We start from the raw sequence: 44,596 nt of genomic DNA on the forward strand, positions 1-44,596 counted from the left end.
TGCGGCGCCGACGGCCCCGGCGCGCCATGGCGACGCCCGCCCTCCGGCGCCCCCGGTACCGAATGCCGGCCACGGGGCGTCTCGGGGCCTGCCGCTTCTGCCCCTCCCGAGTGCCGCCCGCGCCGTTCGGGTTCCGGGGCAGCCGGTGGCGGCGGGACCGGAGCGGCCGGGCCTGACGGTTTCGGCGGCGGTGCGGTTTGAGCCGCGGGACGTTCCCGTACAGGCGGTGGCGGAGGCGGCCCCTGCACGGGTGGTTGCGGCTGTGGTTGTGCTTGCGGTTGGGAGGCCGGCGTGGCTGCCTGCTTCGGCGGTGCGCTCGGCGGCGGCGTGGGCTGCGGCGTTGGGGCGGGTTGAGGCGCAGGGGTGGGCGCGGGCTGAGGCGCAGGTGTGGGCACGGCCGGCGGCGGAGGCGGCCCGGGACGCACCAGCGGCATCACCGTGGTCTCTTCGCTGGGCCTGCGGTGGGATCCGCGGTAGATGTCCTCGGGCCGGCGCGGTTGCTGGGCCAGCGGTTCTTCGGGCACGTCGATGATCGGGTTGTCGGGCGGCTCGGGGAAGCTGCGGTCCTGCGGCTCGTCGCGAACCGACGTGATGCGGCTGCTGGCCACTCGGTCCGGCTTGGCCTGATAGGACCGGTCCGTCTCGATAGCGGGACGGTGCGCCAGGTCGGTGTCGAAGAGGATCTCGAGATTGGTGCGCAGCGCGGCCAATTCGGCGCGCAGGGCGGCCACCTCGTCGGCGGCCTGCGCCCGTAGTTCAGAGGACAGTTCGCGCCGCAGATGGGTCTCGACGGACAGTTCGTATTCACGACGCGCGGAGATCTCGCGGTCCAGCTGTAGGTCGTAGACGAGTTTGAGGTCGCGCACCTTGGCCTGGTCGGCATCGCTTTGTCTGCGGTAGATCACCGAGACGAAGGCGGCGACCACCGCGGCCCACAGTGCGAGGATGACCGCGAGCTTCAGCAGCTCGACACGGTTGGTGAACACGAGCGCTGAACTGGCCCCGATCGCCAGGACCAGTAACACCGTCAGCAGTACCCACCCCGGCCTGCGGCCGCCGCGCCGGGCACGGGCGCCGCGGGACAGAACGGTCATGGGGCGACTGTACCCGGGCGAGGTCTCCACGCGAATTGTCGCGCACGGCGATTCGGCGTCTGTTCTGGCCCGATCACACCGACGGTCTAGTCCGTGGCACCTTCGGGGCCCTCGGAAAGGTCTTGCGGCGACTTGCAGCAGTGCTGCAACCACAGCGCGGCGACGATCAACACGACTGCGCAGATCGCCGCCACCACGGCACCCGCGGTGTCCTCACCGGCGACCCGCATGGTGGAGCGGCGGGGAATGAGATATGCCAATACCGCGATCCACCAGCCGAGGACCACGGCGCCCATCCACGCGGAGGCTTTGGCGATCACCACACTGCGGGCCACCGCCAGCGGATGCAGCCGGCCGCCGCCGACTCCGATCTCACCGTCGCTGATTTTGCCCCTGATGTGCCAACCCCACACGGCCTCGGCAACACCCACCGCCGCCAGCGAGAGGCCGGTCCAGATCGTCAGCGGCGGAAAGTACCGGTAGGACATGAGCACCAGGAGATAACCGAGGATCGTCGCACCCACCACACCGGCGGCGAGGTCACGCTTGCGTGTCGGGCCCATCAGTCGGCGACACCGAGCACCAGTGGAGTCAGCCGCACGCCGTCGCGGTCCGCGGCGCTCAGATCTGCCAGCAGGCGCGAAACCGGCTGGACACTGCCGTTGACGGTCAGTGTCGCGTCCGGGTCCACCGCCAGCCACGGGATCAGAACGAAGGCACGCAGGTGCGCCAGCGGATGGGGCAGCGTCAGTCCCTCGTCACGGGAAATCTGTTCGGTCTCCCCGTCATGGCAGGTGACGAGGTCGACGTCGAGGGTGCGCGGCCCCCACTTCTGCCCGCGCATCCGCTCGGCGGCCTCCTCCAGTCCCTGCGCGAAGGCGAGCCAGCCGTGGCCGTCCAGCCCCGGGTCCTGGGCGATGACGACCGCGTTCAGGAAGGCCCCCTGGTCCACCCCACCCCACGGATCGGTCTCGTACACCGGGGAAACGGACCGCAGCCGGTTGCCGAGCGCGTCGACGACGGTCTGCAGCCGCGCCAGGCGGTCCCCCAGGTTCGAGCCGATGGACAACACGACCGTGCTCATGAGCCACCCCGGGTGCCCCGCCGCGACCTGCGCGCGACCACTGCGACATCGGCGAACTGGAGCGGGATCGGGGCGCTGGGTTTGTGCACGACGACCTCGACCGCGTGCACCCGTTCGTCGGTCATCACGTCCTCGGCTATCTCGGCGGACACCGTCTCGATGAGGTTCCTCGGGGTGCCGCCGACGATATCGGCGGCGCGCGCCGCGAGCACACCGTAGTCGTAGGTGTCCGTCAATTGATCCGAGGCCGCGGCCGCGGCGAGGTCGATCCACAGCGTGATGTCGATGACGAAGTCCTGGCCGTCGCGGCGCTCGTGGTCGAACACCCCGTGGTTGCCACGAACGGTCAAGCCGCGCAATTCGATTCGGTCAGCCACGATCCTCCCCTCCGGCGTTCCACGCCTCGACGACCTTCAGGGCGTCCGCGGACGCTCGCACGTCGTGGACCCGCACCCCCCACGCTCCATGGGTGGCAGCCAGGGCCGAGATGACCGCGGTGGCCGTCTCGCGTCCGTCGGGCGGGCGTACCTCGTCGCCGTCGGCGAGCAGTGTGCCGAGGAACCGTTTGCGCGAGGCGCCGATCAACACGGGGATCCCCGTGCTGACGAAGTCGGGCAACGCCCGCAGCAGCTGCCAGTTGTGCCGGCCGGTCTTGGCGAAGCCCAGACCGGGATCGATCACCAGGTTGGCCGGGTCCACCCCGGCGCCGACCGCATGATCGACCGCGCGGAGCAGCTCGTCGCGCACCTCGGCCACGACATCGCCGTACGGCGGCACGGTGTGCGGCTGCTCGGCTGCCACCGAGCGCCAGTGCATCAGGATCCACGGCACCCCGGCCGACGACACCACCGCGGCCATGCCCGGGTCGGCGCGACCGCCGGACACATCGTTGACGATGCCGGCCCCGCTCTCCAGCGCGGCCGCAGCGACATCGGCGTGCATGGTGTCGATGCTGACGGTGACTCCTTGCGCGGCAAGCTCTTTGACGACGGGCAGCACCCGGGACATCTCGACCTCGGCATCGATCCGGACCGCACCCGGCCGGGTGGACTCACCGCCGACATCGACTATCGCCGCTCCGTCGGCAACCAGACGCAAACCGTGCTCGATCGCGGTGCGCGGCGCCAGATACCGGCCGCCGTCGGAGAACGAGTCGTCTGTGACGTTCACGATCCCCATGACCCGCACGCGTGGACGACTCACTTTCGCAGGATGAGTTCCAGCGCCTCGGCCCGAGATGCATTGTCGGTCTTGAACTGTCCGCGCACGGCCGAAGTGGTGGTGACGGCGCCCGGCTTGCGGATTCCCCGCATCGCCATACAGAGGTGCTCGGCCTCCATCACCACGATGACGCCGCGGGGATCGAGTTTGCGCATCAATGCGTCGGCCACCTGACCGGTCAGCCGTTCCTGTACCTGCGGCCGCTTGGCGTAGAGGTCTACGACGCGGGCGAGCTTGGACAACCCCGTGACCCGCCCGTCCACCCCGGGGATGTACCCGACATGGGCCACGCCGTGGAACGCCACCAGGTGGTGTTCGCACGTCGAGTACATCGGAATGTCCTTGACCAGCACCAATTCGTCGTGCTGCTCGTCGAACGTGGTGTTGAGAACGTCGTCGGGGTTCGTGTAGAGCCCGGCGAACATCTCCTGGTAGGCCCGCGCCACGCGGCCCGGCGTGTCCGCCAGACCGTGGCGGTCCGGGTCCTCGCCAATTGCATACAGCAGCTCACGAACCGCCGCCTCCGCGCGCGCGTGATCGAACGCGGGACGATTCACCGTCGCCGCGTGGGAGTTGGGCTGCGGCGTCGATGCCGCTGAAGCCCCAGTAGCCACGTGAGTCTCCGCTCGTAAGGGTCAGCCGTGTCCGGGCGGGTTGTGGTGCCGGCCCGTGTCTCCACCGCGGTTGTCCGGCCCGTCACCGCCCTCGGGTGCCGGCGGCTGGCCGTACTGCGGTGGGTACGGCTGGTACGGGTAGGGCTGCTGGTGGCTACCGGACTGCTGGCCACCCGGGTAGCCCTGCGGCGCCCAACCTCCGGACGGCGGTGGAGGAGGCGGCGGGTACCACGGTCCCTGCGGCTGAGGTTGCTGCTGGCCCGGGTTCTGGGGCGGCCAACCCGGTGCGTGCCAACCGGCCGGGGCACCGTAATCGGGCTGTTTCGGCCCGGGGGCGGCATGCGCGCCGTTCGAACCGTTGGGCCCGCCCCCGTTCTGGCGCTCGGCCTCGCGGATGGCTTGCTTGAACGCGGGCTCGGGCAGCGGCTTCGGCCACTCCTCACCACGTTCGATGGCGAGCTCGCCGGGCGTCTTGATGGGCGGTTTGTCCGACGGGACGCGACCACCGAAATCGTCGAACGCGGTGATCCGCGGACGCTTCTTGACCTGGCCGAGGATCACCTCGAGCTCGGCGCGGTGCAGCGTCTCCTTCTCCAGCAGCTCACCGGCCAGCACGTCGAGGACGTCACGGTTCTCGCTGAGAACCTCCCACGCCTCGGTGTGCGCGGCCTCGATCAGCTTGCGCACCTCTTCGTCGATCTCGCGCGCGACCTCGTGGCTGTAGTCGGCCTGGGTGCCCATCGAGCGCCCGAGGAACGGGTCACCGTGCTCGGTGCCGTACTTCACCGCACCCAGCTTGGCGCTCATGCCGTACTCGGTGACCATGGCGCGGGCGATCTTGGTGGCCTGGTCGATATCGGAGGACGCCCCGGTGGTGGGCTCGCGGAAGATCAGCTCCTCGGCGGCGCGTCCGCCCATGGCGAACACCAGCCGGGAGATCATCTCCGAGCGGGTCATCAGACCCTTGTCGTCCTCGGGCACGGCGACGGCGTGGCCGCCGGTACGACCGCGGGCCAGGATGGTGACCTTGTAGATGGGCTCGATGTCAGGCATCGCCCAGGCCGCCAGGGTGTGGCCACCTTCGTGGTAGGCCGTGATCTTCTTTTCGCCCTCGCTGATGATCCGGCTCTTGCGGCGGGGGCCGCCGATCACCCGGTCGACGGCTTCCTCCATGGCGGCACCGGTGATGATGGTGCCGTTCTCGCGGGCGGTCAGCAGCGCCGCTTCGTTGATCACGTTGGCCAGGTCGGCGCCGGACATGCCAACGGTGCGCTTGGCCAGTCCGTCGATGTCGGCGTCGGGGCCGATGGGCTTGCCCTCGGAATGCACCCGCAGCACCGCGCGGCGGCCGGCCAGGTCGGGGTTGGTCACCGGGATCTGCCGGTCGAAACGACCCGGGCGCAGCAGCGCGGGGTCGAGGATGTCGGGGCGGTTGGTGGCGGCGATCAGGATGACGCCCTGGCGTTCGCCGAAGCCGTCCATCTCGACGAGCAGCTGGTTGAGTGTCTGCTCGCGTTCGTCGTGGCCGCCGCCCAGGCCGGCGCCACGCTGGCGTCCCACGGCGTCGATCTCGTCGACGAAGATGATGCAGGGGTTGTTCTGCTTGGCCTGCTCGAACAGGTCACGCACGCGGGAGGCGCCGACGCCGACGAACATCTCGACGAAGTCCGAACCGGAGATGGTGAAGAACGGCACGCCGGCCTCGCCGGCGACGGCGCGGGCCAGCAGCGTCTTACCGGTGCCGGGCGGGCCGTAGAGCAGCACGCCGCGCGGGATCTTGGCGCCCAGCGCCTGGTACCGCGACGGATTCTGCAGGAAGTCCTTGATCTCGTAGAGCTCCTCGACCGCCTCATCGGCGCCCGCGACGTCGGCGAAGGTGGTCTTGGGCATGTCCTTGGTGAGCTGCTTGGCCTTGGACTTACCGAAGCCGAAGCCCATCCGGCCACCGGACTGCATGCGGGAGAACATCACGAACAGGCCGACGAGCAGCAGCAGCGGCAGCATGTAGATCAACAGCGATCCCAGGACACTGCCCTGGTTCACCACCGTGTTGATCTTGACGTTCTTCTCGCTCAGATCGTTGAACAAGGTGACGCCGTACCCGGTGGGGTACTTCGAGATGATCTTGTCGGAGTTCTCGGTGTCGCCGTTGCCGTTCTTGAGCTCGAGTCGTACCTGTTGTTCGCGGTCGTCGATCTGTGCACTGTTGACGTTGTCGTCGGAGATCTGCGCGATCGCCACCGAGGTGTCCACGGGCTTGTACCCGCGGGTGTCATCAGAGAAGTAGAAAAAGGACCAGCCGAGCAGCAGGACTACGGCGATCACCGTGAGCGTGCGGATCAGGGTTTTACGGTTCATCAATATCGTCGGCCGGCATGCACTGTGTGCCGGTCAGGTCCTTCCAATGCGCGCGGGGAGAGCTTCCAGGTTACCGCTAGCCCAACGATCGGCAGTTCCCGCGGCCGCAAAACCCGACATTCCGCCGGGCTTCAAGGGGTTCTGAAAGCACCCAACGTGTGATTTGGTGGGACCGTGCGCACCTCAACCGAACGGTTAGTTGATACCAACGGGGTACGACTTTCGCTGGTCGAGGCCGGTGAGCCGGGTGCACCGGTGGTGGTGCTGGCCCATGGTTTCCCGGATCTGGCGTACACGTGGCGCCATCAGGTCGCCGCGCTGGCGGCGGCCGGATTCCACGTCCTGGCCCCGGATCAACGGGGCTACGGAGGCTCCAGTCGCCCGCCTGACGTCGAGGCCTACGACATCCACGCGCTCACCGGCGACCTGACCGGACTGCTGGACTGGGCAGGCGTCGAGCAGGCCACGATCATCGGCCACGACTGGGGTGCCATGGTGGCCTGGCACACCGCTCTGCTGCACCCGGACCGGGTGGCGGCCGTGGCCGGATTGAGCGTTCCGCCGGTGCCCCGGCCCCGCAGCCGCCCCACCGAGAAGTGGCGGGAGAAGTTCGGTGACGACTTCTACATGCTGCGGTTCCAGGAGCAGGGCCCGGCCGATGCCATGCTCGCCGCCGATGTGACCGCGACCATGCGCGGGCTGCTGGCCGGTGATCCGGCGGCTGCACTGCCCGGGTGGCTGAGCGTCGCGGACCTCGATGTCTATGTGCGCGAGTTCAGCCGCACCGGATTCACCGGCGGGCTGAACTGGTACCGCAACTACGACCGCAACTGGGAGACCACGCGGGAGCTCGAGACGGCCCGCATCACGGTGCCCGCCCTGTTCGTCGGCGGCAGCGCCGACCCGGTGCTGGGTTTCATGCGACCCGACCGCGCCACCGAGGTGGCGACGGGCCCGTACCGGGAGGTCATGCTCGACGGCGCCGGCCACTGGCTGCACCAGGAGCGCGCTGCCGAGGTGAACCGCATCCTGCTGGACTTCCTGAAAGGTGCGTCATGAGCCGGCCACTGAATTTCGGAGTGTTCATCACCCCGTTCCACCCGGTGGGGCAATCGCCGACGGTGGCGCTGGAGTACGACCTGGAGCGGGTGGTCGCCCTGGACCGCCTCGGTTTCGACGAGGCGTGGTTCGGTGAGCACCATTCCGGGGGCTACGAACTGATCGCCTGCCCCGAGGTGTTCATCGCCACCGCCGCCGAGCGCACCAAGCACATCCGGCTCGGCACCGGTGTGGTGTCGCTGCCCTACCACCACCCACTGATGGTCGCCGACCGGTGGGTGCTGCTCGATCACCTGACCCGCGGCCGGGTGATGTTCGGAACCGGGCCCGGAGCGCTGCCGTCGGATGCCTACATGATGGGCATCGACCCGGTGGAGCAGCGGCGGATGATGCAGGAGTCGCTGGAGGCCATCCTGGCGCTGTTCCGCGCGGCCCCCGACGAACGGGTCGACCGGCACACGGACTGGTTCACCCTGCGCGACGCCGCCCTGCACATCCGGCCCTATACGTTCCCGTACCCGGAGATCTCGACCGCCGCGATGGTGTCACCGTCGGGTCCACGCCTGGCGGGTGCGCTCGGAACGTCACTGCTGTCGTTGTCGATGTCGGTGCCCGGTGGTTTCGCCGCACTGGAGAACGCCTGGCAGATCGTCACCGAGCAGGCCCGAGCGGCCGGTCGGGCCGAGCCCGACCGGGCCAACTGGCGGGTGCTGGGCATCGTGCACCTGGCCGACACCCGAGAGCAGGCGATCGACGACTGCACCTACGGCTTGCAGGACTTCGCGAACTACTTCGGCGCGGCCGGCTTCGTTCCGCTGTCCAATACCGTTGACGGGTCCCCTCAGACCGCGCGCGAGTTCGTGGCCGACTACGCCGCCAAGGGCAACTGCTGTATCGGCACCACCGACGACGCGATCTCCTACATCACCGGCCTGCTGGAGCAGTCCGGCGGCTTCGGCACGCTTCTGCTGCTCGGACACGACTGGGCCGACCCCGAGGCCACCTACCACTCCTACGATCTGTTCGCGCGCAAGGTGATACCACATTTCAAGGGTCAGCTCACCGCACCGCGCGCCTCACACGAATGGGCCAAGGGGAAGCGGGACCAGCTGTTGGGCCGCGCCGGCGAAGCGGTGGTGAACGCCATCAAAGAACATGCGCAGGGAGTTGAGAAATAGTGCGCGCCAGCGTATTACGCGATGGCCACATGGTTCTGCGCGACGACGTGCCCGAACCGGTGCCCGGGCCCGGCCAGGTGCTGGTGACAGTCCGGGCGTGCGGTATCTGCGGTTCCGATCTCCACTTCGCCGAACACGGGCACGAGATGCTCGAACTGGCCGAGCAGGTACGCGACGTGCCCATGCCCCGCGATATCGACCTCGCCGCCGATGTGTTCCTGGGACACGAGTTCAGCGCCGAGATCCTGGAGGCGGGACCGGACACCGCGGCGCCGCCACCGGGGACCCTGGTCACTTCACAGCCGATTCTGTTGACGGGCAACAAGATCGACGGGATCGTCTTCAGCAATTCCGTGGTGGGCGGTTACGCCGAACGGATGCTGCTGTCGGCGCCGCTGCTGCTCACCGTGCCGAACGGCCTGGATGCGCAGCGAGCTGCGCTCACCGAACCGCTGGCCGTCGGCGTGCACGCGGTGAACAAGTCCCGGGTGCGGCTCGGCGAGACGGCCTTGGTGATCGGTGCGGGCCCGGTGGGGATCTCGATCATCGCCGCGCTGCGGATGACCGGTGTCGAGCACATCGTGGCCGCCGACTTCTCTCCGACGCGCCGCGCACTCGCCGAGACCATGGGAGCGCACCAGACCGTGGACCCCGCGCAGGGATCACCTTTTGATGTGGTGCGCCCCGCCGTCGTCTTCGAGGCGGTCGGCGTACCCGGCATCATCGATGAAGCGTTGCGGATGGCTCCGGTGAGCAGCCGGTTGATCTCGGTGGGGATGTCGATGCAGCCGGATACCGTGCGACCGGCGTTCGCCGCGATGAAGAACATCAGCGTGCAGTTCGTCTTCGGCCACACCCCACAGGAATTCGCGCACGCACTGACAGCGATAGCGGACGGCGTGGTCGATGTGGCGCCGATGATCACCGGCACCGTGGGGCTCGACGAAGTGGGTGCGGCATTCGAGGGCCTGGCCGACCCCGAACGGCATTGCAAGATCCTGGTGACGCCCTAAATCTGTGAGCCGCGCCATTGTCGCAGGTCACGTGATGAGAATAACGCCTTGTCGAGGAAGCACTCGCGCTCTTCGCCCCGTTGAATGGGAGACAACGACTACACGAGATTCGAAGAAGGCAAGCGTGACTTTCACCCAGCGACTGCAAAAGATCCGTACCGACATTTCCGAGATCGTGGAGGTGACCCGGATCGGGTTGGCGTTGCAGAACCGTGAGATCACCGCCGAGCAGGCCTCCGAGGCCATCTCGCGTGTCGGCATCCGTCGCGACGATCTCGAACTCGCCTCCGACTGAGCCTCACCACCCCAGCACAACTGTTCCGAGAAGCCCCGGTTCACGAATTGCGTTGGAAGGCCATGACGCCCGGCCCACGCACCTGAACACACCCGTCACTAGGGTGCAGTGCATGGCCATCCGCCCCGCCGCGCTCGCCGATGTCGCCGGCATCGAGCAGCTGGTGCACGCCGCGTACGCCCCGTATGTCGAGCGCATCGGCCGGCCGCCGGCCCCGATGACCGCCGACTATCACGCGGCGGTCACCGGCACCGACCAGGTGGACGTCCTCGTCGACGACGGGGCGGTGGCGGGAGTGCTCGTCACCGTAACCGAACCCGACCACCTGCTCATCGAGAACGTGGCCGTGGCTCCCTGGGCGCAGGGCCGCGGGCACGGCCGCGCGCTGCTGGCCCACGCCGAGGCGCAGGCACGCCAACGGGAGCTCCCCCAGCTACGGCTGTACACCAATGCGTTGATGACCGAGAACCTGGTGCTCTACCCGCGACTTGGGTACGTCGAAGTGGATCGGCGCACCGAGAACGGATTCGACCGGGTGTACTTCGTCAAGACCGTGCGTTCTTGAGCGCCCACTCCAGCGCGTAATCGGCGACTTCCTCCCACCCGGGCGCGGCGCAGGTCCAGTGGTCGCGGTCGGGGAACTCATGGAAATCCGTGATGGCCTTGGACTTGTGGTAGTGCTTGGCGTTGGACCGGTTGACCGAGGCCGGCATGATGTGGTCCTTACCGCCGGCGATGAACAGCAGCGGCGCCCGCTCGTCACGGCTGTAATCCACCCACGTCTCCTGGTGTCCCGGCTTGAAATTGGCGATCAGGCCGTAGGCCCACACCCAGTTGCCCGGTGCCGCGATGGCATACCGTTCCCACACCTTCTTCGACTCCTCGGCCGACAGGGTGTTGGTGAACGCGTAGTGGAACTCCTCGGGTGTGAACCCGACCGCCCGGTGGTAGTTCGCCGGGTTCTTCAACGCCGGGAACAACGACTTCACCTGTGACAGCGGGTTGACCCGAACCCCCTCGGTGGGAGCCGAATCCACCACCACGGCGGCCGCACCGAGGTTGCGGTCCACCAGCAACTGGGTGAGCGTCCCGCCGAAGGAGTGACCCATGATGATCGGCGGCGTGTCCAGGGCGGTGATCACCGAGGCGAGATGGTCGACGGTCTCCGGCACGGTGAGATCGGCGATGATGTCCGGATTCTCCCGCAGCGCTTCGACTTCGATCTCGAAGCCCGGGTACGCCGGCGTGAGCACCTTGAAGCCCTTGGCCTCGAAATGCGCCACCCAGCCTTCCCACGACCGGGGCGTCATCCACAGTCCGTGTACCAGTACGACGGTGTCGGGTGTTGTCATGATCGGTCTCCTGTCAGCATGGTGGAACCGTAGGAATCCTCGGGCCCGGCTGGTCGACTGTGCGTGCACGCTTCTGTTCTGTCCGCGACAATCACCGTTGTGGCCACGATCCTGGACCTCAATGCGCTACCGCCGCATGAGCGCGTGGACGCCTTCGCCGCCACCGTCGTCGACCGCACCGTGCCCAGCCGGTTCGATGTGACACCCCTCGGGACGGTCGAAGGCTCCATCGAGTGGACCGCGCTGGGCCCGGTGAGCCTGCTGCGGACCGAAGTCACGGCGGCCCAGACGATGACGCGGCTGGCCGGCCATGTCCGCCGCGGCGCCCCCGAGACCCTCTCGATCGCCCTGCGCCGTCACGGTACTGCATTCCAGGACCAATTCGGCGTATCCAGGACACTGCATCCCGGCGATCTGTACTGCACCGACCTGAGCGCACCGTTTCACTACGCCAACACCGACGGTGGTACCGGTATCGGGCTGCAGATACCGTTCGACCGCATCGGCCTGCCCGTTGACACCATCCGCCGCGGCGCACCCCGGCTGCCCACCAGCCCGGTGTATCCCGTCATACGCGATCAGTTGGTCGAATTGACGCATATCGCAACTACTTTGGGTGATCCGGTGTCGGCCGACGCGGCCGGCGCAGTGGTGCTCGAATTGACCAGGGCCGTACTGGCCAGCGCGTCCGGCGACGAGCGCTACGGCGCCGGCGCGCTGGCGGAGACGGCTTTTGCCAGGGTGCGCCACCACGTGCGGGCGCACCTGAGCGATGCCGCGCTCGATGCGGCGTCGGCCGCTGCTGCCGTTGGCATCTCGCCGCGCCGCTTGTACCGCCTCTGCCAGGACAACGGGGTGCGTTTCGAGCAGTGGATCATCACCGCCCGGTTGGACCGCGCCAAGGTGCTACTGCGGTCACCCGGTGCGGCCACGCGCAGTATCTCGTCGATCGCGGCGGCGTGCGGTTTCACCGATCCGTCGTATTTCGCCAGGAGGTTTCGCGCCGCCACCGGCGTCACCCCGCGGGACTGGCGCGCCGGCGCATCCGGTACTCCCGCGGCGTCACCCCGTACCGAGCACGGAAGCGACGGCCGAAGTGGGTCGGATCGCTGAAGCCGGAGCGGCGGGCGATGTTCGCCACCGTCACATGATCAGAGCCGGGGTCGCTCAGCTGGTCGCGTGCCGACTCCAACCGTTTCACCAGGATCCAGTCGGCCAGGCTCATCGCTTCCGTACGGTGGCGTGCCCAGACGTTGTAGAGCTGCCGGACCGAGATGTGGTGAGCCGCGGCGATCATCTCGGGCCCCAGCGCAGGGTCTGTCAAACGCGACTGCACGAACAACCTGATCCTGTCGAACAAACTGTCCTGCATCGCTTGTCGCTGCCGGGCGTCGCCGCCGGCTGCGCAGATGACCGCCCGCACCAGGGTGACGGTGGTGGCGGCAAGCCCGGGAAGGGCCTCCGGCGCCTCCCGCGCCGTGCGCGCCAGACTGGTCAGGTACGCACACGCCAAGGCGTGCAGCGGCGCGTCCGGGGACAGGTTCCGGCTCGCCCCGATCACCGTGTCGACGGGGACGTCGAGCACCGCCCGGTCCATGTTGATCGCGATCGTGGTGCCGGAATCCCAGCGCCGATGATCGTAGGCAGACCCCTGGTGCACCAGGACCAGCGACGGCGTGGCCGGTTCTGCGTGGTCGGACCGGAACTGATGGAACGTCCACCGTCCCGCCGGCAACAACGTCAGCCCCACCCGGTCCGGATCGGCCACGCGCACGTGACGGGCGGTGCGCTCCAGCCAGATTCCGGTGCCGTCCCGTTGCATCAGTGTCGACCCGGCGTCATCGAGCTCCCACAGCTGCAGGCGGGCCGAGACGTCGTGGGCGGGTAACGGTGTCACGTTGGCGGGCACCCCCGCGACACGCATACCTTCGCGCAAGGCTTCGGCGCGGTCGGCCGCGGGCAACTCCGCGGTGTCCAGAACCAGCGCCACGGCACAGATTCTGGTGGACGCAGCACCAAACCGCTAGATCGCGGCGACGCAACTTCTCCTCACGGACTCGTTGCACCCCCGCAAGCGGGTGTGCTCCCGGCCCGCGCATCCTCGTCGCGCTAGGGTTCTCAGTCATGCGCCCCGCCGCGAACTCGCGCTTCTCTCTCGTCATGCTCGCCGGTTTGTCGGCCGCCGCGCTCACCGCGTGCGACGCCGCCCCACCTGCCCCGCCACTGCCCGGTGATGCGCCCCGCCAGGTGACGGTGGTCGGCGAGGGCGAAGTACAGGGCACCCCGGACACACTCACCGCCAGCGCGGCGATCAGCTTCCTGGCCCAGGACGTCACCACCGCGATGAATCAGACCAACGAGCGGCAGCGGGCGGTGTTCGACGGGCTGGTCGAAGCCGGCATCGACCCAGAGGACATCGCCACCACCAACGTCAGCGTCCAGCCGCAATACGGACCGGACGGAGTGTCGTCCCCCGTCGGCTACGAGGCCAGCAATTCGATGGACGTCACCATCCGCGATGTCAGCGTCGCCTCGCGGGTCCTGGCGCTGATCGTCTCCAACGGCGGCGACGCCACCCGGATCAACTCGGTGAACTTCTCCATCGACGACGACTCGCAGTTGGTGAAGGACGCCCGCACCCGCGCCTTCGAAGATGCCCAGGCGCGCGCCCAGCAGTACGCCGATCTGTCCGGTCTGGAACTGGGCAAGATCATCTCGATCTCCGAAACCGGCGGTGGTACACCACCTCCGACGCCGATGCCGATGGAGCGGGCGATGGCCAGCCCGGTTCCGCTGTCCCCCGGTCAGCAGACGGTGTCGTTCTCCGTCACAGCGATCTGGGAGCTGGGTTAGTTGCGCTAGCTTCCGACGGCGGAGATCTCCACGGGCAATCCGTTGAGCACCGCGGTACCCGACAGCGGGTCCAGATACGTTCCGTCGTTGAGTTGGTTGACGTTCACCCCGGGCTGAGTAGCCGCGACCTCCAGCCGCGTCCCGTCCTGACCGTGGCCCCACCCGTGCGGGATGGACACCACGCCGGGCCGGATCGTGTCGGTGACCTCCACCGGAACGGTCAGCTCGCCGCCGGGGCCCTTCACCACGGCCACCTCACCGAGTCCGAGCCGGTGCGCGTCATCCGGATGGATCTGCAATGTGCACCGGTTGGTTCCGCCGGCCAAGGCAGGCAGGTTGTGCATCCAGCTGTTGTTCGAGCGCAGATGACGGCGCCCGATCAGCACGAACCCGTGCGGACTGTGGTGCAGCACGCCGGCCAACCGCGCGGCGTCGGCCACCAATACTTCGGGAGCGAGTTCCACTGTGCCGGAGGCGGTTCGGAGCACCTCAGGGATCCGCGGCTGCAGCGGTCCGAGGTCGATGCCGTGCGGGGCAGCCTTCAGCTTCGCCAAGTTCAGACCGTCCGGATCGGCCCCGAAGCCGTCACCGTAAGCGCCCAGCCGCAACATCATGTCCAGCCGGCGCTCGTACCCCGGCCCGTCGGGCAGCAGCGCGGTCAGCTCGTCGACCTCACGGCCGGCAACCGGTGACTGCGGGTCGGCGACCGCCTTGCCCAGTGTCATCGCGATGACCTGCTGGTCGGCCAGATCCGGGTCGGCGTCCAACCCGGCGCCCATGACGAGTAGCGCCACGCGCGAAAGGATTTCGGGCTCGCTGGGCCGGTCCTGCAGCGGCAGCACCGGCGGCGAGTACCGGGCGTTGTTGCGGACGGCGACGTTGTTGAGTGCGAAGTCGAAGTGTGCGGCCTGCGACGGCGGTGGCGGTGGCAGGATGACGTCGGCGTGCCGGGTGGTCTCGTTGAGGTACGGGTCGATGCTCAGCATGAACCCGATTCCCTTCAGCGCCGCGGCCAACCGCTGCCCGTCGGGTGCCGACAGCACCGGATTGCCCGCCACCGTGATCAACGCCTGGACCTGACCTTCACCCGGGGTGTCGATCTCCTCGGCCAGCGCGGTGGCCGGGAACTCCGAGGCGACTTCCGGAAAACCGGAGACCCGGCTGTGCCAGCGCCCGGTGGAGAAACCGCGTCCCGGCTTCGGCGCCCGCGGAGCGTGTGCGGTGGGCCCGAGCGGGAACATCGCGCCGCCGGCGCGGTCGAGGTTTCCGGTCAGGACGTTGATGACATCGATCAGCCAACTGCCCAGGGTGCCGAACTCGACGGTCGACGTACCGATTCGGCCGTAGACCGCACATCTGGGCGCAGCGGCGATGGAGCGTGCCAGGTCGCGGATGTCGTCGACCGTCACGCCGCAGTACGGCGCCACGGCAGGCGGCGGGAAATCGGCGGCCAACGCGCGAACCTGCTCGATGCCGCTGACGTGGTCGGCGATCCCACCCAGGTCCGGGGACACCAGGCCCTCGGCGAACAGCACGTTGACCACCGCGAACAACAAGGCGGCATCGGTACCGGGCCGGGGCGCCAGGTGGCAGTCGGCGAGTTCTGCGGTGCGGGTGCGGCTGGGATCGATGACGGTGAGCCGGCCGCCGCGTCGGCGTAACGCCTTGAGCTTGCCGCCGAAATCGGCGGCGGTGGCCACGCTGCCGTTGGACACCAACGGGTTGGCACCGATGATCACCAGGTGGTCGGTGCGGTCGATATCAGGAACCGTGAAGGCAAACGCGTTGCCGTACAAGTAGCCCTGCGCCACCTGTTTGGGCATCTGATCCAACGTGCTGGCGCTGAACACGTAGCGGGTGCCCAACGCCTTGATCACCAACGGTGCATACAGCGCGCCTGCGATGGTGTGGGCGTTCGGGTTCCCGAGGTAGACGGCGACCTGCCGGCCGGGCACCGCGCCGAGACCGTCGGCCACCGCGCGGAACGCCTCCTCCCACGTGGCCTCCACCAATTCGCCGTCGCGGCGCACCAACGGGCCGGTGAGTCGGTCCGGATCGCCGTCGAGTTCGGCGAAACTCGCGCCCTTGGGGCAGATGAAACCCGCACTGAACACGTCGTCGCGATCACCGCGCGCACCGGTGATCGTCTGACCATCGACAGTGAGGACCAGGCCGCAGGTGGCCTCACACAGTGGACAGATACGCAGAGCTGTGCGAGACATCGGTGCCCCCGGGCTGTTAGTGGGTGTAGACCTTCGGCTCCAGTGTCCCGATGTAGGGAAGATCCCGATAGCGTTCCGCGTAATCGAGGCCGTACCCGACGACGAACTCGTTGGGGATGTCGAAACCGATGTAGGTGATGTCGACGTCCGCCCGCACCGCTTCGGGTTTGCGCAGCAAGGTGCACACCCGCAGCGACCGGGGACGCCGGGTGGCCAGGTTGCGCAGCAACCAGGACAACGTGAGACCGGAGTCGACGATGTCCTCGACGATCAGCACGTCGCGGTCGTTGATGTCGCGGTCGAGGTCCTTGAGGATGCGGACCACGCCCGACGACGAGGTGGACGATCCGTAGGAGCTGACGGCCATGAACTCCAGCTGCGTCGGCAGCGGGATGGCGCGGGCCAGGTCCGTGACGAACATGACCGCACCCTTGAGCACGGTGATCAGCAGCAGATCCTGGTCAGCGGAGGCGTCGCGATAGTCGGCGCCGATCTGCGCGGCCAGTTCGGCAGTCTTGCTTTGTATGTCTTCTTCGGAGAGCAACACCGATTTGATGTCCCCGGGATACAACTCGGCAGTATGCGCAGGCACGCCCACAGCCTAGCGCTGCCGTCCGACTGGTTCTGCGTAGAGCACCAACAGTTCGTTTCGGCGCCCCGCGAACAGGCGCCGCTGTCGCTGCGGACTGGGCACCGCCACTCCACCCTGCCCGCGCCATGCGGTGAGCAGCGCGTCGACGGCCAGCAGTTGCTTGGCGGTCAGCCCGACCGCTCCCCCGGCCAACAACCAGAGCCGCAGCACCCGCCGGCGCAGCGCGGCGGGCAGGTCGACCAGGGCGGCCACGGCCAGTCCGTCCCCGTCGCGGGCTCGTTGCCAGGCGTCGTGGGCCAGGGCATCGAGAACTTCGCCGTCCTCCTGCAGCGCGGTGGCGGTACGTGCCAGCGCCGCGGCCACGCCACCGCCGAGGACCTCCTCCAGCAGCGGCAGCACCTCGTGGCGCAGCCGGGCGCGGGTGAATCGGCCATCGGTGTTGTGGGGGTCGTGCCACGGTGTCAGTTCCAGCGCAGCACACGCCGCTTCGGTGGTATGGCGTCTCAGCTGCAACAGCGGGCGACACCACGGCGGGTCATAGGGCCTTATGCCGGCGATGGAGCGTGGGCCCGAGCCGCGGCCCAGCCCCAGGAGCACCGTCTCGGCCTGGTCGTCGAGGGTGTGCCCGATCAGCACGGGCGCGCCTGCGCGGGCCTGTTCCAGTGCGGCATAACGCGCGGTGCGCGCCGCCGCCTCGAGTCCGCCCTCGGTGCCGACGGTCACCGAAATGACTTGCGCATCAATACATCCCAATGAAATCGCCTGTGCTCGGGCCTTTTCGGCGACGGCGCCGGAGCCGGCCTGCAGACCGTGATCGACGATGAGCGCGGTGGTGGGCCGCACCCGGGCCGCCGCCGCCGTGAGCGCCAGGGAGTCCGCTCCCCCGGACAGTGCCACGCACCACCGATCAGCTCCGGTGAGGTACCGCTGCGCGAAATCGGCGACCGCGAAGGCGATCTCACCTACAGGACTCTGTCGATCCATTTCTCGGGGTGATCGATCTCGTCGGGCAGCGGCAACGTCTCACTGCTGGTCCACACCGCGTTGAAGCGGTCCATGCCCACGCGACCCACCACGTCGTCGACGAACGCCTTACCCCTGGTGTACTGGGCGAGCTTGGCATCTACTCCCAGCAGGGCGCGCAGAATCCGTTGCAGCGGCGGCTGTTTGCGCTTCCTGCGCTCCTCGAAGCGGTGCCGGATGGAGGCCACCGACGGCACCACCGCCGGACCCACCGCATCCATCACATGGTCGGCATGGCCCTCCAGCAGTGTACCGAGCACCAGCAACCGGTCGAGCGCCTGGCGTTGCGGCTCGGACTGCACCGCCCGCATGAAGCCCAGAACGCCCGCCGAATCGGGATTTTCGACACCTTCGCGGCGTTGTTTGATGAAGTCGGCGAGCCGGCCCACCACGGCCGTCACGTCGTCGCCACCATCGGCGGTCAGCACTTCCAGCGTGGACGACATGTAGCCGGCCAGCCAGGGGTTGGCGGTGAACTGGACCCGGTGCGTCACCTCATGCAGGCAGACCCACAGTCGAAAGTCCTTGGGCGACACGCGGAGTTGACGTTCCACGGCGATGATGTTGGGGTACACCAGCAGTAGGCGACCTCCGCCGCCGTCCGTCGATGACACGAACGGGTCGTACTGGCCGAGGATGCCCGAGGACACGAACGCCAGCACCGCTCCGGTCTGCGCGCCGGTGACGCGGCCGGTCAGAAAACCCTTCGGGCTGGCCGCACCGCCCGTCATCACGCGCATCGACTCCGTTGCCGCCTTGATCCACTCCGGACGGTCGACGATGAGCGCGTCGGGAACGGGTCCCGGTGTGGCGAGCCGGGTGACGTCGCGCACCGGCGGTTCAGCCGCCTGCGAAGACTCCGCGAGCTGAGAGATCGCTTGCCTGCGTGTGTATTCGGTGACAGGTGGCGCAGACCGCGCGAGTTTCGCCCCGACCGTGGCGGCGAATCCCCAGTCGACGGCCTGCCCGATGGCGGCGGCTCCGGACGTTCCGCTCATTTGTCGCACCCACACGACCGTAGCGTGGCCGCCAGGGTGTCGAGGGCCACGCGCCCCGTAGGGCCGGCGTCGTTGGAGACGAACGCGAAGGTGAGCACACGGCCGCTGGCGTCGGTGATCACACCTGCCAGCGTATTCGTGCCCGTCAAGGAGCCGGTCTTGGCCCGCAGCCAACCGGCCGCCGTGCGGGTGGTGTTGTCGAGGTAGCGGTTCGACAGAGTCCCGCTGCCTCCCGCGATGGGCAGAACGTCGAGCAGCGGGCGCAACCGGGGATGATCGGGTCCGGCCGCCGCCCCGATCACCTCGTCGAGCGTGCGGGCCGTCAGCCGGTCATCGATGGACAGACCGCTGGAATCCATCAGCCGCGCGCCGGTGAGGTCGATGTCCACCCCGCGTAACTGTTCGAGCACCGCGTCCACCGCTCCGGCGAAGCTGAGCGGATGACCGGTGGCCGCGGCCACCTCCCGCCCGATGGTCTCGGCCATCACGTTGTCCGAGGCGTTCATCATCTGGCGCAGCCGTTCGATCAGCGGGGCGGACTGCACCGAGGCAAGTTCTCTGCCGTTCTGCGGACCGTTGACGAGTGTGACCTGCCCCGGGTCGATGCGCAGCGCCGTCGCCAGCGCCCGGCCGGCGTCCAGCGCGGGGGTGCGGGATCGCCGGGAGTCGAAGCTGGTGGGCTGGGTGCGGCCGGCGTCGAGCATCACCGACTGGATGGGGGCGATGTCCCCGCCGTCGATATCCGCCGGGTCCCAGCCCGGAGCCATGTCGGGGCCGCGGAACAGGGAGGTGTCGACCTGCACCGAGGTGGCCCTGACCCCGCTCTTGCGCACCTGGGCCACCAGGTCGCTGATCCGGGCGGCGTCGCGGTACCAGGTGTCCTCGTCGGCCGGCGCCGCCGACAGCACCGGATCGCCGCCGCCCACCAGCACGATCACGCCGGGCCGGGGTCCGGCGACGACCTTGGTGGTCAGCCGCGCGTCGCGGTCCAGCGCCAGCAGCGCGGCGGCCGCGGTCAGTGACTTGTTGGTCGACGCTGGTTGCATCGGGATGTTGTCCCGCTGCTGCCACAGCTCCTCGCCGGTCTCGGCGTCGGTGATCCGCCCGGTGAGGTTGCCCAGGTTCGGATCGGCCAGCGCCGCGGTGAGGGCGCGGGCCAGCCCTGTCTGGGTGGGCGTCGGGGCGCCGTCGGCGACGGGGATGACGGCAGGATCCGCCGTCACGGGCGCGGGCTCCGCGGTGATCCGCGGGTCGGGCTGCTTGCTGCCCCCGGTGACCAGTGCGGCCACCGCGACGATGATGGCGACGATCACCAGCACGCCGGCACCGACCGCCACGTGTGTGGACCGCCGCCACCGACCAGGACGCATGCACTGCAGAGTATCCCTCCGATAAGGTCTGTCCGGACGACCACAGACCCGAAGGAGCCGTGCGGCGTGGAATTCGACGTGACCATCGAGATCCCGAAAGGGCAGCGCAACAAGTACGAGGTGGACCACGAGACCGGACGGGTCAAGCTGGACCGCTACCTCTACACGCCGATGGCCTACCCGACCGACTACGGCTTCATCGAAGACACCCTCGGCGAAGACGGCGACCCGCTGGACGCGCTGGTGCTGCTCCCGGAGTCGGTGTTCCCCGGTGTGCTGGTGGAGGCCCGACCGGTCGGCATGTTCAAGATGGTCGACGAGGCCGGCGGCGACGACAAGGTGCTGTGCGTTCCGGCCGGCGACCAGCGCTGGGACCACATCCAGGACATCGGTGATGTGTCCAGCTTCGAGCTCGACGCCATCAAGCACTTCTTCGTGCACTACAAGGACCTCGAGCCCGGCAAGTACGTCAAGGCCGCCGACTGGGTGGGCCGGGAAGAGGCCGAAGCCGAAGTGCAGCGCTCGGTCGAGCGCTTCAAGAACTCCGGTCACTGAGTTTGCACGGTCTTAACATGCCGTAACTCGGGTGTGTCCTCGGGCTCCGATCATGGGCTGGTGCTGATGCATCAAGGAATCGGCCTCGCGACGTTCAACGCGATGCCCGAGCGGCGCGCCATGCACGCCCTGTTTGAGTGCTGCAACGATGTGGCACTGGCCCGCGAGCTCGCCCGCGGACGCGCGTACGACTGCCACGACGCCTTGTTCCGGCGCGCTGACGCCCTGCTGTTCTCGCTGCCGGACACCGCGATCGACAGCATCCTCGAGGCGTATCCGCAGATGGGTGCCCGCCCCCGCAGTACCAAGTCCGCGGCTGAGCAGTGCGCGGTGTGGAACGACGACGACGCGGTGATGGCCGAGCTGCGGGCCGGCGCCGCGCGGTACCGCCAGCAGTTCGGATTCGAGTTCGTCATGTATGTGGGCGGTATGGGCTGCGACGCGGTGTCGGTCGCGCTGGCCGACCGGTTGCACAACGATCTGGAGACCGAGCGCAAAGTGGTGCGCAACGAGTTGGCCAAGATCAACCGGACCCGGCTCGAGCGCATGCTCGGTCCCGAGGGCGGTTATCAGAACTGGTAGCCAGACCCTCGCCGAGGGTTCCGGCGCCACGGTGACACCCGAAACCCGTTCGGGGCCATGCCATCTCGTCGCTGTACACACGTGCGCCCGTCCATCGGACGGCGCCGTGGCCCGCCTGCGATTGTTCGGCGCACTCACGTGCAGCGGCCTGCGGACGCTACAGGATCGGTGACAAGCAGCGCCTAGTCTGGGCTGGGTGGAACCTCTGCTTCATTTCGCGGAGAACTTCTGGTGGCTGGTGTTCCCGCTCAGCGGCGTCCTCGGTGGTGCGTGGAAGGCGGTGTCCGCCGCCAATGAACGCCGCGCCGAGCGCCGGCTCGAGCGTTACCGCATCAAACAGCAGACCAAGGTCGCGATGGCCGAGGCCGCAGGCCGCAGCCGCGAAACCGATGCCCTGCACCGGCGAGAAGTCCAGAAGCTGCTCGCGCAGCACGACGAAACGGACAACCGCTGGCTGTCCTACGAGATGGATGTGGCCAAGCTGCTGGACTTTCCGTTGATGACCGACATGCGCGACCCGCTGACCGCGCACTTCCATCGAGCCAAGCGACGGGCGGATCTGCTGCGCCCGGACAGCGTTGACGACCTGATGGGTGACCGCGCGGCCCAGCTCGAGTACCGCGACGCGGTGCACGAATACGTGGGTGCCTTCGACGTCGCGGAGACCGAGGCGATTCGGCGCAGGCGCAGCGATTTCTCCTCCACCGACCAGGACCGGCTGGCCCGGGCGCAGAACCTGCTGCGGCTGGCCACCGATGGTGGTGCGACGTTCGCCGAACGCCAGAACGCCTACGCGCGGGCGCGCACCGAGCTCACAGGGCTGATCGCGTTACCTGCCGCGACGGTGGCCGGCATCGAACGGCGGGTGATCGGCGAGCTCGAGGCGTGAGCAGGCCGCCGTCTGTTCAGGCAGCGGTCTGCAGGCGCGCGGCCACTCGTTGGAGAGCCGCCTCACCAAGAGAGCGCGCGTCCTGCTGCGGTACAGCCGAGATGAGCGTGACGCCGTCGGCCACACCGGCGAGATAGATGTCGGCGATCAGACCGGCCAGACCATCGAGGGTGCCGGCGTAGGCCAACGTGTCGGCAGCATCGTCCTCGAGGTCGGCCAGTCGACGCTGCGCCGAGCGGAAGTCGTCGTCCACCACCACGGTCAGATCAACCACCGCCGCCCCCGCCAACCGACGGCGGGCACGCTGCGCCTGTTGCAGATCCGCCGCGCTGAACCTGACGGCGGGCTGCCCGCCCGCCGTCAGTTCGGTCCAGTCCGCATCGGCAACAAACACTCGCAACGCACGTTGATGGCCCACGCCACCGACGCTAAACGACCGTCGGCACCCTGTCAGTGGTTGGGATCAGCGGGAGGCGAAGTCTCGGGCGCGCCCTTCTTGGCATCGGTGCGGGTCTTGTACAGGCTCGCGACCGTGGTGATGAGCAGCGTCACGATGATCACGCCCAGGCTGAGCAGGGTCGGGATCTCCGGCACGTGCACGTGCTCGCCGCCGTTGATGAACGGCAACTCGTTCTCGTGCAGCGCGTGCAGGAACAGCTTCACACCGATGAAGGCAAGGATGAACGCCAGTCCGTAGGACAGGTACACCAGTCGCTTGACCAGGCCACCCAGCAGGAAGTACAGCTGGCGCAGACCCATCAACGCAAAGACGTTGGCCGCGAAGACCAGGTACGGCTCCTGGGTCAACCCGTAGATCGCCGGGATCGAGTCCAGCGCGAAGATCAGGTCGGTGGTACCGAGTGCGACGATCACCAGGAACATCGGCGTCATCAGCTTCTTGCCATCCTCGCGGATCCAGAGCTTCAGGCCGTCCCACTTGTCGGTGGTGTTCAGGTGGTTGCGGGCGAACTTGACCACCGCGTTGTCGCCGTCGTCGTCGTGGTCGGTGTCCCGGATCAGGTTCCACGCCGTGTACACGAGGAACAGGCCGAAGATGTAGAACACCCACGAGAACTGGTTGATCGCCACCGCACCGAGGGCGATGAAGATGCCGCGGAAGATCAGCGCCAGGATGATGCCCACCATCAGGGCTTCCTGCTGGTACTTCCTGGGCACGTTGAAGCTGGCCATGATGATGATGAAGATGAACAGGTTGTCCACGGACAGGCTGTACTCGGTGAGCCAGCCGGCGAAGAACTCCAGGCCGTACTGACCGCCGTGATAGAACCAGGTCCACAGGCCGAAGGCGATGGCCAACCCGACGTAGACCGACAGTGCTTTACCGCACTCTTTCATGGTCGGTTCGTGCGGATTCCGGGCGATGACGATGACATCGAAGATGATGATCGCGATCGTCACGCCGAGGGTGATGGCCCATTCGAGCCCCGAAACATTCATACAGAAAAGCCTCCGGTCGTCAGCAAAACGCCAGAGGTCTCTTCCACCGCTGCGTTACGCAGTTAGCGGTCCACGGCGCCGGTCGTCCGTATGGACGGTCGACGTGATGACGACACCGCAGCGAAGGAATACTCCCCTCTGACGCACATTCTGTCAGGTGGTCTCGAACTTTCGCCAAACGGAGTACCCACCCGGGGCGCGCGCAGCACTCCGCGGACATATCCGACGCCTAGGATCCACAGCTGTGTCAGCCGCTCTCACGCCCGGAATCCCGTCGCAGTACCTGCTGTCGACGTCGGCACCCAAGCCCCGGACGCTGATCGACATCCTCTACGACAGCGCGGAGAGATTTCCCGACTCACCCGCCATCGACGACGGCACCGTCCAGCTCACCTACAGCGAGCTCATCGCCGATATCGAGGACAGTGTGGCGTGGCTGGCCGCCCGCGGCATCGGCCGCGGCGACCGCATCGGGATCCGGATGCCGTCGGGCACCTACGCCCTCTACGTCGCGATCCTGTCGGCTCTGGCAGCCGGGGCGGCCTACGTTCCGGTGGACGCCGACGACCCTCCGGAGCGCGCCGACCTCGTCTTCGGCGAGGCCGACGTGGTGGCGGTGATCACCGAGGCCGGCCTGCAGCGGCGCACCGGCTCATCCCGCGGCTGGCGTGCGGCCGCACCGCTGGGCCGCGACGACGCCTGGATCATCTTCACCTCCGGCTCGACCGGCACCCCCAAGGGCGTGGCCGTCACCCACCGCAGCGCCGCCGCGTTCGTCGACGCCGAAGCCCAGATCTTTCTCAAGGACAACCCGATCGGCCCCGGCGACCGCGTGCTGGCCGGATTGTCGGTGGCATTCGACGCTTCCTGCGAGGAGATGTGGCTGGCGTGGCGTAACGGCGCCTGCCTGGTCCCGGCACCGCGCTCGCTGGTCCGCAGCGGGATGGACCTGGGTCCCTGGCTGGTGTCCCGGGACATCACGGTGGTCTCGACGGTGCCCACGCTGGCGGCGCTGTGGCCCGCCGAAGCGCTCGAAGCGGTCCGGCTGCTGATCTTCGGGGGCGAGGCCTGCCCGCCGGAGCTGGCCGAACGGCTGGCGGTGGACGGCCGCGAGGTCTGGAACACCTACGGACCCACCGAGGCCACGGTGGTGGCCTGCGCCGCTCCGCTGGACGGCAAGGGCCCGGTCAGCATCGGGCTGCCGCTGCCGGGCTGGGACCTGGCCGTCGTCGACTCCGCCGGCAATCAGGTGGGCTACGGCGCGGTCGGCGAACTCGTCATCGGCGGCGTCGGCCTGGCCCGGTATCTCGATCCCACCAAGGACGCCGAGAAATTCGCGCCCATGGAATCGCTGGGCTGGGCGCGCGCGTACCGCAGCGGAGACCTGGTTCGGCTGGAGGCCGACGGCCTCTACTTCCAGGGCCGCGCCGACGACCAGGTGAAGGTCGGGGGCCGGCGCATCGAACTCGGTGAGGTGGATTCCGCCCTGGTGAACCTGCCGGGCGTCTCGGGCGGTGCCGCCGCGGTGCGCAAGACGGCCAGCGGCACGCCGCTGCTGGTGGGTTATATCGCCAGCGCGGACCCGAACTTCGACATCCACGCCGCCCGCGCCGCGTTGGCCGAGGCGCTGCCCGCCGCGCTGGTGCCTCGGCTGATCCTGGTCGACGAACTGCCCACCCGCACGTCCGGCAAGGTGGACCGCAACGCGCTGCCCTGGCCGCCGCCGGGAATGAACATCCACGAGGAAGCCGACGATCTGGGCGGCACCATGGGCTGGCTGGCCGGGCTGTGGCGCGACATCCTGGGTGCCCACATCGAGGGCCCGGAAGCCGACTTCTTCGCCGAGGGCGGCGGGTCACTGTCGGCGGCGCAGTTGGTGGCCGCGCTGCGCCAGCGCTATCCACAGGTGACGGTCGCCGACCTCTACGACCATCCCCGGCTCGGGTCGCTGGCCGGTTATCTCGACGAACTGGACCCGCCGGCCGAGGTCGAGACCCGTCATGTGAAGCCGACGCCGCTGTTCACCCAGGCCGCCCAGGTGATGCTGTCGGTGCCGTTGGCGACGCTGACCGGGCTGCAGTGGGTGACCTGGCTGGCGCTGCTGAACAACGTCTTCTCCTGGGGCTCCTCCCCCCCAGTGCCCTGGCTGAACCCGGTGAGCTGGTGGTGGGTTCTCGCCGGGTTCGTGCTGTTCATCAGCCCTGTCGGCCGGATGGCGATCGCCGTGCTGGGCGCGCAGATGATGCTGTCGGGCCTGGAGCCCGGCACCTACAAGCGCGGCGGCTCCGAACACATGCGGGTCTGGCTCGCCGAACGCCTGGCCGACGCCAGCGGCGCGGAGAACCTGGCCGGCGCGCCCTGGCTGGTCTACTACGCCCGCGCGCTGGGTAACAAGGTCGGCAAGGGTGTCGACCTGCATTCGTCACCTCCGGTGACCGGGATGATGACGCTGGGTCACCGCAGTTCCATCGAACCGGAGGTCGACCTGTCCGGACACTGGATCGACGGCGACCTGTTCCACGTCGGTGAGATCACCATCGGCAACGACGCCACCGTCGGCGCGCGCACCACGCTGCTTCCCGGTGCGGTGATCGGCAAGAACGCCGACGTCGCGCCCGGCTCCGGCGTGGTGGGCAAGGTCAAGAACGGCCAGTACTGGAAGGGTTCGCCCGCCGTGAAATCCGGCAAGGCCAAACATCCCTGGCCGGATCACCGCCCACCGCGGGCCCCGGTGTGGGTGGCGATGTACGGCGTGACCTCGGTGCTGCTGGGCGCGCTGCCGCTGGCCGGGGTGGCGGCCGGGCTGGCCGTCATCGGGTGGGCGGTCCACGACACCGCCACCGTGGGCGAGGCCATTCTGGCCGGGCTGCCCTGGGTGCCGGTGGCGACGCTGGCCGCGATCGTCGTTTATGCGGGGCTCACGGTGCTCGGGGTGCGGGCACTGGCGATCGGCTTGGACGAGGGCTACCACCCGGTGCGCAGCCGGGTCGGCTGGCAGCTGTGGGCCACCGAACGCCTGATGGACGCCGCACGCAATTACCTCTTCCCGCTGTACGCCAGCCTGCTCACACCATGGTGGCTGCGCCTGCTCGGAGCGACCGTGGGCAAGGACACCGAGATCTCGACGGCGCTGCTGACGCCGAAGTTCACCGTGGTGGAGGACGGCGCGTTCCTGGCCGACGACACCATGGTCGCCTCCTACGAGTTGGGCGGCGGATGGATCCACGTGGCCAAGGCGACCGTCGGCAAGCGGGCCTTCCTGGGCAACTCGGGCATCACGCAGCCCGGCCGCCGGGTTCCCGACGACGGCCTGGTGGCGGTCCTGTCGGCGACACCGCACAAGGCCAAACGCGGCTCGTCGTGGCTGGGGAGCCCGCCGATCCGGTTGCGCCGCCAGCCCACCGCCGCCGACGCTCTGCGCACCTTCGAGCCGTCGCGGCGCTTGAAGGCGATGCGCGGCGCGGTGGAGACCTGCCGGCTGATCCCGATGGTGGTGACATTCGCCATCGGCGTTGCGGTGTTGTCCGCGCTCCAGTTGTTGATCACCGAGTTCGGCTACCTGTGGGCCGCGCTGGCCGGCGGTCTGGTGCTGCTGATCGCGGGCGCGGTGGCGGGCGGTATCGCGGTGTTGGCCAAATGGCTTGTGGTAGGCCGCATTCCGGCGGCGGAGTATCCGCTGTGGTCGTCGTTCGTGTGGCGCAACGAGGTGGCGGACACCTTCGTCGAGACCGTGGCCGCACCCTGGTTCGCCCGCGCCGCCAGCGGCACCCCGGTGATGAACCTGTGGCTGCGCGGTCTGGGCGCCACGATCGGCCGCGGCGTCTGGTGCGAGACGTACTGGCTGCCGGAAGCCGATCTGGTGACCCTCGGCCGGGCGGCGACCGTCAACCGGGGCTGCGTGGTGCAGACCCACCTGTTCCACGACCGCATCATGCGGATGGACACGGTGATCCTCGAAGAAGGCGCGACGCTGGGTACCCACTGCGTGGCCCTGCCGGCGGCCAAGCTGGGCGCCGGGGCCACCATCGGCCCGGCGTCGTTGGTGATGCGCGGTGACGAGGTGCCGCCGTCCACCCGTTGGCAGGGCAATCCCATTGCCCCGTGGGTGATCTCGAAGAAGAAGAAGTCCAGCTCGTGAGGAAGAAGAAAGGCACGGCCCCGGTCATCGACCCCTACCTGCCCGGCAACGGGAACTTCGGTTACCGGGTGTCCCGGTATGAGCTCGACCTGGAGTACAAGGTCGCGATCAACCGGCTCTCGGGGACGGCGTCGATCACCGCCGTCACCCTGGCCGAGCTCCGTTCCTTCTCCTTCGACCTGTCGACGGCGCTGTCGGTGTCGAAGGTCTCGGTCAACGGCCGCCGCCCGCAACAGTTCAAGTCCGCCAACGGCAAGCTGAACATCACCCTGGACTCGAAGCTGCCCGCCGGGGCCGCACTGACCGTCGACATCCGCTACAGCGGCTCGCCTCGTCCCATCCGAAGCTATTGGGGCGACGTCGGTTTCGAGGAGCTCACCAACGGTGTGCTGGTGGCCGGCCAACCCAATGGGGCGGCGTCGTGGTTCCCCTGTGACGATCACCCCGCCGCCAAGGCCAGCTTCCGGATCGCCATCAGCACCGACAGCCCGTACCTCGCTGTCGCCAACGGGGAACTGTTGTCCAAGCGGGTCCGCGCGGGGCTGACCACCTGGACCTACGAGCTCGCCGAGCCCACGTCGACGTATCTGACGACATTGCAGATCGGCGACTATGTCACACACAAGCTGCCCAAGGCCCCGGTACCGATGCACGCGGTGCTGCCCGAGAAGCTCAAGCGGGACTTCGATCACGATTTCGGCCGTCAGCCGCAGATGATGAAACTGTTCGTCAAGCTGTTCGGCAAGTATCCGCTGTCCAGCGGGTACACCGTGGTGGTGACCGAGGATGACCTCGAGATCCCCCTTGAGGCGCAAGGCCTTTCGGTGTTCGGTGCCAACCATTGTGATGGCAAGCGGGGCGCGGAGCGCCTCATCGCACACGAGTTGGCGCACCAGTGGTTCGGCAACAGCGTGACCGCGCGGCGTTGGCGTGACATCTGGCTGCACGAGGGGTTCGCCTGTTACGCGGAGTGGCTGTGGTCCGAGGAATCCGGCGGGCCCACCGCCGCGGAATGGGCCCGCCGCTACCACCAGCGGCTCGCCGCCTCACCGCAGGACCTGCTGCTGGCCGACCCAGGCCCGCGGGACATGTTCGACGACCGGGTCTACAAACGCGGCGCCCTGCTGCTGCATTCACTGCGCAAGACCATCGGCGACAAGAATTTCTTTGCGCTGCTTCAGAATTGGACCACCCGGTTCCGGCATTCCACCGTGGTGACCGATGACTTCACCGGATTGGCCGCCAATTACGCCGATCAGTCGCTGCGGCCGCTGTGGTCGGCCTGGTTGTACTCCACCGCAGTCCCGGACTTGTGACGGACTCCCCCACTCCGGCCGGACCCGTCACCCGCAGCAGCGTCGCGAAGGTGGGGGTTGCCACCGCGGTCACCGCACTCTGCGGCTACCTGGTGCTGTACCTGGCAGCCCGCGATCTCGATCCGGCGGGTTTCTCGGTGTTCGCCGTGTTCTGGGGGGCGTTCGGACTGGTGACCGGCGCTGCCTTCGGCCTGCTGCAGGAAAGCACCCGCGAGATCCGGGTGGCCGCCCATGCCGCCCCCGATGGTCGCCCCATCACGCGGCCGCTGCGGGTGGCTGCGGTGGTCGGGGTGTGCACCGCCGCCGTGCTGGCGCTCAGCGCGCTGCTGTGGGCGCCGCACGTCTTCGCCGAATCGCCGCTGCTCTCGGTGGCCCTGCTGTCGGTCGGCCTGGCGGGGTTCTGCCTGCACGCGGCCCTGCTCGGGGTGCTGGCCGGTGACAACCGGTGGAGCCAGTACGGCGCGCTGATGGTCACCGACGCCGTGCTGCGGGTGGTGGTGGCCGTGGCGACCGTGCTGGTGGGCTGGGGGCTGGTCGGATTCCTGTGGGCGACGGTGGCCGGTGCCGCGTCCTGGTTGTTGCTGCTGATCGTCTCCCCGACCACCCGGGCGGCGGCGCAGTTGGTGGCGCATGAGACCACGGCGTCCTTCCTGCGTGGAACGATGCACGCCGTGGCCGCCGCCGGCGCGAGTGCGGTGCTGGTGATGGGATTTCCCGTGCTGCTGAAAGCCACCTCGGGCGACCTGGGGGCCGCCGGCGGTGTGGTGATCCTGGCCGTCACGCTGACCCGCGCTCCCCTGCTGGTGCCGCTCACGGCGATGCAGGGCAACCTGATCGCCCACTTCGTCGACCAGCGCACCCACCGGGTGCGGGCGCTGGCCAAACCCGTCGCCCTGGTGGCGGCTCTCGGCGCGGTGGGCGTGGTGCTGGCGGGTACCGCCGGGCCGTGGCTGCTGCGGGTCGGGTTCGGACCGGACTACGTCACCGAGGGCGCACTGCTGGCATGGTTGACGGCCGCAGCGGTGGCGATCGCCCTGCTCACGGTCACCGGTGCGGCCACGGTGGCCGCGGCACTGCACCGGGCCTACTCGCTGGGGTGGGTGAGCGCGACGGTGGCCTCGGCCCTGCTGCTGACGCTGCCGTTGGCGCTCGAGACGCGCACTGTGGTGGCCTTGTTGTGCGGGCCGCTGGTGGGCATCGCCGTGCACGTCGCGGCCCTCACCTACGCTGCGAGGGCACGGTCGACGTCGCTTGGAGAGAACTCGTCAGGAGAAAGGTGGGGATGACATGAGCTGGCTGGTGACCGGCGGCGCCGGGTACATCGGTTCGCATGTGGTGAAGGCTCTGCTGGACGCGGATATCCCGGTGGTGGTGATCGACGACCTGTCCAGCGGATTCGAGCACTTCGTCCCCGAGGCGGCGCAGTTCGTGCGCGGCACGCTGCTGGACCGCCGGCTCGTCGACGACACCCTCCGCCGGCACAACGTGCAGGGCGTCATCCACGTCGCGGGGTACAAATACGCCGGCGAATCGGTGAAACGACCCCTGCACACCTATGAGCAGAACGTGTCCGCGATGGTCATCCTGCTCCAGGCGATGGAGCACGCCGCCATCGACAAGATCGTCTTCTCGTCGAGTGCGGCCACCTTCGGTGCCGTCGACGTCGAGATCGTCGACGAAGGCACCGTCACCTCACCGCAGTCGCCCTACGGCGAGACCAAGCTGATCGGCGAGTGGCTGCTGCGCGACCTGGGCGTGGCGACCGGGCTCAAGCACACCAGCCTGCGGTACTTCAACGTCGTCGGCTCAGGATCCGATGAGTTGTTCGACGCCAGCCCGCACAACTTGTTCCCCCTGGTCTTCGACATGCTGTACCGCGGGGAAACCCCCCGGATCAACGGCGACGACTACCCGACGCCGGACGGCACCTGCGTACGCGACTACATCCACGTCGCCGACCTGGCCCTGGCACACGTCGCGGCCGCCCGGCGGCTCGACGACGGCCTGCCGGTGGAAGCGGTGTACAACCTCGGCAGCGGATCGGGCACCTCGGTGCGCCAGATCATGACCGCGATCCGGGACGTCACCGGTATCGACTTCGAGCCGACGATCACCCCGCGGCGGCCCGGAGATCCGGCGCGAATCGTGGCGGCCGGCGACCTGGCCGCACGCGATCTGGACTGGGCGATGCGGCACTCGCTACAGGACATGGTGGCCTCGGCGTGGCGGGCCCGTCAGAAGGCCGGAGACGCGTATCCGCGTTAGGAATGCCGCCTTCGGGTTGGTGGCACTGTCCGTGTTGGTCCGTGGGGTGCTGGCCTTCGGCGGCTACTTCTACTGGGATGACCTGATTCTCGTCGGCCGCGCCGGCACCCAGGACCTGTGGTCGCCGGCGTACCTGTTCGACGACCACGACGGCCATGTGATGCCTGCGGGCTTTCTGCTGGGCGGCCTGATCACTCGGCTGGCACCGCTGGTGTGGGCGGGCCCGGCGATCAGCCTGGTGGTACTGCAGCTGCTGGCGTCACTGTCACTGCTGCGGGCACTGCACCTGATCCTCGGTTGGCGGCCGGTGTTGCTGCTGCCCTTGACCTTTGCCCTGTTCACTCCGCTGGGTGTGCCCGGGTTTGCGTGGTGGGCCGCTGGACTGAACTCACTGCCGATGCTGGCCGCGTTGGCGTGGGTGTGCGGTGACGCAATCCTGTTGAGCCGCACCGGCGAGCGACGCTACGCGGTGACGGGCACGTGCGTGTTCCTCGGCGGATTGCTGTTCTTCGAGAAAGCCGCGGTGATCCCGTTCGTCGCCTTCGCTGTGATCGCATTGCTCGGTTATGTTGCCGGCGAACAGGATTGGTTGCGCTCCGCGTGGCGACGCGGTGCGCGGATGTGGCTGCCGGCCCTGGCGGTGACGGCGGCCTGGATCGGTCTGTACATCGTGGTGGTGGACCAGCAGCGGTGGAGTACCGATCTGGGCATGACGTGGGATCTGCTGCGCCGCAGTTTCACCCACGGCATCGTCCCGGGTCTGGCCGGCGGCCCATGGGAGTGGCAGCGTTGGGCGCCGGCTTCACCATGGGCGCTGCCGCCGGTGCCGGTGATGGTGCTGGGCTGGGTGATGCTGGCTGTGACAGTGGCGCTGGCCGTCGCGCGTAAACAGCGGATCGGGCTGGTGCTGGCGGCGGCCCTGGGGTACGCGGTGGCCTGTCAGATACCGATCTATCTGATGCGGTCCTCGCGATTCACCGCCTTGGAGCTGGCCCAGACCCTGCGGTACCTGCCCGATCTGGTGGTGGTGCTCGCTCTGCTGACGGCGATCGGGTTCACCGCGCGCAACAGACCGAGCCCGCTGTTGGACAGTTCGCCTCGTCGGACCGCGGCGCTGACCGTCGTGGTGGCCGCCTTCCTGGCCAGCAGCCTGTATTCGACGTCGACATTCCTGACCAGCTGGCGGGACAATCCGACCAAGGCGTATCTGCAGAACGCCCAGGCCGCGTTGTCGCAGGCGGCGCAGTCCGGTGCGCCGATGCTCGACCAGGAGGTGGACCCGCTGATCCTGCAGCGGGTGGCATGGCCGGAGAATTTGGTCAGCCACATGTTCGCGCTGCTGCCCGACCGTCCCGAATTCGCCTCCAGCACAACCGATTTACGCCTGCTGGACATGACCGGACAGCTGAAGAAGGGCCTGGTGACCTGGGTGCGCTCCATCCGGCAGGGACCGGTCCCGGGATGCGGTTACCTGGCCCAGCCCGAGCAGCCGGTGCTGATGCCTCTCGACGGGCCACTCCTGCCCGCCGACTGGACCGTGGAGCTCAACTACCTGGCCAACAGTGACGGCACCCTGCTGGTGTCCCTGAACGAGGGCGAGCAGGCCAAGGTGCCGGTGCGCCCCGGGCTCAACCGCGTGTTCGTCCGCCTGCCGGGCGCTGGAGACGCCATCACGGTGGAGGCCCAGACCGCCGCGCTGTCGGTCTGCCTGGCCTCTGGACCTGTGGGCTTCGTCGCACCTGTGTGACCGTCGGCGCGACTCTGTGCGAAGTCGGCTCGTGTGGGAAAGTGGCTAGCATGACTAACTTGCGCGACGAAGGCGTCCAGGTTTTGCGGGAACTGCTGCCCGGGCTACTCCCGGACAACGTGCCCAACTCTCAAGTGGACTTCGGCCGCGCCGGTTTCGCCGGCGAGCTGATGGACATCGGGCTGGAGAGCATCTTCGGCAAGCTGTGGACGCGTGAGGGCCTGGCCCGGCGCGACCGCAGCCTGGTCACCCTCGGCATCCTGATCGCACTCGGCGCTGACGAGGAGATGGAGTCACACTTCAAGATCGCCAAGACCAACGGCCTCACGGAGGAGGAACTGGCCGAAGTGATCTATCACGCCTCCGGCTACGCCGGCTTCCCCGCCGCCAACGCGGCCAAGGCCGCCGCGAAACGCGCGCTCGGCAAATGATGGAGCCACCCAGGGGAATCGAACCCCTGACCTATTCATTACGAGTGAATTGCTCTACCGACTGAGCTAGGGTGGCGCGCCCGGCGAACCGGGCGGGATGAGTCTACGGTAGGGCCCGGGCAGCGCCCAAACTCAATCCCGATCCGTTCGGTTCCCCACGTAGACGGGCCCTCTCTCCCCGGCTCCTTCGTCGCCGCCTCGTCGACCCGTCTAGTTGCGCAGCGCCTGCCCCACGGTGGCGACCATGGCGTCGACCGCGAACTTCGGCTTGACGTTGGCGGCCAGGGCCTCCCGGCAGTCGAGCACCGCCTCGATGCACCGCAGCAGCTTCTCCGGTGACGCATGGCCCGCCATCGCCGATACCTGCTCGGTCATATCGGGGTGATTGAGCGCCACGCCCTTGACCCCGGACGACTGCAACAGCGCGTCCCGGAAGTAGGTGGCCAGATCGATGAGCGCCCGGTCCAGGGCATCCCGCGAGGCGCGCGTCTGCCGGGATTTCTGCCGCTTCTCCAGGTCTTTGATCGCCCCGGCCGCGCCGCGCATGGCTCCGGCCGCTCCTTTTCCGGTGCCGCCTGCACCCAGCGCGGTGCGCAGCTCCTCGGTTTCGATCTCGTTGCGGCCCTCGGTGAGCGCCTTGGCTTCGGCTTCCGCGGCGGCCACCAGTTCCTCGGCGGCGGCATAGGTACGGGTGGGGGTGGCGGCGTCACGAGCCATCGCCAGGGCACGCTTGCGCCGGTCCCGGGCGTCCGGATCGGTGGCCAGCCTGCGGGCCCGGCCCACGTGGCCACCGCTGACCGAGGCCGCCCAGGCGGCGTCGTCGGCACTGAGTCCGTCGGAATCGATCAGCACCTGGGCGATGGATTCCGAGGTCGGCGTCACCAGCGCGACGTGCCGGCACCGCGAGCGCAGGGTGATCGCGATGTCCTCGGGATCCACCGACGGCGCGCACAGCAGGAACACCGTCGACGGCGGCGGCTCCTCCACCACCTTGAGCAGCGCGTTGGCCGCACCCTCGGTGAGTCGGTCGGCGTCTTCGACCACCACGATCTGCCAGCGCCCGGTGCTGGGCCGCCGCGACGCGATCTGCACGATGGTGCGCATCTCGCTCACACCGATGGACAGCCCCTCGGGGATGATGCGCCGCACGTCGCCATGGGTGCCGGCCATGGTGGTGGTGCAGGACCGGCATTCACCGCAGCCGGGCACACCGTCGGACGTGCACTGCAGGGCGGCGGCGAAACACAACGCGGCGATGGAGCGCCCGGACCCGGGCGGACCGGTGAGCAACCAGGCGTGCGTCATGCTGCCGGTGGTCAGGGCACTGTGAGTTGCACCACCACGGGCGGCGGTGGCAGCCGCCACCAGCTCCGTCTCCACCGCATGCTGGCCGACCAAACGCGCAAAAACCCCGGACATTGCTGCCAACCCTAACGGCTGGCAGCGACATGGCAGTGCCGACCGATACGGTAATCGGGTGACCACCGAGGCAGCACCTCCCGGGCGAATCAGCGCATTCGTCCGCTGGGTGGTGCGTACGCCCTGGCCGGTGTTCACCCTCGGCATGCTGCAGGCCGACATCATCGGTGCGCTGTTCGTGCTCGGCTTCCTCCGTTTCGGCCTGCCGCCGGAGGATCGGGTGCAACTGCAGGACCTGCCCGCGATGAACCTGATGATCTTCCTGTCGGTGCTGCTGGTGTCGTTCGCCGTCGGCGCCTACGTCAGCCTGCGGCTGCTCATGCCGGTGTTCCGCTGGCAACGGCGCGACGGGCTGCTGAGGGACGCGGACCCCGAGACCACCGCGCTGGCCCGCACCCGGGCCCTGCGCATGCCGATCTACCGCACCCTGATCAGCCTGGCGAACTGGTGCCTCGGCGGCATCGTCTTCGCCCTGGCGGCCTGGTCGACGGCCAAGCACTCCCTGCCGGTGCTCGGGGTGGCCACCGGCCTGGGGGCCACCGCCACCGCCATCATCGGCTACCTGCAGTCCGAACGCGTGCTGCGTCCCGTCGCGGTGGCCGCACTGCGCGGGGGTGTGCCCGAGAACTTCCACGCCCCCGGTGTGATCCTGCGGCAGGTGCTGACCTGGGTGCTGTCCACCGGGGTGCCGTTGCTGGCGATCATCCTGAGCGTCGGCGCGAGCAAGCTGTCACTGTTCCGTGCGACCGCTGACAGCACGCTGATCCCCATCCTGCTGATGGCGCTGGCGGCGCTGATCATCGGACTGGCCGGCACCGTTCTGGTCGCCATGTCGATCGCCGACCCCCTGCGGCAGCTGCGCTGGGCGCTCGGCGAGGTGCAGCGCGGCAACTACAACGCCCACATGCAGATCTACGACGCCAGCGAACTCGGCCTGCTGCAGGCCGGTTTCAACGACATGGTGCGCGACCTGGCCGAGCGGCAGCGGTTGCGTGACCTGTTCGGCCGGTATGTCGGCGAGGACGTCGCCCGCCGCGCGCTGGAACGCGGCACCGAGCTCGGCGGACAGGAACGTGACGTCGCGGTGCTGTTCGTCGACCTGGTGGGATCCACCCATCTGGCCGCCACCCGGGCGCCCGCGGACGTGGTGATCCTGCTCAACGAGTTCTTCCGCGTCGTCGTCGACACCGTGGCCCGCCACGGCGGGTTCGTCAACAAGTTCCAGGGCGACGCCGCGCTGTGCATCTTCGGTGCGCCCATCGAGCATCCGGACTCCTCCGGCGCCTGCCTGGCCGCCGCCCGTGAGTTGCACGACGAACTGCTGCCCGTGCTGGGCACCGCCGAATTCGGGATCGGTGTCTCGGCCGGTCGCGCCATCGCCGGTCACATCGGCGCGCAGGCCCGGTTCGAGTACACCGTCATCGGCGACCCGGTGAACGAAGCCGCCCGCCTCACCGAGCTCGCCAAGCTCGAACCCGGCCACGTGCTGGCCTCGGCCACCGCCGTCAGCAACGCCGTCGACGCCGAAGCCCTGGCCTGGGACGTCGGCGAGATCGTTGAACTGCGCGGCCGCATCGCCCCCACACAGCTGGCGCGACCGGTCAATCTCGCTGTGCCCAGCGAGATCTCGCGTTAGCGCGGCACCGGCTGAGCTCAGGCTTTCTTGGCAGGCGCTTTCTTGGCCGCTTTCTTGGCGGGCGCCTTCTTCGCGGCCGTCTTCTTCGCGGCTGCCTTCTTCTTCACCGGTCCACGCGCCCGCCGGTCGGCGAGCAATTCCGAGGCCCGTTCGTCGGTGATCGACATGACGTCGTCACCCTTGCGCAGGCTGGCGTTGGTTTCACCGTCGGTGACATAGGGGCCGAAGCGGCCGTCCTTGATCACCATCGGCTTGCCGGAGGCAGCGTCGTTGCCGAGTTCGCGCAGCGGGGGTGTCGCCGCGGCTTGCCGCCCGCGCCGTTTGGGCTCGGCGTAGATCTTCAGCGCCTCGTCCAAGGTGATGGTGAACATCTGCTCTTCGGTGGCCAGCGAACGAGAGTCGGTGCCGCGCTTGAGGTATGGCCCGTAGCGGCCGTTCTGCGCGGTGATCTCCTCACCGTTGGCCGGATCCACGCCGACCACCCGCGGCAGCGACAGCAGCTTGAGCGCATCCTCGAGGGTCACCGTCTCGAGATCCATGGTGCGCAACAGCGATCCGGTGCGCGGTTTCGGGCCCGTCGGCTTCTTGCCCTTCTTGGCCGTGACACCGTCTTCCGGCTCATCCGGCGGGGGCAGCACCTCGGTGACGTACGGGCCGTAACGGCCGTCCTTGGCGACGATCTCGTGACCGGTCTCCGGGTCGATACCCAGCGAGCGGCCCTCCTGCGGCGTCGAGAACAGCTTCTCGGCCAGTTCCAGCGTCAGCTCGTCGGGCGTGAGCTCGTCGTTCAGGTTGGCCCGCTGCGGTGTGAGCTCACCGTCGTCACCGGTGACCATCCGCTCCAGATACGGGCCGTTGCGACCCACCCGGACATTGATCGCGCGGCCTTCGGCGTCGTCGAACAGCTTGATGGAGTTGACTTCTCGCGCGTCGATGTCTTCGAGATTGCCGCCGACGAGCTTCTTGAGGCCGCCGGCGCGGGCGATCGAGCCGTCGACGCCGTGCTCGCCGCCGAAGTAGAAGTTCGACAGCCAGTTGGTGCGCTGCTCGGTGCCGGAGGCGATCGAGTCCAACTCGTCTTCCATCGCGGCGGTGAAGTCGTAATCGACCAGGCGGCCGAAGTGATGTTCCAGCAGACCGATCACGGCGAACGCCACCCAGCTGGGCACCAGCGCGCTGCCCTTCTTGTGCACGTAGCCGCGGTCCTGGATGGTCTTGATGATCGACGAGTACGTCGAGGGCCGGCCGATGCCGAGTTCTTCGAGCGCCTTGATCAGCGACGCCTCGGTGTAGCGGGCCGGCGGATTGGTGGAGTGGCCGTCCGGCGTGAGCTGGTTGGCCTGCACCCGCTGACCCTGGGTCAGGTTCGGGAGGCGGCGCTCGGCGTCGTCGGCCTCACCACCGGCCTGCTCGTCGAGGCTCTCGACGTACGCCTTGAGGAAGCCGGCGAAGGTGATGGTGCGACCGCTGGCCGAGAACACGACGTTCTCACCCGTGGCCGCCTGCCCGGAGATCCGCAGACTCAAGGTGGTGCCGCGGGCGTCGGCCATCTGGGAGGCGACGGTGCGCTGCCAGATCAGCTCGTAGAGCCGGAACTCGTCGTTCTCCAGCTCCCGCCGCACGCCGTCCGGGGTGGCGAAGGTGTCACCGGCCGGCCGGATGGCCTCGTGGGCCTCCTGGGCGTTCTTGACCTTGCGGGTGTACTGGCGGGGTGAGGGGTGCACGTACTGCTCGCCGTAGAGCTGTGCAGCCTGCGTTCTGGCGGCGTTGATGGCCGACTGCGACAACGTGGTCGAGTCGGTACGCATGTAGGTGATGTAGCCGTTCTCGTAGAGCCGCTGCGCGATGCTCATGGTGCGCTCGGACGAGAACCGCAGTTTGCGGCCGGCTTCCTGCTGCAGCGTCGAGGTCATGAACGGTGGGTACGGCTTACGGGTGTAGGGCTTCTCCTCCACCGACGACACCGCCAGCGTCGCCCCTTGCAGCCCGCTGACCAGGGCGCCCGCGCTGGATTCGGTGAGCACCACCACTTCGTCGGGCTTGCGCACGGCGCCCAGGGAGTCGAAGTCCCGGCCGGTCGCGACACGTTGGCCGTCGACGGACACCAGGCGCGCGTTGAACACCGGCGGCTGCGCCGTCGGATCGGACACGCTGGCGTCCAGCTCGGCCGCGATGTCCCAGTACTCGGCGCTGCGGAACGCCATCCGCTCGCGTTCGCGCTGCACGATGATCCGCGTCGCCACCGACTGCACCCGGCCCGCGGACAGTTTCGGCGCCACCTTTTTCCACAGCACCGGCGACACTTCATAGCCGTACAGCCGGTCCAGGATGCGCCGGGTCTCCTGCGCGTCCACCAGATCGTTGTCCAGGTCACGGGGCGATTCGGCGGCGGCGCGGATGGCAGGTTCGGTGATCTCGTGGAACACCATCCGCTTGACCGGGATGCGGGGCTTGAGGGTTTCCAGCAGGTGCCAGGCGATGGCTTCACCCTCGCGGTCACCGTCTGTGGCCAGATAGAGCTCGTCGACGTCCTTGAGCAGGCCCTTGAGCTCGGTGACAGTGCTCTTCTTCTCCGGGCTGACGATGTAGAGAGGTTCGAAGTCGGCGTCGACGTTGACCCCGAGCCGGGCCCACGGCTCCGATTTGTACTTCGCGGGCACGTCGGCAGCCGCGCGCGGCAGGTCCCGGATGTGTCCGCGAGAGGATTCGACGATGTAGTTCGAACCCAGATATCCGGCGATCTTGCGCGCCTTGGTGGGCGATTCGACGATCACCAGACGTCGAACCCCGCCAGTACTGCCGCCGTTCTTACGGCCATCGCCAGCCACGTGCGCCTACGCTCCGCTCCTACAGTTGTTCGCTCCTACAGGCCCCCGACCCTGCGGGCAACTGCCAATTTTGCATTGTGGGCCCCGTGACGCAAACCGGTAACAGGCGTCACACCTGTCAAACACGGGGCCAATGAGTGAACGCTTCAACATCGGCCGGTGGTTCCCCCACGTTCTCTACCAGGCGCGATAGCCTTCTTCGGCCACTGATACGCAGGGCCGGACGACTGCCGCGAGTACCGATCAGAGTCGGTGCGATCCCAACCCGCATCAAGGCCGACGCCAGCGGCGAGTGCGTGTCCGGTGCGTGCGGGTCCAGACCCAACAGGTAACGGTCCGACTCCGGTGCGCCGGCCGCCAAAGTCCACGCCCGCAGCTCCCGCGGCCCGGGCAGCCACTGCGGCGGCACCGTCTTGACCGCCCCACGAGTCCATTCCCGGGCGATCCCGACCAGCCGCGCATCGACCGCTGTGCGCACCAGGGGGGTGTTCTCGTCGGTCCGGCTGATCTCCGGCGTCAGTCCGGCGTCGGAGATCATCTCGGCCAGCGCCACCGCCCGCCACTCGTGCTCGACGACCACCGACAGTCGCGCACCGGCATCGAGCAGGACCAGCTGCCCACCCGTGGCGAGCAATCCCGTCAGATCCGTGACGGCAGGCGGCACCGACTCCGCGGAGAAGAAGGACAGCTGCGCCACGCCACTGACAGTAAGGCAGCCCGGAAAGGGAACACCCCCGCCGGATCATCCGTACGGGGGTGTGTCGTCAGTGTCGTCGCTCAGACGGCGCGGACGCCGGTGGCCTGGGGGCCCTTGGGGCTCTGGCCGACCTCGAACTCAACTCGCTGGTTCTCCTCGAGGGTGCGGAAGCCCGACCCCTGGATTTCCGTGTAGTGGACGAACACGTCAGCGGAGCCGTCCTCGGGTGCGATGAAGCCGAAGCCCTTTTCCGCGTTGAACCACTTCACAGTTCCCTGTGGCATCTTTCGATCTTTCCTTAACTTGTAACTACCGGGTGCGGCGCACCGACGTCCGGTGAGCCGGGCCCGTTCCGACCGCACATCCTTCGCAGGAACCGCGACCGCAACGTCGATCCTGCGAAAGCTTTGACACCACACAGAAGCTGCGACCACCCTTATCCAAGCACGTTCGGGGCCGCCGCGACAGTCTCGTTGCTACAGACTGGTGAACAATTTCGGATGTGACGGCGAATTTCGGCAGCGAGCTCCTTTCTGCGGCTGTTTCCAAGGCCATTTCCGGTACCGACGGCACCGAGAATCCAATCCGTCACGTGGCCGAACTGCCCGCTCGCCAAGGCATGCCGAAGCAGTGGCCGGCATGGGCCGACCCTGAGCTGGTCACCTTGTTCACCGACCGTGGGATGCAGGCTCCGTGGTCGCACCAGGTGGCCGCCGCCGACCTGGCTCATTCCGGACGTCACGTGGTGATCAGCACCGGTACCGCGTCCGGGAAATCGCTGGCCTACCAGCTGCCCATCCTGCAGGCGCTGCTCTCCGACCGGCGGGCCAGGGCGCTGTACCTCTCGCCGACGAAGGCGCTGGGCCACGACCAGCTCCGCACCGCTCACGAGTTGACGGCCGCCGTCCCCAGGCTGGCCGATGTGGCACCCACGGCGTATGACGGGGACAGTGCCTCCGAGGTGCGCCGGTTCGCCAGAGAACGCTCGCGCTGGCTGTTCTCCAATCCTGACATGATCCATTTGTCGATGTTGCGCAACCACGCCAGATGGGCGGTCTTCCTGCGCGGATTGCGATACATCGTCGTCGATGAATGCCATTACTACCGGGGTATTTTCGGGTCCAACGTGGCAATGGTGTTGCGACGGCTGCTGCGGCTGGCCGAACGGTATTCGGGGGCGCCGACGGTGATCTTCGCCAGCGCCACCACGGCGTCTCCCGGTGAGACGGCCGCCGAGTTGATCGGCCAGACCGTCACCGAGGTGACCGCCGACGGCTCCCCGCACGGCGCCAGGACGGTGGCGCTGTGGGAACCGGCGCTGCGCACCGACGTCACCGGCGAACACGGCGCCCCGGTACGCCGGTCGGCGGGCGCGGAGGCGTCCCGTGTGATGGCCGATCTGATGACCGAAGGCGCGCGCACCCTGACCTTCGTGCGGTCACGCCGCGGCGCGGAGCTCACCGCGCTCGGAGCCCGGGCCAGGTTGGAGGACACCGCACCCGATCTCGTCGACAAGGTGGCGTCGTACCGGGCCGGCTACCTCGCCGAGGACCGGCGTGAACTCGAGCAGGCCCTGGCCGACGGCCGGCTGCGCGGGATGGCCACCACCAACGCGCTCGAACTGGGGGTCGACATCTCCGGTCTGGACGCGGTGGTGCTGGCGGGGTTTCCCGGAACGGTCACCTCCTTCTGGCAGCAAGCGGGCCGATCCGGTCGACGAGGCCAAGGCGCCCTGATCGTGCTGATCGCCCGCGATGACCCTCTGGACACCTACCTGGTGCACCACCCGGCCGCTCTGCTGGACAAGCCCATCGAGCGGGTGGTCATCGATCCCCGCAATCCATATGTCCTGGGGCCGCAATTGCTGTGCGCGGCAACCGAACTGCCACTGAGCGAAGCCGAGGTACGGACCTTGGACGCCGAGACGGTGATCGGCGAGCTGGTCGACGACGGCCTGCTGCGGCATCGCGGAGACCGCTTCTACCCCGCGCCTGGGGTGGACCCGCACGCCGCGGTCGACATCCGGGGTTCGATCGGCGGGCAGATCGCGATCGTCGAGTACGGCACCGGCCGGCTGCTCGGCGGCACCGGCGCCGGGCAGGCGCCTGCCACGGTGCACCCGGGTGCGGTCTACCTGCACCAGGGTGAGACCTATGTGGTGGACGACCTCGATTTCGAGGCCGCCGTGGCGTTCGTCCACGCCGAGGACCCCGGCTACACCACCCACGCCCGCGAACTCACCGACATCACGGTCACCGGGGCCGGCGAGCAGATCGATCTCGGCGACGTCACCCTGGGGTTCGTCCCGGTGGCGGTGACCCACACCGTGATCGGCTACCTACGCCGGACGTTGGCCGGTGAGGTGATCGATTTCGTCGAACTCGACATGCCGACGAGCACCCTGCCGACGGTGGCCGCGATGTACACGCTGACACCGGAACTGTTGGAGCGCAACGGGATCGAACCGCTGCGCATCCCCGGCGCGCTGCACGCGGCCGAGCATGCGGCCATCGGGTTGCTGCCCCTGGTCGCCAGCTGCGACCGCGGTGACATCGGCGGCCTGTCCACCGCGATCGGCCCGAGCGGATTGCCGACGGTGTTCGTCTACGACGGCTATCCCGGCGGCGCCGGCTTCTCCGAACGGGGCTATCAGCAGATCGAGACGTGGTTGAGTGCCACCGCGGCCGCCATCGAGGCCTGCGAATGCCCTCAGGGCTGCCCGTCGTGTGTGCAATCGCCGAAATGCGGCAACGGCAACGATCCGCTCGACAAAGCGGGAGCCGTCGTCGTGCTGCGCTCGGTGCTGAACGAACTGGCACGACGACTGTGAGACCAACCTCGACAAAAGTGGCTCGGGCCCAATGAGTAACGACCGACCCCTCGACGGCCGCCCCTTCGGGCGCCACTCCACCGTGGCTGGTGCGGTCGAACGGTCGGACAACACGATCCGTTCCCCATCCCCGACAGGTCGGGCACAACCGGAAAATTACCCGCAGCGATAGTGGGGTGCAAATCCGACGTGAGACGTTACCGGAGGTCACCGCAGAAAATCAGGGGATCAGCTACGGATTTCGTTGCCATAACCTCTGTGGCGGCTGTGAAAACCGCAGTAAAGTCTCGCCATGGCCCACGACTGGCTACTCGTCGAGACGCTCGGCGACGAGCCAGTGGTGGTCGCCCAGGGTGACCAACTGAAAAACCTCGTGCCCATCACGGTGTTCCTGCGCCGCAATCCCTACCTCGACAGCTTCCGGCAAGCCGTGGCGGACACCGCGGCAGCCGCCGAGAGCCTGCACCGCCGCACCCCGAGAGACCACCGGGTGGTGCGCACCGAACCGGTGGTCATGTCCGACGGCCGGGTCCACGGGGTGCACATCTGGCTCGGCCCGCCCGATGCCGTGCCGCCACCGCGCTCGGTGCCGGGCCCGCTGGTGTGGAACCTGACCACCGGCGTGGCAACCGATACCGCGCAGTCGCTGGCCAACAGCGGGATGAACCCCGACCACGAGCGGACCCACGGCAGAGCCTTCGCCGAGGACCTGCCGACGCGGGATCTCAATGCCAGCGAGACCGAAGTGCTGTCGCTGGCAGTCCGGAACACGCCCGGAACGACGTACTGCAACACCTGGGATGTCACCGACCGCGAGGGCCGTTTGATCACTGTGGGTTTTGTGGCCCGCTCGGGCCTCGAGCCCGCCCCCGACGGCACCTCGCATCTGCTGGTGCGGGCGATGAACTGGCGCAGCCACCGCGCCACACCGCCTGTGGCGCAGGACAATCTGGCCCAGCGCATCCTCGACGGCCTGGCCCGGCCGGGCAGCTACCGGGCGCTGGTGGACATCAACACCTGGACGCTGCTGAAGTGGCTGGACGAACCGTGCCCGCTCTACGACTGGCGCGGGCACACCGGCGCCCCGTGGGTGCACCCCGAGGACACCCCGCTGATCGACATCATGACGGCCGAGCTCGATGGCGGCTTGACCGAACAGGTGCTCCGGCTCCCCGGCCACGACGGCGGCTGGGTGCACATCCACGTGACCGTGCACCGGGTGGAGCTCGAACCCGGCACGTTCGCGGGCATGATCACGCTGCGCCAGCCCACCGCCACCGAGGTGGCCGTCTAGCCCGGGCCCGCCCTGGCACCGGCGTGGGCGTGGCCGGTACCCCAGCGCCCCAACCGCACCGGCACCGTCACGCGCACCGTGACGTCGAGTCCCTGCACCGAACAACCCGCGCTGCCGGCCCGCATCGCCGCGGCCACCGCCTCGGCGACCGCGCAGGCGGCCTGCCGGCCGTCGACCAACCGACC

At 68.3% G+C, this 44,596-nt stretch carries 39 protein-coding genes, 1 tRNA gene and 1 pseudogene; 19 read left to right on the forward strand and 22 right to left on the reverse strand.

Annotated elements, in window-relative coordinates; genetic code table 11:
- The 7 genes from AC3A6P_RS34440 to ftsH all read right to left on the reverse strand — a co-directional run.
- On the reverse strand, positions 1–1,094 hold a 1,094-nt coding region (locus tag AC3A6P_RS34440), incomplete at its 3' end, for a DUF6779 domain-containing protein (protein WP_487696905.1).
- An 86-nt stretch (positions 1,095–1,180) separates the two neighbouring features.
- Entirely contained in the window at positions 1,181–1,657 is a 477-nt protein-coding gene (locus AC3A6P_RS34445; protein ID WP_487696907.1) for a DUF3180 domain-containing protein, read from the reverse strand.
- Positions 1,657–2,178: a 2-amino-4-hydroxy-6-hydroxymethyldihydropteridine diphosphokinase gene (folK, locus tag AC3A6P_RS34450; protein WP_487696909.1), complete on the reverse strand. Its 522-nt coding sequence runs from the start codon at positions 2,176–2,178 to the stop codon at positions 1,657–1,659. Before folK ends, AC3A6P_RS34445 begins: the two co-directional genes overlap by 1 nt.
- Complete coding sequence (folB, locus tag AC3A6P_RS34455; RefSeq protein ID WP_487696911.1) at positions 2,175–2,555, reverse strand: dihydroneopterin aldolase; 381 nt, start codon at positions 2,553–2,555, stop codon at positions 2,175–2,177. Before folB ends, folK begins: the two co-directional genes overlap by 4 nt.
- Entirely contained in the window at positions 2,548–3,357 is an 810-nt protein-coding gene (folP, locus tag AC3A6P_RS34460) for a dihydropteroate synthase (RefSeq protein WP_487696962.1), read from the reverse strand. The genes folB and folP overlap by 8 nt, the downstream gene beginning before the upstream one ends.
- Positions 3,358–3,377: 20 nt before the next feature.
- Positions 3,378–3,956, reverse strand: coding sequence for a GTP cyclohydrolase I FolE (gene folE, locus AC3A6P_RS34465; RefSeq protein WP_487696964.1), 579 nt, complete (start codon positions 3,954–3,956; stop codon positions 3,378–3,380).
- 78 nt (positions 3,957–4,034) lie between these two features.
- The gene (gene ftsH, locus AC3A6P_RS34470; RefSeq protein WP_487696912.1) at positions 4,035–6,371 is read right to left on the reverse strand and encodes an ATP-dependent zinc metalloprotease FtsH; all 2,337 of its coding nucleotides are present in this window, start codon (positions 6,369–6,371) and stop codon (positions 4,035–4,037) included.
- Between the two features lie 174 nt (positions 6,372–6,545).
- Between ftsH and AC3A6P_RS34475 the strand changes: the two genes are divergently transcribed.
- The 5 genes from AC3A6P_RS34475 to AC3A6P_RS34495 all read left to right on the forward strand — a co-directional run bounded on the left by AC3A6P_RS34475 (position 6,546) and on the right by AC3A6P_RS34495 (position 10,481).
- Entirely contained in the window at positions 6,546–7,430 is an 885-nt protein-coding gene (locus tag AC3A6P_RS34475; protein ID WP_487696914.1) for an alpha/beta fold hydrolase, read from the forward strand.
- Entirely contained in the window at positions 7,427–8,608 is a 1,182-nt protein-coding gene (locus AC3A6P_RS34480; protein ID WP_487696915.1) for an LLM class flavin-dependent oxidoreductase, read from the forward strand. The genes AC3A6P_RS34475 and AC3A6P_RS34480 overlap by 4 nt, the downstream gene beginning before the upstream one ends.
- Entirely contained in the window at positions 8,608–9,621 is a 1,014-nt protein-coding gene (locus AC3A6P_RS34485) for a zinc-binding dehydrogenase (protein ID WP_487696917.1), read from the forward strand. Before AC3A6P_RS34480 ends, AC3A6P_RS34485 begins: the two co-directional genes overlap by 1 nt.
- A gap of 124 nt (positions 9,622–9,745) precedes the next feature.
- The gene (locus tag AC3A6P_RS34490; RefSeq protein WP_487696918.1) at positions 9,746–9,916 is read left to right on the forward strand and encodes a hypothetical protein; all 171 of its coding nucleotides are present in this window, start codon (positions 9,746–9,748) and stop codon (positions 9,914–9,916) included.
- 112 nt (positions 9,917–10,028) lie between these two features.
- Positions 10,029–10,481, forward strand: coding sequence for a GNAT family N-acetyltransferase (locus AC3A6P_RS34495; RefSeq protein WP_487696919.1), 453 nt, complete (start codon positions 10,029–10,031; stop codon positions 10,479–10,481).
- Here AC3A6P_RS34495 and AC3A6P_RS34500 read toward each other — a convergent pair.
- Complete coding sequence (locus AC3A6P_RS34500; RefSeq protein ID WP_487696921.1) at positions 10,462–11,268, reverse strand: alpha/beta hydrolase; 807 nt, start codon at positions 11,266–11,268, stop codon at positions 10,462–10,464. The genes AC3A6P_RS34495 and AC3A6P_RS34500 overlap by 20 nt on opposite strands.
- Positions 11,269–11,367: 99 nt before the next feature.
- Between AC3A6P_RS34500 and AC3A6P_RS34505 the strand changes: the two genes are divergently transcribed.
- A complete protein-coding gene (locus AC3A6P_RS34505) occupies positions 11,368–12,381 on the forward strand; it encodes an AraC family transcriptional regulator (RefSeq protein ID WP_487696922.1) in 1,014 nt (337 codons plus the stop codon).
- Here the strand turns inward: AC3A6P_RS34505 and AC3A6P_RS34510 are convergent.
- Complete coding sequence (locus AC3A6P_RS34510; protein ID WP_487696924.1) at positions 12,284–13,258, reverse strand: helix-turn-helix domain-containing protein; 975 nt, start codon at positions 13,256–13,258, stop codon at positions 12,284–12,286. The genes AC3A6P_RS34505 and AC3A6P_RS34510 overlap by 98 nt on opposite strands.
- Positions 13,259–13,392: 134 nt before the next feature.
- On the opposite strand from AC3A6P_RS34510, the gene AC3A6P_RS34515 reads away from it, so the two are divergent.
- A complete protein-coding gene (locus AC3A6P_RS34515; RefSeq protein WP_487696926.1) occupies positions 13,393–14,121 on the forward strand; it encodes an SIMPL domain-containing protein in 729 nt (242 codons plus the stop codon).
- A 5-nt stretch (positions 14,122–14,126) separates the two neighbouring features.
- Here the strand turns inward: AC3A6P_RS34515 and AC3A6P_RS34520 are convergent, their stop codons facing one another.
- From AC3A6P_RS34520 to dacB, 5 genes are read right to left on the reverse strand one after another with little or no spacing between them, the layout of a single operon-like run.
- Positions 14,127–16,343, reverse strand: a complete 2,217-nt coding sequence (locus tag AC3A6P_RS34520; RefSeq protein ID WP_487696928.1) for a molybdopterin-dependent oxidoreductase — start codon at positions 16,341–16,343, stop codon at positions 14,127–14,129.
- A gap of 16 nt (positions 16,344–16,359) precedes the next feature.
- A complete protein-coding gene (hpt, locus tag AC3A6P_RS34525) occupies positions 16,360–16,941 on the reverse strand; it encodes a hypoxanthine phosphoribosyltransferase (RefSeq protein WP_487696930.1) in 582 nt (193 codons plus the stop codon).
- Positions 16,942–16,944: 3 nt separating this feature from the next.
- The gene (tilS, locus tag AC3A6P_RS34530) at positions 16,945–17,919 is read right to left on the reverse strand and encodes a tRNA lysidine(34) synthetase TilS (protein WP_487696931.1); all 975 of its coding nucleotides are present in this window, start codon (positions 17,917–17,919) and stop codon (positions 16,945–16,947) included.
- On the reverse strand, positions 17,898–18,956 hold the full coding sequence (locus AC3A6P_RS34535) for a zinc-dependent metalloprotease (protein ID WP_487696933.1): 1,059 nt from the start codon (positions 18,954–18,956) through the stop codon (positions 17,898–17,900). Before AC3A6P_RS34535 ends, tilS begins: the two co-directional genes overlap by 22 nt.
- On the reverse strand, positions 18,953–20,326 hold the full coding sequence (gene dacB / locus AC3A6P_RS34540; protein WP_487696935.1) for a D-alanyl-D-alanine carboxypeptidase/D-alanyl-D-alanine endopeptidase: 1,374 nt from the start codon (positions 20,324–20,326) through the stop codon (positions 18,953–18,955). Before dacB ends, AC3A6P_RS34535 begins: the two co-directional genes overlap by 4 nt.
- Before the next feature lie 66 nt (positions 20,327–20,392).
- On the opposite strand from dacB, the gene AC3A6P_RS34545 reads away from it, so the two are divergent.
- From AC3A6P_RS34545 to AC3A6P_RS34555, 3 genes are all read left to right on the forward strand, one after another.
- On the forward strand, positions 20,393–20,881 hold the full coding sequence (locus tag AC3A6P_RS34545; RefSeq protein WP_487696937.1) for an inorganic diphosphatase: 489 nt from the start codon (positions 20,393–20,395) through the stop codon (positions 20,879–20,881).
- Positions 20,882–20,947: 66 nt separating this feature from the next.
- Positions 20,948–21,463: a 2-oxo-4-hydroxy-4-carboxy-5-ureidoimidazoline decarboxylase gene (locus AC3A6P_RS34550; protein WP_487696965.1), complete on the forward strand. Its 516-nt coding sequence runs from the start codon at positions 20,948–20,950 to the stop codon at positions 21,461–21,463.
- A gap of 196 nt (positions 21,464–21,659) precedes the next feature.
- Positions 21,660–22,352: a hypothetical protein gene (locus tag AC3A6P_RS34555; protein WP_487696939.1), complete on the forward strand. Its 693-nt coding sequence runs from the start codon at positions 21,660–21,662 to the stop codon at positions 22,350–22,352.
- Between the two features lie 16 nt (positions 22,353–22,368).
- Here the strand turns inward: AC3A6P_RS34555 and AC3A6P_RS34560 are convergent, their stop codons facing one another.
- Both AC3A6P_RS34560 and AC3A6P_RS34565 read right to left on the reverse strand, forming a co-directional pair.
- Complete coding sequence (locus AC3A6P_RS34560) at positions 22,369–22,770, reverse strand: hypothetical protein (protein WP_487696940.1); 402 nt, start codon at positions 22,768–22,770, stop codon at positions 22,369–22,371.
- A gap of 32 nt (positions 22,771–22,802) precedes the next feature.
- A complete protein-coding gene (locus tag AC3A6P_RS34565; RefSeq protein WP_487696941.1) occupies positions 22,803–23,810 on the reverse strand; it encodes a TerC family protein in 1,008 nt (335 codons plus the stop codon).
- Positions 23,811–24,054: 244 nt separating this feature from the next.
- Here AC3A6P_RS34565 and AC3A6P_RS34570 point away from each other — a divergent pair, with 244 nt between their 5' ends.
- From AC3A6P_RS34570 to AC3A6P_RS34595, 6 genes are read left to right on the forward strand one after another with little or no spacing between them, the layout of a single operon-like run.
- Positions 24,055–27,948: a Pls/PosA family non-ribosomal peptide synthetase gene (locus AC3A6P_RS34570; RefSeq protein WP_487696942.1), complete on the forward strand. Its 3,894-nt coding sequence runs from the start codon at positions 24,055–24,057 to the stop codon at positions 27,946–27,948.
- A complete protein-coding gene (locus tag AC3A6P_RS34575) occupies positions 27,912–29,264 on the forward strand; it encodes a M1 family metallopeptidase (RefSeq protein ID WP_487696944.1) in 1,353 nt (450 codons plus the stop codon). Before AC3A6P_RS34570 ends, AC3A6P_RS34575 begins: the two co-directional genes overlap by 37 nt.
- The gene (locus AC3A6P_RS34580; RefSeq protein ID WP_487696946.1) at positions 29,261–30,550 is read left to right on the forward strand and encodes a hypothetical protein; all 1,290 of its coding nucleotides are present in this window, start codon (positions 29,261–29,263) and stop codon (positions 30,548–30,550) included. The genes AC3A6P_RS34575 and AC3A6P_RS34580 overlap by 4 nt, the downstream gene beginning before the upstream one ends.
- 1 nt (position 30,551) lies before the next feature.
- Positions 30,552–31,529, forward strand: coding sequence for a UDP-glucose 4-epimerase GalE (gene galE, locus AC3A6P_RS34585; protein WP_487696947.1), 978 nt, complete (start codon positions 30,552–30,554; stop codon positions 31,527–31,529).
- 19 nt (positions 31,530–31,548) lie between these two features.
- On the forward strand, positions 31,549–33,276 hold the full coding sequence (locus tag AC3A6P_RS34590; RefSeq protein WP_487696949.1) for a hypothetical protein: 1,728 nt from the start codon (positions 31,549–31,551) through the stop codon (positions 33,274–33,276).
- Positions 33,277–33,326: 50 nt separating this feature from the next.
- On the forward strand, positions 33,327–33,707 hold the full coding sequence (locus tag AC3A6P_RS34595) for a carboxymuconolactone decarboxylase family protein (protein ID WP_487696951.1): 381 nt from the start codon (positions 33,327–33,329) through the stop codon (positions 33,705–33,707).
- On the opposite strand, the gene AC3A6P_RS34600 is transcribed toward AC3A6P_RS34595, so the two are convergent.
- Both AC3A6P_RS34600 and AC3A6P_RS34605 read right to left on the reverse strand, forming a co-directional pair.
- A tRNA-Thr gene (locus AC3A6P_RS34600) sits at positions 33,708–33,783 on the reverse strand.
- Between the two features lie 134 nt (positions 33,784–33,917).
- Positions 33,918–35,126 carry a DNA polymerase III subunit delta' gene (locus AC3A6P_RS34605; protein ID WP_487696952.1) on the reverse strand — a complete coding sequence of 403 codons (1,209 nt, stop codon included), beginning with the start codon at positions 35,124–35,126 and terminating at the stop codon, positions 33,918–33,920.
- Here AC3A6P_RS34605 and AC3A6P_RS34610 point away from each other — a divergent pair.
- On the forward strand, positions 35,125–36,762 hold the full coding sequence (locus AC3A6P_RS34610) for an adenylate/guanylate cyclase domain-containing protein (RefSeq protein ID WP_487696967.1): 1,638 nt from the start codon (positions 35,125–35,127) through the stop codon (positions 36,760–36,762). The genes AC3A6P_RS34605 and AC3A6P_RS34610 overlap by 2 nt on opposite strands.
- Before the next feature lie 17 nt (positions 36,763–36,779).
- Here AC3A6P_RS34610 and topA read toward each other — a convergent pair whose 3' ends face one another.
- From topA to AC3A6P_RS34625, 3 genes are all read right to left on the reverse strand, one after another.
- On the reverse strand, positions 36,780–39,590 hold the full coding sequence (topA, locus tag AC3A6P_RS34615) for a type I DNA topoisomerase (protein WP_487696953.1): 2,811 nt from the start codon (positions 39,588–39,590) through the stop codon (positions 36,780–36,782).
- Between the two features lie 118 nt (positions 39,591–39,708).
- A complete protein-coding gene (locus AC3A6P_RS34620) occupies positions 39,709–40,287 on the reverse strand; it encodes a hypothetical protein (RefSeq protein WP_487696954.1) in 579 nt (192 codons plus the stop codon).
- Between the two features lie 80 nt (positions 40,288–40,367).
- Complete coding sequence (locus AC3A6P_RS34625) at positions 40,368–40,571, reverse strand: cold-shock protein (protein ID WP_005138711.1); 204 nt, start codon at positions 40,569–40,571, stop codon at positions 40,368–40,370.
- A 218-nt stretch (positions 40,572–40,789) separates the two neighbouring features.
- On the opposite strand from AC3A6P_RS34625, the gene AC3A6P_RS34630 reads away from it, so the two are divergent.
- Together AC3A6P_RS34630 and AC3A6P_RS34635 are read left to right on the forward strand one after the other, a co-directional pair.
- On the forward strand, positions 40,790–43,117 hold the full coding sequence (locus AC3A6P_RS34630) for a DEAD/DEAH box helicase (RefSeq protein WP_487696958.1): 2,328 nt from the start codon (positions 40,790–40,792) through the stop codon (positions 43,115–43,117).
- A gap of 292 nt (positions 43,118–43,409) precedes the next feature.
- A complete protein-coding gene (locus AC3A6P_RS34635) occupies positions 43,410–44,411 on the forward strand; it encodes a PAS domain-containing protein (protein WP_487696960.1) in 1,002 nt (333 codons plus the stop codon).
- Here the strand turns inward: AC3A6P_RS34635 and AC3A6P_RS34640 are convergent.
- Positions 44,408–44,596: pseudogene (locus AC3A6P_RS34640) on the reverse strand (Rv3654c family TadE-like protein); the annotation flags it as partial. The gene AC3A6P_RS34635 and the pseudogene AC3A6P_RS34640 sit on opposite strands and share 4 nt — an antisense overlap.

The organism is Mycobacterium sp. Soil_C_30 (assembly GCF_057656995.1).

Bases quoted from the DNA above. Each gene is read 5' to 3' on its own strand.
- AC3A6P_RS34535 (WP_487696933.1), bottom strand. From the start codon at position 18,956: ATGAGCGGAACGTCCGGAGCCGCCGCCATCGGGCAGGCCGTCGACTGG.
- AC3A6P_RS34520 (WP_487696928.1), bottom strand. From the start codon at position 16,343: ATGTCTCGCACAGCTCTGCGTATCTGTCCACTGTGTGAGGCCACCTGC.
- AC3A6P_RS34480 (WP_487696915.1), top strand. From the start codon at position 7,427: ATGAGCCGGCCACTGAATTTCGGAGTGTTCATCACCCCGTTCCACCCG.
- folK (WP_487696909.1), bottom strand. From the start codon at position 2,178: ATGAGCACGGTCGTGTTGTCCATCGGCTCGAACCTGGGGGACCGCCTG.
- AC3A6P_RS34445 (WP_487696907.1), bottom strand. From the start codon at position 1,657: ATGGGCCCGACACGCAAGCGTGACCTCGCCGCCGGTGTGGTGGGTGCG.
- folP (WP_487696962.1), bottom strand. From the start codon at position 3,357: ATGGGGATCGTGAACGTCACAGACGACTCGTTCTCCGACGGCGGCCGG.
- tilS (WP_487696931.1), bottom strand. From the start codon at position 17,919: ATGGATCGACAGAGTCCTGTAGGTGAGATCGCCTTCGCGGTCGCCGAT.
- AC3A6P_RS34625 (WP_005138711.1), bottom strand. From the start codon at position 40,571: ATGCCACAGGGAACTGTGAAGTGGTTCAACGCGGAAAAGGGCTTCGGC.
- AC3A6P_RS34515 (WP_487696926.1), top strand. From the start codon at position 13,393: ATGCGCCCCGCCGCGAACTCGCGCTTCTCTCTCGTCATGCTCGCCGGT.
- dacB (WP_487696935.1), bottom strand. From the start codon at position 20,326: ATGCGTCCTGGTCGGTGGCGGCGGTCCACACACGTGGCGGTCGGTGCC.
- AC3A6P_RS34565 (WP_487696941.1), bottom strand. From the start codon at position 23,810: ATGAATGTTTCGGGGCTCGAATGGGCCATCACCCTCGGCGTGACGATC.
- AC3A6P_RS34500 (WP_487696921.1), bottom strand. From the start codon at position 11,268: ATGACAACACCCGACACCGTCGTACTGGTACACGGACTGTGGATGACG.
- ftsH (WP_487696912.1), bottom strand. From the start codon at position 6,371: ATGAACCGTAAAACCCTGATCCGCACGCTCACGGTGATCGCCGTAGTC.
- AC3A6P_RS34595 (WP_487696951.1), top strand. From the start codon at position 33,327: ATGACTAACTTGCGCGACGAAGGCGTCCAGGTTTTGCGGGAACTGCTG.
- AC3A6P_RS34635 (WP_487696960.1), top strand. From the start codon at position 43,410: ATGGCCCACGACTGGCTACTCGTCGAGACGCTCGGCGACGAGCCAGTG.
- AC3A6P_RS34550 (WP_487696965.1), top strand. From the start codon at position 20,948: ATGCATCAAGGAATCGGCCTCGCGACGTTCAACGCGATGCCCGAGCGG.
- AC3A6P_RS34495 (WP_487696919.1), top strand. From the start codon at position 10,029: ATGGCCATCCGCCCCGCCGCGCTCGCCGATGTCGCCGGCATCGAGCAG.
- galE (WP_487696947.1), top strand. From the start codon at position 30,552: ATGAGCTGGCTGGTGACCGGCGGCGCCGGGTACATCGGTTCGCATGTG.
- AC3A6P_RS34605 (WP_487696952.1), bottom strand. From the start codon at position 35,126: ATGTCCGGGGTTTTTGCGCGTTTGGTCGGCCAGCATGCGGTGGAGACG.